Source organism: Glaciimonas immobilis (assembly GCF_011947285.1).
Lineage (GTDB): Bacteria > Pseudomonadota > Gammaproteobacteria > Burkholderiales > Burkholderiaceae_D > Glaciimonas > Glaciimonas immobilis.
Window position 1 is genome coordinate 173015 of sequence record NZ_JAAOZT010000001.1, and the last position, 56519, is coordinate 229533.

The 56519-nt window shown below is 51.3% G+C and carries 61 protein-coding genes (1 of these 61 cut by a window edge); 29 read left to right on the forward strand and 32 right to left on the reverse strand.

Going from position 1 to position 56519, the window contains the following annotated elements; genetic code table 11:
* The first annotated feature begins 109 nt into the window (after positions 1-109).
* The 9 genes from HAV38_RS00745 (at position 110) to HAV38_RS00780 (ending at position 7983) form a co-directional block, all read left to right on the forward strand.
* A complete protein-coding gene (locus HAV38_RS00745; protein WP_168051453.1) occupies positions 110-1270 on the forward strand; it encodes an acyl-CoA dehydrogenase family protein in 1161 nt (386 codons plus the stop codon).
* Positions 1271-1275: 5 nt separating this feature from the next.
* On the forward strand, positions 1276-2469 hold the full coding sequence (locus HAV38_RS00750; protein ID WP_168051978.1) for an enoyl-CoA hydratase/isomerase family protein: 1194 nt from the start codon (positions 1276-1278) through the stop codon (positions 2467-2469).
* Between the two features lie 257 nt (positions 2470-2726).
* On the forward strand, positions 2727-3185 hold the full coding sequence (locus HAV38_RS00755) for a DUF2244 domain-containing protein (RefSeq protein WP_311734848.1): 459 nt from the start codon (positions 2727-2729) through the stop codon (positions 3183-3185).
* Between the two features lie 31 nt (positions 3186-3216).
* Complete coding sequence (coxB, locus tag HAV38_RS00760; RefSeq protein WP_168051456.1) at positions 3217-4386, forward strand: cytochrome c oxidase subunit II; 1170 nt, start codon at positions 3217-3219, stop codon at positions 4384-4386.
* 18 nt (positions 4387-4404) lie between these two features.
* On the forward strand, positions 4405-6021 hold the full coding sequence (gene ctaD, locus HAV38_RS00765; protein WP_168051458.1) for a cytochrome c oxidase subunit I: 1617 nt from the start codon (positions 4405-4407) through the stop codon (positions 6019-6021).
* A 33-nt stretch (positions 6022-6054) separates the two neighbouring features.
* Positions 6055-6162, forward strand: a complete 108-nt coding sequence (locus HAV38_RS21575) for a cytochrome oxidase small assembly protein (protein WP_209216581.1) — start codon at positions 6055-6057, stop codon at positions 6160-6162.
* Entirely contained in the window at positions 6162-6737 is a 576-nt protein-coding gene (locus tag HAV38_RS00770; RefSeq protein WP_168051460.1) for a cytochrome c oxidase assembly protein, read from the forward strand. Before HAV38_RS21575 ends, HAV38_RS00770 begins: the two co-directional genes overlap by 1 nt.
* Before the next feature lie 118 nt (positions 6738-6855).
* Positions 6856-7071 carry a DUF2970 domain-containing protein gene (locus HAV38_RS00775; RefSeq protein ID WP_168051462.1) on the forward strand — a complete coding sequence of 72 codons (216 nt, stop codon included), beginning with the start codon at positions 6856-6858 and terminating at the stop codon, positions 7069-7071.
* Positions 7072-7122: 51 nt separating this feature from the next.
* Entirely contained in the window at positions 7123-7983 is an 861-nt protein-coding gene (locus HAV38_RS00780) for a cytochrome c oxidase subunit 3 (protein WP_168051464.1), read from the forward strand.
* A 245-nt stretch (positions 7984-8228) separates the two neighbouring features.
* On the opposite strand, the gene HAV38_RS00785 is transcribed toward HAV38_RS00780, so the two are convergent.
* Positions 8229-8429, reverse strand: coding sequence for a twin transmembrane helix small protein (locus HAV38_RS00785; protein WP_168051466.1), 201 nt, complete (start codon positions 8427-8429; stop codon positions 8229-8231).
* 39 nt (positions 8430-8468) lie between these two features.
* Between HAV38_RS00785 and HAV38_RS00790 the strand changes: the two genes are divergently transcribed.
* The 5 genes from HAV38_RS00790 (at position 8469) to HAV38_RS00810 (ending at position 12707) form a co-directional block, all read left to right on the forward strand.
* Positions 8469-9215, forward strand: a complete 747-nt coding sequence (locus HAV38_RS00790) for an SURF1 family protein (protein WP_168051468.1) — start codon at positions 8469-8471, stop codon at positions 9213-9215.
* A gap of 97 nt (positions 9216-9312) precedes the next feature.
* Positions 9313-9864, forward strand: coding sequence for an SCO family protein (locus HAV38_RS00795; RefSeq protein ID WP_221313813.1), 552 nt, complete (start codon positions 9313-9315; stop codon positions 9862-9864).
* A 43-nt stretch (positions 9865-9907) separates the two neighbouring features.
* Positions 9908-11089 carry a COX15/CtaA family protein gene (locus tag HAV38_RS00800; protein ID WP_375791678.1) on the forward strand — a complete coding sequence of 394 codons (1182 nt, stop codon included), beginning with the start codon at positions 9908-9910 and terminating at the stop codon, positions 11087-11089.
* A 13-nt stretch (positions 11090-11102) separates the two neighbouring features.
* Entirely contained in the window at positions 11103-11987 is an 885-nt protein-coding gene (gene cyoE, locus HAV38_RS00805; protein ID WP_168051472.1) for a heme o synthase, read from the forward strand.
* Between the two features lie 186 nt (positions 11988-12173).
* On the forward strand, positions 12174-12707 hold the full coding sequence (locus tag HAV38_RS00810; RefSeq protein ID WP_245182141.1) for an SCO family protein: 534 nt from the start codon (positions 12174-12176) through the stop codon (positions 12705-12707).
* Positions 12708-13100: 393 nt separating this feature from the next.
* Here the strand turns inward: HAV38_RS00810 and rpoH are convergent, their stop codons facing one another.
* The 7 genes from rpoH to HAV38_RS00845 form a co-directional block, all read right to left on the reverse strand.
* Positions 13101-14000 (reverse strand): RNA polymerase sigma factor RpoH, encoded by a 900-nt coding sequence (gene rpoH, locus HAV38_RS00815; protein ID WP_168051476.1) that lies wholly within the window; start codon positions 13998-14000, stop codon positions 13101-13103.
* A gap of 356 nt (positions 14001-14356) precedes the next feature.
* Positions 14357-14818: a GTPase gene (locus tag HAV38_RS00820; protein ID WP_245182122.1), complete on the reverse strand. Its 462-nt coding sequence runs from the start codon at positions 14816-14818 to the stop codon at positions 14357-14359.
* On the reverse strand, positions 14815-15531 hold the full coding sequence (locus tag HAV38_RS00825) for a response regulator (RefSeq protein ID WP_168051478.1): 717 nt from the start codon (positions 15529-15531) through the stop codon (positions 14815-14817). The genes HAV38_RS00820 and HAV38_RS00825 overlap by 4 nt, the downstream gene beginning before the upstream one ends.
* Positions 15532-16049: 518 nt before the next feature.
* The gene (locus HAV38_RS00830; protein ID WP_168051480.1) at positions 16050-18371 is read right to left on the reverse strand and encodes a sensor histidine kinase; all 2322 of its coding nucleotides are present in this window, start codon (positions 18369-18371) and stop codon (positions 16050-16052) included.
* A complete protein-coding gene (locus HAV38_RS00835; RefSeq protein ID WP_184013417.1) occupies positions 18372-18911 on the reverse strand; it encodes a DUF4390 domain-containing protein in 540 nt (179 codons plus the stop codon).
* A 415-nt stretch (positions 18912-19326) separates the two neighbouring features.
* Complete coding sequence (gene rsmB / locus HAV38_RS00840) at positions 19327-20574, reverse strand: 16S rRNA (cytosine(967)-C(5))-methyltransferase RsmB (RefSeq protein WP_245182142.1); 1248 nt, start codon at positions 20572-20574, stop codon at positions 19327-19329.
* Between the two features lie 299 nt (positions 20575-20873).
* Positions 20874-21518: a LysE family translocator gene (locus HAV38_RS00845; protein ID WP_168051484.1), complete on the reverse strand. Its 645-nt coding sequence runs from the start codon at positions 21516-21518 to the stop codon at positions 20874-20876.
* Between the two features lie 258 nt (positions 21519-21776).
* Here HAV38_RS00845 and HAV38_RS00850 point away from each other — a divergent pair, with 258 nt between their 5' ends.
* Positions 21777-22985 (forward strand): MFS transporter, encoded by a 1209-nt coding sequence (locus tag HAV38_RS00850; RefSeq protein ID WP_168051486.1) that lies wholly within the window; start codon positions 21777-21779, stop codon positions 22983-22985.
* 203 nt (positions 22986-23188) lie between these two features.
* On the opposite strand, the gene HAV38_RS00855 is transcribed toward HAV38_RS00850, so the two are convergent.
* The 5 genes from HAV38_RS00855 to ftsY all read right to left on the reverse strand — a co-directional run bounded on the left by HAV38_RS00855 (position 23189) and on the right by ftsY (position 27400).
* Positions 23189-23533 carry a DUF1840 domain-containing protein gene (locus tag HAV38_RS00855; protein ID WP_168051488.1) on the reverse strand — a complete coding sequence of 115 codons (345 nt, stop codon included), beginning with the start codon at positions 23531-23533 and terminating at the stop codon, positions 23189-23191.
* A gap of 172 nt (positions 23534-23705) precedes the next feature.
* Complete coding sequence (locus HAV38_RS00860) at positions 23706-24266, reverse strand: hypothetical protein (RefSeq protein ID WP_245182123.1); 561 nt, start codon at positions 24264-24266, stop codon at positions 23706-23708.
* A 49-nt stretch (positions 24267-24315) separates the two neighbouring features.
* Complete coding sequence (ftsX, locus tag HAV38_RS00865) at positions 24316-25242, reverse strand: permease-like cell division protein FtsX (protein ID WP_168051490.1); 927 nt, start codon at positions 25240-25242, stop codon at positions 24316-24318.
* Positions 25239-25922 carry a cell division ATP-binding protein FtsE gene (locus HAV38_RS00870; RefSeq protein WP_168051492.1) on the reverse strand — a complete coding sequence of 228 codons (684 nt, stop codon included), beginning with the start codon at positions 25920-25922 and terminating at the stop codon, positions 25239-25241. Before HAV38_RS00870 ends, ftsX begins: the two co-directional genes overlap by 4 nt.
* A gap of 92 nt (positions 25923-26014) precedes the next feature.
* Complete coding sequence (gene ftsY, locus HAV38_RS00875) at positions 26015-27400, reverse strand: signal recognition particle-docking protein FtsY (RefSeq protein WP_245182124.1); 1386 nt, start codon at positions 27398-27400, stop codon at positions 26015-26017.
* 160 nt (positions 27401-27560) lie between these two features.
* Between ftsY and rsmD the strand changes: the two genes are divergently transcribed.
* The 3 genes from rsmD (at position 27561) to HAV38_RS00890 (ending at position 29108) form a co-directional block, all read left to right on the forward strand.
* Positions 27561-28220 (forward strand): 16S rRNA (guanine(966)-N(2))-methyltransferase RsmD, encoded by a 660-nt coding sequence (rsmD, locus tag HAV38_RS00880; RefSeq protein WP_168051494.1) that lies wholly within the window; start codon positions 27561-27563, stop codon positions 28218-28220.
* Between the two features lie 70 nt (positions 28221-28290).
* Positions 28291-28797 carry a pantetheine-phosphate adenylyltransferase gene (gene coaD, locus HAV38_RS00885; protein WP_168051496.1) on the forward strand — a complete coding sequence of 169 codons (507 nt, stop codon included), beginning with the start codon at positions 28291-28293 and terminating at the stop codon, positions 28795-28797.
* 50 nt (positions 28798-28847) lie between these two features.
* Positions 28848-29108: a YfhL family 4Fe-4S dicluster ferredoxin gene (locus tag HAV38_RS00890; RefSeq protein ID WP_168051498.1), complete on the forward strand. Its 261-nt coding sequence runs from the start codon at positions 28848-28850 to the stop codon at positions 29106-29108.
* Positions 29109-29374: 266 nt separating this feature from the next.
* Here HAV38_RS00890 and HAV38_RS00900 read toward each other — a convergent pair whose 3' ends face one another.
* Complete coding sequence (locus HAV38_RS00900) at positions 29375-30217, reverse strand: MOSC domain-containing protein (RefSeq protein ID WP_168051502.1); 843 nt, start codon at positions 30215-30217, stop codon at positions 29375-29377.
* Positions 30218-30494: 277 nt separating this feature from the next.
* Here HAV38_RS00900 and HAV38_RS00905 point away from each other — a divergent pair, with 277 nt between their 5' ends.
* Together HAV38_RS00905 and HAV38_RS00910 are read left to right on the forward strand one after the other, a co-directional pair.
* A complete protein-coding gene (locus HAV38_RS00905; RefSeq protein WP_168051504.1) occupies positions 30495-31721 on the forward strand; it encodes an MFS transporter in 1227 nt (408 codons plus the stop codon).
* A gap of 184 nt (positions 31722-31905) precedes the next feature.
* A complete protein-coding gene (locus HAV38_RS00910; protein WP_168051506.1) occupies positions 31906-32793 on the forward strand; it encodes an SMP-30/gluconolactonase/LRE family protein in 888 nt (295 codons plus the stop codon).
* 15 nt (positions 32794-32808) lie between these two features.
* Here the strand turns inward: HAV38_RS00910 and HAV38_RS00915 are convergent, their stop codons facing one another.
* From HAV38_RS00915 to HAV38_RS00975, 13 genes are all read right to left on the reverse strand, one after another.
* A complete protein-coding gene (locus HAV38_RS00915) occupies positions 32809-33072 on the reverse strand; it encodes a DUF2164 domain-containing protein (protein WP_168051508.1) in 264 nt (87 codons plus the stop codon).
* Positions 33073-33305: 233 nt separating this feature from the next.
* Positions 33306-33497, reverse strand: a complete 192-nt coding sequence (locus tag HAV38_RS00920; protein ID WP_168051510.1) for a hypothetical protein — start codon at positions 33495-33497, stop codon at positions 33306-33308.
* Positions 33498-33704: 207 nt separating this feature from the next.
* Positions 33705-33920, reverse strand: a complete 216-nt coding sequence (locus tag HAV38_RS00925; RefSeq protein ID WP_168051512.1) for a hypothetical protein — start codon at positions 33918-33920, stop codon at positions 33705-33707.
* 241 nt (positions 33921-34161) lie between these two features.
* The gene (locus HAV38_RS00930) at positions 34162-34788 is read right to left on the reverse strand and encodes a phasin family protein (protein WP_168051514.1); all 627 of its coding nucleotides are present in this window, start codon (positions 34786-34788) and stop codon (positions 34162-34164) included.
* A gap of 103 nt (positions 34789-34891) precedes the next feature.
* Positions 34892-35527: a hypothetical protein gene (locus HAV38_RS00935; RefSeq protein ID WP_168051516.1), complete on the reverse strand. Its 636-nt coding sequence runs from the start codon at positions 35525-35527 to the stop codon at positions 34892-34894.
* 199 nt (positions 35528-35726) lie between these two features.
* Complete coding sequence (locus HAV38_RS00940) at positions 35727-36038, reverse strand: hypothetical protein (protein ID WP_168051518.1); 312 nt, start codon at positions 36036-36038, stop codon at positions 35727-35729.
* 315 nt (positions 36039-36353) lie between these two features.
* Entirely contained in the window at positions 36354-36671 is a 318-nt protein-coding gene (locus HAV38_RS00945) for a PXPV repeat protein (RefSeq protein ID WP_168051520.1), read from the reverse strand.
* A gap of 235 nt (positions 36672-36906) precedes the next feature.
* On the reverse strand, positions 36907-37245 hold the full coding sequence (locus HAV38_RS00950) for a hypothetical protein (protein ID WP_168051522.1): 339 nt from the start codon (positions 37243-37245) through the stop codon (positions 36907-36909).
* 275 nt (positions 37246-37520) lie between these two features.
* Positions 37521-38288 (reverse strand): PEP-CTERM sorting domain-containing protein, encoded by a 768-nt coding sequence (locus tag HAV38_RS00955; RefSeq protein WP_168051524.1) that lies wholly within the window; start codon positions 38286-38288, stop codon positions 37521-37523.
* 861 nt (positions 38289-39149) lie between these two features.
* Entirely contained in the window at positions 39150-39680 is a 531-nt protein-coding gene (gene moaC / locus HAV38_RS00960; RefSeq protein ID WP_168051526.1) for a cyclic pyranopterin monophosphate synthase MoaC, read from the reverse strand.
* Positions 39681-39936: 256 nt separating this feature from the next.
* Complete coding sequence (pcaF, locus tag HAV38_RS00965) at positions 39937-41139, reverse strand: 3-oxoadipyl-CoA thiolase (protein WP_168051528.1); 1203 nt, start codon at positions 41137-41139, stop codon at positions 39937-39939.
* Positions 41140-41274: 135 nt separating this feature from the next.
* Positions 41275-41925 carry a 3-oxoacid CoA-transferase subunit B gene (locus HAV38_RS00970; protein WP_168051530.1) on the reverse strand — a complete coding sequence of 217 codons (651 nt, stop codon included), beginning with the start codon at positions 41923-41925 and terminating at the stop codon, positions 41275-41277.
* Positions 41926-42046: 121 nt separating this feature from the next.
* Positions 42047-42745 carry a 3-oxoacid CoA-transferase subunit A gene (locus tag HAV38_RS00975; protein ID WP_168051532.1) on the reverse strand — a complete coding sequence of 233 codons (699 nt, stop codon included), beginning with the start codon at positions 42743-42745 and terminating at the stop codon, positions 42047-42049.
* 276 nt (positions 42746-43021) lie between these two features.
* Between HAV38_RS00975 and HAV38_RS00980 the strand changes: the two genes are divergently transcribed.
* Positions 43022-43867: an IclR family transcriptional regulator domain-containing protein gene (locus HAV38_RS00980; RefSeq protein WP_168051534.1), complete on the forward strand. Its 846-nt coding sequence runs from the start codon at positions 43022-43024 to the stop codon at positions 43865-43867.
* Positions 43868-43942: 75 nt separating this feature from the next.
* On the opposite strand, the gene HAV38_RS00985 is transcribed toward HAV38_RS00980, so the two are convergent.
* The 5 genes from HAV38_RS00985 to HAV38_RS01005 form a co-directional block, all read right to left on the reverse strand.
* Entirely contained in the window at positions 43943-44536 is a 594-nt protein-coding gene (locus HAV38_RS00985; RefSeq protein ID WP_168051536.1) for a DUF2946 family protein, read from the reverse strand.
* Between the two features lie 59 nt (positions 44537-44595).
* Positions 44596-45576 carry a YheT family hydrolase gene (locus HAV38_RS00990; RefSeq protein ID WP_168051538.1) on the reverse strand — a complete coding sequence of 327 codons (981 nt, stop codon included), beginning with the start codon at positions 45574-45576 and terminating at the stop codon, positions 44596-44598.
* A gap of 188 nt (positions 45577-45764) precedes the next feature.
* Complete coding sequence (locus HAV38_RS00995; RefSeq protein WP_168051540.1) at positions 45765-46196, reverse strand: YybH family protein; 432 nt, start codon at positions 46194-46196, stop codon at positions 45765-45767.
* Between the two features lie 150 nt (positions 46197-46346).
* Complete coding sequence (locus HAV38_RS01000) at positions 46347-46547, reverse strand: zinc-finger domain-containing protein (protein WP_168051542.1); 201 nt, start codon at positions 46545-46547, stop codon at positions 46347-46349.
* 121 nt (positions 46548-46668) lie between these two features.
* A complete protein-coding gene (locus HAV38_RS01005; protein ID WP_168051544.1) occupies positions 46669-47589 on the reverse strand; it encodes a branched-chain amino acid transaminase in 921 nt (306 codons plus the stop codon).
* 399 nt (positions 47590-47988) lie between these two features.
* Between HAV38_RS01005 and HAV38_RS01010 the strand changes: the two genes are divergently transcribed.
* The 8 genes from HAV38_RS01010 to HAV38_RS01045 all read left to right on the forward strand — a co-directional run.
* Entirely contained in the window at positions 47989-49179 is a 1191-nt protein-coding gene (locus HAV38_RS01010) for a phosphoglycerate kinase (protein ID WP_168051546.1), read from the forward strand.
* A gap of 234 nt (positions 49180-49413) precedes the next feature.
* The gene (pyk, locus tag HAV38_RS01015; protein WP_168051548.1) at positions 49414-50847 is read left to right on the forward strand and encodes a pyruvate kinase; all 1434 of its coding nucleotides are present in this window, start codon (positions 49414-49416) and stop codon (positions 50845-50847) included.
* A gap of 41 nt (positions 50848-50888) precedes the next feature.
* On the forward strand, positions 50889-51953 hold the full coding sequence (gene fba / locus HAV38_RS01020; RefSeq protein WP_168051550.1) for a class II fructose-bisphosphate aldolase: 1065 nt from the start codon (positions 50889-50891) through the stop codon (positions 51951-51953).
* Positions 51954-52077: 124 nt separating this feature from the next.
* A complete protein-coding gene (locus HAV38_RS01025; protein ID WP_168051553.1) occupies positions 52078-52974 on the forward strand; it encodes a phosphoribosylaminoimidazolesuccinocarboxamide synthase in 897 nt (298 codons plus the stop codon).
* Positions 52974-53483, forward strand: a complete 510-nt coding sequence (gene purE / locus HAV38_RS01030; protein WP_245182125.1) for a 5-(carboxyamino)imidazole ribonucleotide mutase — start codon at positions 52974-52976, stop codon at positions 53481-53483. Before HAV38_RS01025 ends, purE begins: the two co-directional genes overlap by 1 nt.
* A gap of 139 nt (positions 53484-53622) precedes the next feature.
* On the forward strand, positions 53623-54828 hold the full coding sequence (locus HAV38_RS01035) for a 5-(carboxyamino)imidazole ribonucleotide synthase (RefSeq protein WP_168051556.1): 1206 nt from the start codon (positions 53623-53625) through the stop codon (positions 54826-54828).
* Entirely contained in the window at positions 54828-55883 is a 1056-nt protein-coding gene (locus HAV38_RS01040; protein WP_168051558.1) for an L-threonylcarbamoyladenylate synthase, read from the forward strand. The genes HAV38_RS01035 and HAV38_RS01040 overlap by 1 nt, the downstream gene beginning before the upstream one ends.
* A 496-nt stretch (positions 55884-56379) precedes the next feature.
* Positions 56380-56519 carry the 5' portion of an OmpW/AlkL family protein gene (locus tag HAV38_RS01045; RefSeq protein ID WP_168051560.1) on the forward strand. The gene runs 586 nt beyond the window's last position, so the window shows 140 of its 726 coding nt (coding positions 1-140); its start codon is at positions 56380-56382; the stop codon falls past the right edge of the window.

Here is a 56519-nt window from a genome sequence, read left to right on the forward strand (position 1 = left end):
CGAGCGCAATCATGTGCGTATTGTCGGATAATTAAAAAATTGCTGCTCATGCCAGCGGTTAAGCGTCAAACCCAGACTAAACGACATCACCTATCAGGAGACAAATTTCATGGATTTCGAACTGTCAGAAGACCAGCGTGCGTTTCAGCAAACGGCGCGCGATTTTTCCTTTGGTGAGTTAGCACCGCACGCAGCGCGCTGGGATGCTGAGGGGATTTTTCCCACCGAGGTGATTGCAAGGGCGGGCGAGCTCGGATTTTGCGGTTTATATACGCCGGAGGAATTCGGGGGGCTGGGGTTGTCGCGTCTGGATGCAACCATTGTGTTTGAGGAACTGGCACGCGGCTGTACCTCCACCACGGCATACCTGACGATACATAATATGGTGAGCTGGATGGTGGCCAACTGGGCAACGCCGATTTTCAAACAGCAATGGTGCGAGCAGCTCGCCAGCGGTAAAAAGTTAGGCTCATATTGCCTGACCGAACCCGGCGCAGGATCAGATGCAGCCTCACTTAAAACGAGCGCCGTGCTGGACGGCGACACGTATGTCATTAATGGCGCAAAAGCGTTTATTTCCGGCGCGGGTGCGACCGACCTGCTGGTCGTCATGGCCCGCACTGGCGGTGAGGGCGCGGGCGGCGTATCGGCATTCGTAGTCCCGGCCGATTCACCGGGCATCAGTTACGGACGTAAAGAGCAAAAGATGGGATGGAATAGCCAGCCAACCCGCACGATAAGTTTTGATAATGTACGCATTTCTGCCGACCATTTAATGGGTCGGGAGGGCGAAGGTTTTCGGATGGCGATGCGCGGTCTGGATGGTGGCCGTATCAATATCGCGACCTGTTCGGTTGGTACCGCGCAGGCCGCGCTGGATGCGGCGCAGGCATACATGAACGAGCGCCGCCAGTTTAAGCGGCCTTTGGCAGATTTTCAGGCACTGCAATTTAAGCTCGCCGACATGCAGACCGAGTTGGTGGCGGCGCGCCAGATGGTCCGATTGGCGGCCTGCAAACTGGACGCCAAAGATCAGAATGCGACGACTTATTGCGCGATGGCAAAGCGCTTTGCGACCGATACAGGCTTCCAGATTTGCAATGAAGCGCTCCAAATCCATGGCGGTTATGGGTACATTCGTGAATATCCGCTGGAGCGCTATTTCCGCGACGTTCGGGTACATCAGATATTGGAAGGCACCAATGAAATCATGCGGGTTATTATTGCGCGTAATTTACTGAGCAATGGATCAAACGAGGACGTACGATGAATCAAATGAATTCTGCCGGATTAGCCCAATCGGTACTATTTGAAGAGCGCGTGGCTCAAAATGGCAAACGAATCGGTATCGCGACGCTAAATGCAGAAAAAAGCTTAAATGCACTCTCGTTAGAGATGGTCGATTTGCTCGATCCGCAATTGCGACTATGGGCGGCCAATCCGGCAATCGCCATCGTGGTACTGCAGGCAGCGGGCGAAAAGGCCTTCTCCGCTGGTGGCGATCTGCAACATTTATATCGCACGATGCTGGATCAGCAGGCTTCGGACGCACCTGACAATATTCAGGGCAACGCTTACGCCGGGGCTTTTTTTGAACGTGAATATCGGTTGGATTATATGATCCACACCTTTCCCAAGCCCATTCTTGCGTGGGGACACGGGATTGTAATGGGCGGCGGCATTGGACTGATGGCTGGCGCAAGTCATAGAGTTGCGACAGAGAAATCCCGCTTCGCAATGCCGGAGATCACTATCGGTTTGTACCCGGATGTCGGTGGAACCTGGTTTCTTAATCGTATGCCGGGTCACATCGGCTTGTTTCTGGCGCTGACCGGGGCCGCGATTGGTGCTACCGACGCGATTTTTGCGAAGCTCGCAGATTATGAAATTGCGCAGGCCGATAAGCCAGCTGTATTTGACGCGCTATTGACCCAACCCTGGACCGGTGAAAACGACGATGTTGTATTGACGCGGTTGCTGCAACGTCACCTTACCCCCACTTCAGAGGCGGTGTCGTCGCCAATAAGTACCAATTATGCGTTAATCAATCAACTTTGTAGCAAACCTACCTTGCCGGAAATCGTCAATGCTATCCTTGCACTTAAGTCCGAGGACGTGTGGCTGCAAAAGGCAGCGGCAGTGTTGCGCGCTGGTAGCCCTGGCTCTGCCGCGCTAACTTTTGCTTTGTTAAAACGTGGCCGACATTTGTCGTTGGCCGAAATTTTCCGTCTGGAATACGTGGTAACGCTGAACTGCGCCCTCCGTTCAGATTTCTGCGAGGGGGTAAGGGCGTTGATCATCGATAAAGATCGTCAGCCAAAATGGCAGCATACTTCCTTGGCAGACGTCAGTCGCGATTGGGTAAATGGTTTTTTTGTCGGTCCATGGACGGGTGAAAATCAGGCAAGCCATCCTCTCGCAGATTTGCGTACGACCAGTTTGCCTATTAAAATAACGACATTTACTTAATTCTGCATGCTGACCGGCCATCCAGCACCCAAATCCAGAGATAATAGCGATGCGGCTTGGCGGATAGCGCAGTATGAAATGCGACGCATAATAAGACTTTTAAACGACGACAAATTTTTGCAAATTTAAATCAGCTCACCAAAACGAATACTATGGCTCCAGGCCTTATTACTCCTTGATAACAAGGTCGGTTACCCCTTATACTTCGAAGGTTTTATCTTGTGCGTATCGGTAGGCCCTATGCATTGAGGTGACACATGATGGATCGGCGGGAGTGGGATTTGAAGCGGAATTGCGCCATCGCACCGCGACAACTTGCACATTTCTATGCGGGTCTATGTGCCACGTCGTTTTTGGTTGCGGCGGTATGGACGCTTCGCGGAGCCTGGTTTGTGATGGTGTTTGCGGTACTTGAAATGTTAGCTGTAGGCATCGCATTGCTAGTCTACGCAAGGCACGCGACCGACCGCGAGCGCGTTATTATGCAAGATGATTGTCTGTTGGTAGAGTTAATACAGGCACAAGATATAAGACAGTACAGATTGGCATTACGTTCAATCCGCATAGTAGGGCAATCTTCTCGCAGGCATTTGATAGGTCTGGAGTCAGACGGTGTGCGGGTTGACGTGGGACGGTTTTTGACGGAATGGAGGCGGCGCGAATTTGTGCGGGAGTTGCGGCTAGCGTTGCAACACAAAGGCGTGTCTGGTAGTTGATAGAATTATAATTTTGGTTTTTGGGGTAAACATGAAATATGCGAAGCGCCTTATATCGTTGATGCTTGCAGCGCTTTCCTTGACGGCTTTGCCGTCGTGGGCAGTGAAAGATAGCATTGGCGGTCCTGCGGTACTGCAATTGAATTTTCAGCCACCGGTGACGCAAATTGCGCAGCAGATCTATGATCTGCACACCTGGATGCTGATCATTTGTCTGGTGATTTTTGTCGCTGTATTTAGCGTCATGTTTTATTCGATTGTGATGCATCGCAAGTCACGTGGTGCCAAATCTGCTAGTTTTCATGAGAGCACAACGGTAGAAATTGCGTGGACGGTAGTGCCTTTCCTGATCGTGATTGGGATGGCCTTGCCAGCGACCAAAACCGTGGTGGCGATGAAGGACACGTCCAACGCCGATCTGACGATCAAGGCGACCGGCATGCAATGGAAATGGGGCTACGATTATCTCAAAGGTGAAGGCGAGGGCATATCTTTCTTGTCTACGCTGGCCACACCGCATGAGCAAGTTGTAGATTCCACAAAAGTCAAAAACGACAATTATTTGCTTGAGGTCGATAACGAAGTTGTCGTCCCAATCAACAAAAAAGTCCGGATCATCACCACCGCTAATGATGTTATCCACTCGTGGACTATTCCAGCGTTTGGCGTGAAGCAGGATGCTATTCCCGGATTTGTCCGTGACACCTGGTTCAAAGCCGAAAAAATCGGTACCTACCGCGGTCAGTGCGTTGAGCTATGCGGTAAAGATCATGGCTTCATGCCTATCGTTGTGAAAGTCGTCAGCGATGCCGATTACACTAAATGGGTCGATGGTAAAAAGAAAGAAATGGCTGCCCAAGCGGATGATCCGAACAAAGTATGGACCATCGACGAGCTGAAAACACGTGGCGAGAAGGTCTACACTGCAAATTGTGTTGCCTGTCATCAAGCGACAGGTAAAGGTATTCCCGGTGCATTCCCTGCTCTCGACGGTGATCCGGTGGTGAATGGCCCGCGTGGCGCGCAAATTGACGTTCTGCTAAACGGTAAAATTAACGGTGCAATGCAAATGCCGGCCTGGAAAGCTGTATTGTCGGATACCGAAATTGCTGCGGTGATTACATATACCCGTAACACATGGTCCAACAAGGCTGCAGAAAACATTGTTCAACCGGCTGAAGTGCTGGCTGCGCGCAAGTAATTGAATTAGGAGATTGAGATGAGCACAACAGCAGTCGATCACGTACACGATCATTCTCACGATCATCATGATCACCACGACGATCACGCCCATGATGTTCCAACGGGCTGGCGTAGATGGTTATTTGCGACGAACCACAAAGATATCGGTACGTTGTATCTATGGTTCTCGTTCACGATGCTGTTATCAGGCGGCGTGTTGGCGATGTTGATTCGTGCCGAGTTATTTGAGCCAGGCTTGCAGTTTTTCAAGCCTGAGTTCTTTAACCAGCTGACAACAATGCACGGCATCATCATGGTTTTCGGTGCGATCATGCCAGCCTTCGTCGGCTTTGCTAACTGGATGATTCCGCTGCAAATCGGCGCATCAGACATGGCATTTGCACGGATGAATAACTTTTCATTCTGGCTATTGCCGCCAGCCGCGATTCTGCTGCTGACATCGTTCCTCGTGCCGGGTGGCGCAACTGCTGCCGGCTGGACCTTGTATGCGCCGCTATCGACCCAGATGGGACCTGGTATGGACATGGCAATTTTTGCGATGCACATCATGGGTGCGTCCTCGATCATGGGCTCAATCAACATTGTCACTACCGTACTTAATATGCGCGCTCCTGGCATGACATTGATGAAGATGCCAATGTTTTGCTGGACTTGGTTGATTACTGCGTATTTGCTGATTGCGGTCATGCCAGTATTGGCCGGTGCCATCACCATGACGCTGACCGATCGCCATTTCGGCACCTCATTCTTTAATGCTGCCGGTGGCGGCGATCCAGTGATGTATCAGCATATTTTCTGGTTCTTTGGTCATCCAGAGGTATACATCATGATTTTGCCTGCGTTCGGCATCATCTCGCAAATTATCCCGGCTTTCGCACGTAAGCAATTATTCGGTTATGCATCAATGGTGTACGCAACAGCATCCATCGCGATTCTGTCGTTCATCGTCTGGGCGCATCACATGTTCACCACTGGTATGCCCGTGACTGCCCAATTGTTTTTCATGTACGCAACGTTGTTGATCGCGGTGCCGACAGGCGTCAAGATATTCAACTGGATCGCGACCATGTGGCGTGGTTCAATGACATTTGAAACCCCGATGTTATTCGCAGTTGGCTTCATTTTCGTGTTCACGATGGGTGGCTTTACCGGTTTGATTCTGGCGGTGACGCCAATTGATATCCAGATGCAGGATACCTATTATGTTGTAGCGCATTTCCACTATGTGCTGGTGGCGGGTTCGTTGTTTGGTTTGTTCGGTGGTTACTATTACTGGAGCCCTAAGTGGACTGGCTTCATGTACAACGAAACACGCGGCAAAATCCATTTCTGGGCTTCGTTGATCACTTTCAATATTACGTTTTTCCCGATGCATTTCCTGGGTTTGGCAGGAATGCCGCGCCGTATTGCAGATTACCCGGCCCAATTCACCGATTTCAATATGCTTGCGTCGATTGGTGCATTTGGTTTCGGTCTCAGCCAGCTTTATTTCTTGTTTTTCGTTGTTATTCCATCGATCAAAGGCGGCGTAAAAGCACCTGCGAAACCTTGGGATGGTGCAGAAGGTCTTGAGTGGACTATACCAAGTCCGGCACCGTTTCATACATTTGAAGTACCACCGACCGTAAAATGATAGGAATGGCAGGCTTTTGCCTGCCAACTCACCATGTCCGAAAGAAAAAAGCCAAATAATCTTCGCACAGCATTACTGCTGGCGTCAGTTGCCTTTGTTTTTTATATAGGCATATTCGTCAATAGAGTGTGGTTTAGTTGATGAGTGATAAGCCAGATAGTGAAGGTCGTGCCTACACGCTCAAGCTGAATCGCAACATGCTTGGCAAGTTGGTTGTCATTGCCGGGATTATGTTTGGATTCGGTTATGGCCTGGTGCCGGTCTATAAATCTATTTGTGCATTGACGGGTGTCAATTTTTTGACGCCGCAAGACAGTACTGTTGTAGCACCGACCAATACTCAGATTGATAAGTCCAGAACGATTACAGTCGAATTTGACGGTAATTCGCGCGGACCATGGCGGTTTCGTCCAGCGGTAAGTAGCATGCAAGTGCATCCTGGTGAAATGACGCAAATTCTTTACGAAGTCGTCAATAAGGAAGCCCGCACGATGGAAGCGCAAGCTATTCCAAGCTACGCGCCGATGCAGGCAGAAGCATTCTTTAAAAAAGTAGAATGTTTTTGTTTTACGCAACAAACACTTGGTCCGAATCAGGCTAAGGAGTTTCCGGTGGTGTTTTACATCGATCCAAAGCTGCCTAAGAATGTGAAGTCTATTGTCCTGTCTTATACGTTTTTTGAAATTAATAAGCCGGTAGTGGTTAAGCCAGCTTAACGACTGTGGGTTTACGGTCAGATGGATGCGGATATATTTACTGGAGCGACGCTGCAACGCGGCGCGAGGTCTGCGGCCTGACCGCCATGACCGCCAGAAGCAGTATAAAGGGTAACAAATGTCGGATCTGAAGAAGGCAAGTCGCCGAAAAATGTCCTTTGGGGCAACGGTTAAAGCGGTTTTGTGGGGATTCTTCGGAGTACGTAAAAAGAAAGATTACGAAAGTGACGCGGCAGGCCTGAACCCGATCCATGTAGTGATTGCCGGGGTTATCGGTGCAATCATTTTCATCGTAATATTGATCACGATCGTGAAGCTGGTCGTCGCTTCGTAAGCTCAAAAGTAAGCTCAAAAAAATTATTTAAATTTGTATCGGGAGATGGAAATGAGTGCTCAACAAGCTAACGTGCCTTACTATTTTGTGCCAGGGCCATCTAAATGGCCTGTGCTCGCCGGTGTCGCGCTGCTTGTGACTATGTTAGGTGCTGCGGGCTGGGTAAATAGTATCGCCCTCGCTCCGGAACTGTGTGTCATCGGTATTCTGGGTTTGCTGGTTGTCTTGTACAAATGGTTCGGTGATGCAATCCACGAATCTGAAAGCGGCATGTACAACGCCCGCATCGATACCTCATTTCGATGGAGCATGAGTTGGTTCATCTTCTCTGAGGTCATGTTCTTTGCTGCTTTTTTTGGCGCATTATTTTACGCGCGCAGTATTTCAATGCCATGGCTGGCTGATCTGGATCACAAAATATTGTGGCCGGATTTTGCTGCGCATTGGGGTAATGCCGGACCTGCCGGTACGATCGAAACGTTCCGGACGATGGGACCATTTCCGATTCCCACTATTAACACTGCGTTGTTGCTAACGTCTGGTGTGACACTGACTATTTCTCATCACGCTTTACGCGCTGGACATCGTGGCAAGACGGCTCTTTGGTTGGCCGCAACGGTATTGCTGGGCGCTACGTTCATGTGTTTTCAGGCCGCTGAATACATGGAAGCCTATCAGGAATACAACCTGAGACTGACTTCCGGTATCTACGGATCGACTTTCTTCTTGTTGACCGGCTTCCATGGCTTCCATGTGACCATCGGTGCGATTATGCTTTCGGTTGTGCTGTATCGGGTACTTAAAGGACACTTTACCCCGGATAACCATTTCGCCTTTGAAGGCGCTGCCTGGTATTGGCATTTTGTCGATGTGGTCTGGCTTGGTTTGTACGTTGTGGTGTACTGGCTGTAGGTCAATCGCGTATCGGTCAAGTGATCATATTACGATGACTGCCTACTGTTAAAAGAGAGGCCGCACTTCCGTGCGGCCTTTTTACTGTCAAGTTTCAAATGGTTATTACGGCAATATCTGGGGCAAATGTAGAGCCATTTGTTAGTCAGAGAATTTCTTTATGGACCGATTATTGCCTTCTTTTCGATCACTACGCAGCATCATTAAATACGGGCAAGTTCTCCCGGAATAAGTAAAGGGCGGATTTAACGAATGCCGGTCGGCTGGATATATCCCAGTTTATAGGCAATCAGGATCAGAATGAATAGCGTAATCGAGAACCCCACCCTCAGCGCTAACGCTTGCACGGTGCGATTGCTTTTACCTTTGTCGCGCATCAAAAAAATGAGTGCAGACGCAAGACTGGCGATAATGAGAATGAAAGCGATGGCGACAAGGATTTTCATGGGGTGGCTTCAGGAATCGATAACTAAGGCGATATTGTAATGCGATTGAGATTCAAATTTAGGTTGATTCCGTTTGTAGCCACGCTGTTTTTGGTAGCGCTAGGTATTTCTCTGGCGCAATGGCAGACGCGACGCGGCGATCAAAAGCAGGCGATAGCAAACGCTATCATGCAGCGCGGTGCACAGGCGCCGCTAGCCCTTAACGCGGGGCCGCAAAACCCTGAGCAACTTGAATATCGACATGTTACCGTCCGTGGCGAGTTTGTCACTGCGTGGCCGGTTTATCTGGATAACCGCAGTTACAAGGGCGCCCCTGGATTTTATGTGCTCATGCCGCTCAAATTAGCGAACTCAGACCAGTATGTGTTGGTCCAACGCGGTTGGCTTCCACTTAATTCGCAAAATCGCGCAACACTATTACCTTATGTAACACCATCCGGATTGGTTAATGTAGAAGGGGTGGTACGCCGTCAAGCTGGGCGCGTGTTGCAACTAGGGCAACCCACGGCGCTGCAAGCTGGCGCGATTGTCCAGAACCTTGATATTGCGAATCTGGCGGCGGTGAGTAAATTTCAATTGCAGCCGCTATTAATTGAACAGACAGGAAATAATCAGGATGGTCTTGTCCGCGATTGGCCGAGTCCATCGCTGGGAATCGAGATGCATCGAGGTTATGAATTCCAATGGTACGCGCTGGCTGTCATGGCCTTCCTCTTTTTTGTCGTAACAGGATGTAGACAAGGAATCAAAGATGCAAAAAAATCCTATGACCATGAACGCAAATAATATGTCTCTCGAAAAAAGTAACGGGCAGCCGCTAAAGCAGTCATCCAAGCGGCCTGTCGTGCAGGACCCCAAGGCAAAACGTAACGGTCGTCTCAAAATGTTTCTCATTGTGGCGGTCTGTGCGGCCCCGATGATTGCCTCTTACATCACTTACTATGTGATCAAGCCAGAGTCCCGCACCAACTACGGTGTTCTGCTAAATCCGTCGCAGTATGCGATTCCTGAGCTAGGCCTTACCGAGTTGGATGGGACGGCGGCGACGCTTGGTGCTTATAAAGGTAAATGGATAATGCTGCAGGTTGACAGCGGTGATTGTCAAAAAGAATGTAAAGATTCACTATTTGAAATGCGTCAGCTGCGTCTGATGCAAGGGAAGGAGCGTGAGCGCATTGAGCGCGTCTTACTGGTTACCGATAACAAACCTGTGGACGTTAAAGGTTTAGCGCCCTTTGAAGGTACGCACCTGTTGCGGGGTAAGGCCGACATGATAAAAGCATGGCTGCCAACCGAACCCGGGACAAGTGCCAGCGATCACCTTTATCTTATTGATCCACGCAACAATTTGATGATGCGCTTTCCCAAGAGTTCGGATCCTTATAAAGTGAAGACCGACCTGTCTAAATTGCTGCGCGCGTCCGCAATCGGCTAAGTAGCCGCAATCACCTATGAAAAATTTACTGCAACTCGCTGCCATGGGGATTCTGGTGGCCCTGTTGGCGCTCAGTATCGTGTGGGCCTCCAGGGACGCCGATAAATATCGAAAGCTCGTATGGGTGACGTTATTTTTGACGTTTGATTTAATTATGTTTGGGGCATTTACGCGCCTGACCGATTCTGGCCTAGGTTGCCCTGACTGGCCGGGTTGTTACGGTCATTCCAACCCCTTATTGGCACTGTCACACATCAATGCAGCGCAAGAGGCAATGCCCGACGGCCCCGTAACCTGGATCAAAGCCTGGATTGAAATGACGCATCGCTATTTTGCCATGGGCGTAGGTGTGCTAATTATTGGCCTCATGATGGTGGCGTGGATACGCTGGCTTAAGCCAGTCGCGGCGATTAACGCCGGACAACAAACTTTTAAACATGCAACGCAATATCCGCTACAAACACCCCCAGCCCAGCAATTACGCAACCCCAGATTTTCTCCATGGCTGCCCACGTTATTATTTTTTGCGGTTTGCGTGCAAGGCGCTTTTGGTGCCTGGACCGTGACCATGAAGTTACAGCCGGTAATTGTTACGACGCATCTACTGTTGGGATTGACGCTGTTGGCGTTGTTAACCTGGCTGGCAGCACGTCAAAATGATCATGCGCCGGTAGCCGCGAAGGCTAGCAAGTTGACTACACCGGCATTGGTCGCGCTGCTACTACTAATATTTCAGATGGCGCTAGGCGGGTGGGTAAGTACTAACTACGCTGCACTCGCTTGCAACGATTTTCCGCTTTGCCACGGGATGGTCATCCCAGAAATGGACTTCGAACAAGGTTTTACTCTCTGGCGACATTTGGGTAAAACGGCCGATGGCGAATATTTACCCTTTCAGGCATTGACGGCGATTCACTGGACTCACCGGATGTTTGCATTTGTTGTCATTGCCTTTATTGCATGGCTATCTTGCAAGGCGTGGCGGATAGAGGGATTGCGTAAAACTGCAACGGGGTTGCTGGCTATGATTGGCGTGCAATTACTGACGGGATTAGCAACAATCTTCTTCAACTGGCCGTTAGCGATCGCCGTGGCGCACAACGGCGGTGCAGCTTTGATTTTGCTGTTGCTGGTCATGTTAAACTACAAGACGAGACTTCCCACCGCAAAGCAGTCGTTACCGGTGGTTCAAGGTACCCCAGCACAAGCTGACCGCATTATTTAGAATCATTGACCGCATGACGACCATAACCGTACCCCAAAATCGCGTGGCCCAGTACTGGGCGCTAACCAAACCGCGCGTAACCCAACTGGCAGTATTTTGTGCAGTCATTGGGATGTTTCTGGCAACGCCAACGCTTCCGGACTGGCAGCGCGTGGTTGCCGCGACTATTGGCATATGGCTATTGGCTGGTGCCGCATTTGCCGTCAACTGTCTGGTTGAACGCGAAATTGATTCACGCATGGCGCGCACGGCACGCCGCCCGATGGCGCGCGGTGAAATCACGGTGCCGCAGACATTAATTTTCTCGGGGGTCATTGGGGGCCTTGGCAGTTGGGTTCTGTATAACTTTGTCAACGGTTTGACTATGTGGCTGACGTTAGCCACGTTTATTGGCTATGCAGTCATTTATACCATGATCCTGAAGCCCATGACCCCGCAGAACATCGTCATCGGCGGCTTGTCCGGTGCGATGCCACCGGCCTTGGGGTGGGCAGCCATTGCAAACGATGTGCCTATGCAAGCATGGATACTGGTATTGATTATTTTCGTGTGGACGCCACCGCATTTTTGGGCACTGGCGATGTATCGCCGCGATGATTATGCTAAATCAGGCCTACCGATGTTGCCAATTACTCACGGATTAAAATTTACGCAGTTCCATGTGTGGCTTTACACAATTGCATTGGTTGCAACCACGATGCTGCCTTTTGCCGTCGGCATGAGCGGGTTGATTTATCTGGTGAGTGCCGGTGTGCTGGGCGCTATCTTCCTTTGGTATTCGTGGCAGATATACAAGCATTACACCGATTTGATCGCGCGTAAGACTTTCGCGTTTTCGATCATCTATCTCTCGTTGTTATTCGCGGCCTTACTGGTCGATCATTACCTGAAGTTTTGAGTCTGGTTAAGCACGGCCTTTGAACCGATATTGAAAGCCAGAATGAAACGTTATTTTTTAGCTGTTGTTTCGCCTTTACGTTCAGCTGTGAGGCCGGTTATTGCTTCGCTTATCGCTTTGGTGCTGGGATTGTCGGTTGCTGCATGCGGTGATAAAAGTGTCAGCGCCAGCAGCGGCAGCCAGGAAATGACGCTGTCACCGCAAGATAGTAAGTTCATCAATACTGATGTGACAGGTCTTGGTTATGCGCGCGATTTTTCGTTAACCGATCACACTGGAAAAGTGCGCACTCTGGCTGATTTCAAGGGCAAGGTGGTGGTAGTATTTTTTGGTTATACGCAATGTCCGGATGTTTGTCCGACGACGATGGCTGAGATGTCTAACGTCATGAAGCAGTTGGGGCCGCAAGCGGATAAGGTGCAGGTCTTGTTTGTTACTGTCGATCCAGAGCGTGATACGCAAGCGTTGTTGGCGCAGTATGTACCGGCTTTTGATCCGCGCTTTCTGGGACTATACGGGGATTTGGCGACTACTGAAAAAGTTGCTAAGGAATTCCGGGTGTTTTATCAAAAGGTTCCGGGGAAGACGGCGGGGAGCTATAGCATTGATCATACTGCTGGGAGTTATGTGTTTGATCCGGAAGGTCACATTCGGTTGTTTGTCCGGCATGGGCAAGGGCCGGAGCCGATTGTGCATGATTTGAAGATATTGTTATCGTAGAGTTTGATTGAAAAAAAGCGCCTGATCGGCGCTTTTTTGTTGTGTGTGGTTGATAATGAGCGGATGAGATCCGTGGTTGCTAGCCGGGTGTGGCCCGGCGGCCAGGCACTTTTTTGCTTGGCTAGGCGCCCCCCGCCGTTGGCGGGTCCACGATCATTTTGACTATCAGTCGGGTCGAAATACCAACTCGCTTCGCAGACATGTATTCCGACAATTCGCGACTTACAGCCAAATAACCGGCAACGCCTATGACGAGGTAGGTCAACTGGCAATTTAACCGCAACATCAACCCCAACGTGTTTATGTTGATCCGGGTCAGTTTTGAACAAACTTCCTATGCTGGACTTTGAGTATCAAAACGCTTGGGTTTTGCCGTCGTTATTTATTCAAAAATTAAGCGTAAGCAACCAGCGAGGTTTTCATTTTCTTTAAGGCTACCGCTTCGATTTGACGGATGCGTTCTGCTGACACGCCGAATTCTTTGGCTAGTTCATGTAATGTTGCGCCTGAACCGTCGTCGTTTGCTAACCAGCGTGATTCTACGATACGGCGGGAGCGATCATCTAGTTTGCCCAAGGCGGACTCTAAGCCTTCTGATTGCAAGCGGTCATATTGCTGTGCTTCCAGCACTTTAGTAGGCTCTTGCATATCTGACGATAAATAAGCGATTGGTGCGAATTTATCATCATCGTCATCCATTGGTGCTTCAAGCGCAATATCGCGACCTGTGAGACGGGTTTCCATCTCAATCACTTCTTCGCGTTTAACGTTCAGGGTTTTTGCCAGATCATCGACTTGCGCCGGTGTCATCGCATCCAGACCGATTTTATGGCTGCGCAGATTAAAGAACAGTTTGCGCTGCGCTTTGGTGGTGGCGACCTTTACCAGACGCCAATTTTTCAGAATGTATTCATGCATCTCTGCTTTAATCCAATGCATTGCATAGGACACCAAGCGCACGCCTTGGTCGGGATCAAAGCGTTTGACGGCTTTCATTAATCCAATATTGCCTTCCTGGATTAAGTCAGCATGGGGCAGTCCATAGCCCAAATAGCCACGGGCGATGGATACGACCAGTCGGAGATGAGATAACACCAACTTTTGCGCGGCCGCCAGATCGTTGTTTTCACGCAGTTTTTGAGCAAGCGAAATTTCTTCGTCATGCGTTAGCATTGGGAGGCGATTCACAGCCGAAATATAGGCGTCAATGTTGCCCAACGTCCCTGAGAAGCCAAGTGCCAAAACACCTGAGTCGGCTGGAATTAACGCAGTTTGTAGCGATGGATTTTTCATTGTTTCTCCTAGCTGTCAGCGGCTTTTAGTCCACACGGCTTAAACCAGACTGATTTGATCAGGTATTCTAGCACTCCCTTATAACGAGTGCTAATCGATTTTATTAAACTATTCTGATAGCGCATGGCTATTACAAGATGCTGTGATCTAAACTTTAAGTATCTTCGAGTTGTTACTGCGGAAGAAGTTCGCCAAGCCTTTTCGAAACTTGTGACATTATGTAACGCGGGGATTTTCCAGGACAACTTGTCTATAAATGAGTCTAAAAGGCGACATAATTACCTCAAGGTGTGGCGCAGGGGAGTATTGGGCTTCCAGAACCCTGATCTGCTGGCGCCAGATCGCCGCGAGACTAATCATATGACGATATCAGCGGTCAGCGTCAACCAGGCATCGTAAGGTGGAGAGCGCAGCAGGATACGGATGGTTTCGATATGGGTGACGTTTGCGATACTAATAAACAGTCGGCGCGGGCGACTGCGGAGCATCCGATTCAAGGTAACCCGCAGTGTGAGGTTCCCGACACAACATAAGCAGCCTGGCGCTACCCGTCTGACGTCTATGCCTGGTTCGGGCAGTTCTAAATCGCTTTTGCCATCTGGCAATCCTTCCAGTAGTACGCCGATGGTGCCCTGTGCCGATCCCGCTAGATCGCGAGGGGAGTGGGTGAATTCAGTTCCAACCTTGATGGACTGCCAGATCGCCCTCTCGCGGGCAAAAGCCGTCGGCCCTGTTACTAACGTCAGCGAGGTGAGCGAAGGGATCAAAACAGACCTAGGTGTATCAAATATAATAGCTTTAGAAACAATTAATGTCATCCACTTTTTTTGCTCAGCTTGCCTGGATCGACACCCAGTTGCTTTAGTTTGCGATACAAATGGGTGCGCTCCAGACCAGTCTTTTCGGCCACGCGCGTCATACTGCCACTTTCCCGAATCAAATGGTATTCAAAGTAAGCGCGCTCAAACGCGTCGCGGGCTTCACGCAGCGGCAGGCCAAACGACGTAGAAAAAAGGTTATCCGACGCGAGCATTGCCACTGGTTGCGGTGAAAGGTGCGGCGCTTCGGTAGCCGACGGGTTACCGAAACTGTTGCCGATAATCATCTCGGGCGTCTCACTAGAAACGGCGGGTGGGGCGAACAGGGTGGGTGAGCGGGACGGTTTAGGGCCTTGCGACAAACCTTGTTGCACTGCTTTGAGCAATTTTTGTAAGGCGATCGGCTTTTCTAAAAAATTTAAAGCGCCAATACGCGTTGCTTCCACTGCAGTATCAATTGTGGCATGACCAGACATCATGATGACGGGCATTGTCAGCAGGCCGTCACGTTGCCATTCTTTGAGCAGTGTGACGCCATCGGTATCCGGCATCCAGATATCCAGCAGTACCAGATCCGGGACCCCATTGTGCCGAAATTCACGCGCCTGTTGGGCGTTTTCTGCGGTGGCGACCACGTGCCCTTCGTCTCCTAGAATTTCGGAGAGTAATTCTCGAATTCCCATTTCGTCATCAACGACCAGGATATTAGCCATGCGTAAACTTTCCTATTTTCGGTTGCATCAAATTTATTTTTGAACTCGTAACCCATTAAAATCTATTCGATAGCCGCACTTGTTTGTGCTTAGGTTTAATTTTCTCAAATTCGTGTATGCACATAAATAATATCTTACTACGCAACTGCGGTGTCGACGCGTCCCCAATCTTGCATTTATCCAGATTTGGCGCGATTTAAAGGACTCCATGCGTTTGCGGACGATCAAATCAGCGCTCAGATGCACCTTTTTGCGCAGGGACAGATTTTATCCTTTCGTAGGATGTGTACGCTGCGCCATCATGAGCCAGTAAAAACCGCCTTACGCGTAAAACCAATACATACAATCGTTCTAGCAAGTCTCCACGTACCCTTTTATGCGGAGGCAGCCTAATTCCGCGGGTAAAGTCAATTACGTAATGAATGCTCATTACGTATGAGGCCACGACCTCCAGTCGGAGCATACATCCTAAAACGATGACATGCTACTTTGCAGAGTACTCTGCGATGCAAAATGCCTTAAATCGATTTTTGCTCTCTACCCGTTAACGATCCGGGCGCTAACTTTAACAGCAAAATTAATATTTTGGCACCTTTTGTGTCGCTGCGATTACGTAAGTCAATGCGGCCGCCATGTTCATCAACGATCTTTTTCACCATTGGCAATCCTAACCCGGTTCCGCGGGGTTTGGAAGTGACGTATGGCTCAAACGCCCGCGCCAGAATTTTGGCCGAAAAGCCGGGGCCATTATCCGTAATCGAAAATCGCACTGCGGTGCTGGGTCGTCCGCCGGAACCCTGATAACTAATTCGCTCCGTCACGACGTCAATGCGCGGTGTCGTAACTTCTGCTGTCGGATCAGTCACCGCGTCCTGAGCGTTTTGCAGCAAATTATGAATTACTTGGCGCAATTGCGTCGCATCACCCATCACGTGCGGCAATTCCGGGTCCAGCGATGCATGAATCATATCGCGTTCATCTCCGGCAACGTACAGGTGCAGGACTTCCGCGACAAGCACGTTCAGGTCAAGCTCCGTTAATACTGCCGGCGGGGTTTTTGCATAGTCACGGAAGTCATCTACCATCCGTTTCATCGCGGCAACCTGATTGACGATGGTGGAGGTGCTTTTTTTAAGAATCGCGGCGTCCTGCGTCATCAGCTTGTCTTCCAGCTTCATCTGTAAGCGCTCGGCAGAGAGCTGAATTGGCGTGAGCGGATTTTTGATTTCATGCGCTAAACGCCGCGCTACTTCACCCCAGGCAATCGATCGCTGCGCTGAGATGACGTCAGAAATATCGTCAAACACGACAACATAACCATCGCGATTTTCAACCGGCAGACGGGAGCCCCGGGCCAGCAGTGAAATATCGTCGCTGTCCATGCTATCCATGCGACGGGGAATTTCAATCTGTTGTTGCCAGTGCAGGTGGCTTTCGCCTATTTTGCCTGCTGCAAACTGTGCGCTTTGTTCTGAGAACGCCTTGGTAATGATCTCGGCAAAATGGGCCAGGCCGTCAATGATGTTTAATGGCTCGCCGATGTGCGGGCTTAAATCGTACTGCAAAATACGATGCACCGATTGATTGCTGGTCACCAGATGAAAGTCTTCGTCCAGCACCATCACGCCAGCCGACATATTGGCCAGTACGGACTCAAGATAAGCTTTGGCATTCTCAAGTTCGTTGCGGTTTTTTTCTACCGAGGCGCGCGCGTCCGATAATTGCCGCGTCATCATATTAAAAGACTGCGTCAGGGTGCCTAGTTCGTCGGAGGTCGCAATAATGGGTCGCGGAGAAAGATTGCCCTCGGCTACGGCCTTGGTGCCCTCGGCCAGTAATAACAGGGGTTTTGCCAGATCGCTCGCAATCAAAAATGCGCTAATAATCGCCCCGAAAATGGCAAGCAACAGGGTCAGTGTCAGCGTGACCAGATAGATTTTGCGCAGGCCGGAACGCGCTAGAGAGCGTTCCTGGTATTCGCTCGACGCAGCGCGCAAGGCCTCGGCATTGGTCGCGAGATAAGTGGGAACCGGTTGCGAAATTTGTAGAAAGCGGGTTTCGTTTTGTAACGATAACGTTTTGATCGGAGCCGGAATTTCAATGATGACATGCAGCCGCAAATTATTGTTCGCCTCGTTGACCGACGTGGCCGATATATCGGTTTGTTTAGCCTCACTTATCGCATCGCGACTGTCTGTTTCGCTTTCAATTGCGGAGAAGCCTCTGCTTTGGCGTGCCTGACGCAGCATGGCGGGAGTCGGCAGCATTGGCGTCAAGGTCCCCAGGCGGCCCCCTACCGAAGCAATTAGCTGACCATTGCTGGCGAGTATCGATGCCTCGATATTCTGATCGCGCAGACGCGTCAGCTGTGAGACCTGTCCAGAACTGGTCTCTTCGGATAGCTCCAGCGCGATGCCCTTGGTTTTGACAATCAGGTCCGATAGCGATGTGTTAAGCGCAGCGCGACCCAGATTCAGTCCGGATTCCAGCGCCGATTCTACCCGGACATCAAACCATGACTCAATCGAACGAGAGACGAATTGCACCGAAACCAGATAAATGATTACGCCCGGCAAAATGCCGATCACGGCAAACAGCAATACCAGTTTGGCCATCAGTCGGGAGCCGAACTTGCCCCGCTTGTACCGGCTATAAAGTCTGCCCAGTAACAGGCATACCAGCGCCAGCAAGGCGACCGCTACCAGCGCGTTCAACCCGAACAGCCATGAGTAATATTTGTCGAAAAATACGGAGTTCTCGGAAGCCGATGCTAGCAAGAACAGAAGAATGCTGATTATCGCGCCACCGACGATCAGTAAATAACGAATTGCGCGGGGCATTTACTCTGCCTTGTAATTGAAGGTTTTCCAGTCGGACGAAAGACGCCAGTCGCTGTTGTTCAACGCGTTGACCTGAAATGGCTTGGGTAACTGCGCCAGATCAAGTCCCATGCGGACCGCCACTTTATAGATCTCGCCGGTTTGCAAAGCGCCTTTTTCGGCGATTATCCAACGGCTAGGTCGGCGAATGAGAGACAGCGCATCTTCGAGCGAGTCAAAACTTTGTTGCAGATTGCCATTGATAGCAGCGTGATAGCGGCGCGTCAGAACATTGTATGAGAGGCGGATGGTTTGCGACGCGTTGATCGCCTTTTCATCAAACCAATACCAGCGCGGTCGCGTCAACTCAACCTCGGTCGTGAAATACAGCGGCACACCGCGCTGGATAGCATCCTCGAGCCCGCGGTTGAGCTCGAAGGAGAACGCAGCAGAAAGCCTGTAGCCTTCATCGCTGATCTCAATCCGTGCACGCGTCATGTCGGCACCGTCAGAGGCAAAGACTAGGCTGGAGCTGAACGACATCAGTAGTGCTACAAACATCGTCAACTTTATCAACCTGAGCCACGTGCACTTAGCCGTACCAACGATAAGGGGCCGTAAAAGACGGGTGACAGTACCTGTGCCTGGATTGTCTTTAATGCCATCTGCGTGTGCGGATGCGGTGGTCTGCTTCTGCGCATCTTCATGCTTCCCATCATTATGCACCACAGGGTATTCGCATCGCGGCCGCGCCTCTCCCGCATTCTGCCTTTCTAAAAGGTCAGCTTTGCCGAAGTTGCGGTTACGAAGGAAGTCGGGTGTTTGAGGCAAGGGTCGCTTCACTGTTCTCGGGCCGGATCTAAGTCCAGAAAATAAGGTGCGAATAATACAATGATTGGATGCTAGAAAGTGGCCTTATGATCTGTTATCAATGTAGTTGCTAAATTGTAATTCATTAACCGTAACAGAAACCTGGCTAACCGCATGTCTTCTGAAATAAGGCGTAAAACAGGCCATCCCGATCCTCATTGCCCGTCGCCATAGGCATGAGTTGGCCCGGAGCAGTCAATCTGATCGCTTGATTTCGTTGCGCAAACGCTACCGCTTGGTCTTCCGATTCTTGCGGCCATAAAGAGCAGGTGACGAGCAACAATTTACCATCTGGTCGCAGCATCTGCCAAAGGTTGTCCAGAATATCTGCCGAAAGTGTTGCAAGTTGGTCAGTGTCGGTAACGCGACGCAGCCACCTTATATCCGGGTGGCGGCGCACAATGCCAGACGCTGTACAGGGAACGTCGGCCAAAATACGATCAAACTGCTGACCGTCCCACCATCCATCTACGCTGGCACCCACGCGGGCATCGCCGACTTGCAACGTTGCACTAAGTTGCAAGCGTTGAAGATTTTGCGCTATGCGTTGCAAGCGTTTTGCATCATGATCCAGGGCGGTGACTGTCACATCGGCTATTTCTAGTAAATGACAGGTTTTGCCTCCCGGGGCGGCACAAGCATCCAGTACGCGCATTCCGTCCTGTAAATCTAATAGCGGTGCAGCGAGTTGTGCAGCCGCATCTTGCACGGAGACTAAGCCTTGTTCAAAACCTGGAATCTGATTGACCGGTAACGGTTTATCCAGGCGTACCGCGACCGGGCCGATACAGCTGGCCTGAATATTATTCTCGGATAAGAGTTGAAGATAATTCTCTACGCTGATCTTGCGCTGATTGACACGCAGAGTGAGCGGCGGCGGCTGGTTGCCGCGCGACAGAATGGCTTGCCAGTCGTGCGGATAGGCGGCTTGCATCTGCTCTATCCACCACACAGGATAATTCCATAAGGCCAGAGGATTCTTGTTCGCTTCGCTGGTGAGTGCATCGCGCTCGCGCAAAAAGCGACGTAACACCGCATTGACCATGCCTTTTGCATGCGCGATGCTCAGGTCCGAACCGGTTGCGGTAACGGCCTGATCCACGGTGGTGAAGTGGTCGTACGCTGGATCATCCACCTCGGCGAGCAAACTCAGCGCGCAACACAACAGACCGTGCAGCAACGACGGTTCCGGGGCTTTGCTAGTCAGTGCCGCCAGCAATACTTCAGCCTGACCAACGCCGCGCATAGTCCGATAAGCGATATCCTGAATCGCACCACGGGTTGGCGCGGGCGCGGCAGACTGTGCAAATACTTGCGAAAGCGCCTGCGGTAAGGATGCGCCGTCGCGGACCATAGCAATCGCCTGACCCGCACCTAACAACGCGTACGCCAGCGAATCGGGTTTCAGGCTGGAGAAGTTTAATCTATGTTTGATGTCTGGCCGTAACGTGTCGGGCCGTGGTGCAAGGGTCTTTGCTACCGACGGCGCTTGCGATTGGGGCGTTGAACGCACGCTCGACTGCGCCGGCGACCGGGCCGGTGAGCGAGCGGATGACGTGTACGGCTTGGACGGGGTAGTAGTGGAACCCACTGTCGGGCTGGCTTTTTTTACGACGCGAATTTTATTTTTGTCCATGGTAGGTATTGAATGCTTTAACTTTTAGTGAAGGCCAGTTTTACACCAAGCGCGATAAAAGCCGCGCCTACGGTGCGTTCCAGCCACAGCTTAATATGTGGATTGTTGCTGGCGTGACGGCTAACTGTGCCCGCTAGCAACGCGGTGCCACTATTCCAGCATAACGACAGGCTAGCAAAAATGCTACCTAACAACAGAAAGGCAAGAATTTTGTGCGGCGAGTCGGGTTTGACGAATAATGGAAAAAATGACAAGAAAAACAAAATAACCTTGGGGTTGAGTACATTGGTCATCAACGCCTGCAAAAAAATTGTGCTGTGGGTACGTGCCGCGCCTGAGTTGGCCTTCGTTGTTACCGCATCGCCCTTTTTAAGCAACATCTTTAGGCCGAGATAAATCAGATATCCGCCGCCGGCGAGCTTGATCAGCATTAAAGACGAAGCGGATGCGGCCAGTAACGCCGTTAATCCAAATGCCGATAGCGTCGCGTGGATCAGGCAACCAGCGGTAATGCCGAATGCCGACATCATTCCTGCTGAGCGCCCCTGCGCCACGCTGCGGCCGACAATATAAGCAGTATCCGGGCCCGGCGTCGCATTTAGCAGCAGCACGGTCAGGCAAAACAGGCTCAAACTGGAAATGCCGAAGAAGCTTGTCAACATGAAATCCGCTACTGCATCTGTTGGAAAGTCATGATTGTAACGGCATGCAGGGCGGCTGCGGGCAGAGACTGGTGATTTCAGCTAAAGTAACCGGTCATTTAATCGGTTTCTGGTCACGGATTGTTGGTAATCGGCTACTGGTTATGGCTAAAGCACGGTCGTTCACCTGTCGAGCGCTGTCTGGTGCACCCGCTTTCCACATTCGCGTCAAAATTGGTGCATCGCTCTGCTCCTCGCAATTATTTTAAAGGCAACTGTATGACAGCCGCAACGGCAGTACCCATCAGCGCGTCGGAACCAACGGCTATTCCGACCTGGATTACGCTTTTACTGGCAATCGCCTGTGGCGCGATCGTCGCCAATCTTTATTACGCGCAACCCCTCATCGGCTTGATTAGCGCCTCCATTCACCTTTCGCCCGCGGCTGGCGGGTTGGTTGTTACCTTATCGCAAATAGGCTATTGCCTGGGATTGCTATTCATTGTCCCGCTGGGCGACCTGATTGAAAATCGCCGTCTGGTGGTCACCGCGTTAATCGTTTCGGTGGTGGCGTTGATTGGTGCCGCACTGTCGCAAAATGCGTGGCAATTTTTACTCGCAGCGTTGGTGATCGGCCTGAGTTCGGTCGCCGCTCAGGTTTTGGTTCCTTATGCCACCTATCTCGCGAGTCCCGAGAAGCGTGGGCAAGTGGTTGGCAACGTAATGAGCGGATTGTTGCTAGGTATATTGCTAGCGCGTCCGATGGCCAGCCTGATTGCCAATTTTTGGGGCTGGCACACGGTCTTTGCGATATCCGCAGCGATGATTGCCGTAGTGGCAGTGGTATTGGCGCGACATTTGCCGCAACGGCGTCCAACCACAGGGTTGCCTTATGGTCGCTTGCTATTGTCGATGTGGGGCCTGCTGACCACTACTCCGCTCTTACGTCGCAGGGCAGCTTATCATGCGCTGTTGTTCGCAGTTTTTAGCATGTTCTGGACGGTGGTGCCGATGGTGCTGGCCGGACCGACGTATAAATTGTCGCAATTCGGTATCGCTTTATTTGCCCTCGCGGGGGTAATGGGTGCAGTTGCAGCGCCGATCGCTGGCCGATTGGCTGATCGAGGATTGACCCGACCTGCAACCGGCGTAGCGCTGGTATTGGCGCTAGTTTCCTATCCCGTCGCGCATATCGGTACCGCTGGATCGCATTTTTCGCTAGGGATGCTGGTGGTCGCTGCCTTGTTGCTGGATATGGGCGTATCGGCCAATCTGGTGCTTGGTCAGCGCGCTATTTTCTCGCTTGGAGGAGAGGTGCGCAGTCGATTAAATGGTTTGTACATGGCAATGTTTTTTGCTGGCGGTGCGTTTGGTTCTGCGCTAGGCGGATGGGCGTATGCCAACGGCGGTTGGAACTTGGTGTCCTGGTGCGGTGCAGCGATGCCTTTGATGGCACTACTGTATTATTTTACCGAGTTTCGGAAGTGAGGCGAGAACGCTGCGCGATTGATTAAGCGATTGACTAAGCGATTGACTAAGCGATTTAGTGTGAGCGTTACGCTGTCACAGCGGCAGAATGTCATTAACAACTTCGCAACCGCCCCTGGTATATTTGGGTAATACGCAGGAGGCCGGTTGCCGAAGCCAGGGAAAATAAAGTGCTAGCTGTCATAAGTTGACAACTGCCATCCTTAAATACCCCAAAGTATGTCGTTTCCCGCCTTGTTTGCGGCAATGAGCATATCCAGCAGCGGGCGGGTGCGCGCTGCATAGGCGACCCGTTCCGTAGTCTCATGACCGGAGTCATCGCCGCTTTCGCCGTGATGTGCAACGACATCGCGCTCTACTTCCGCAGATTTCTCGTGAGCTGTAGTTTTGGCGATCTCGCCTTGCAGCAATTCGATTGCAGGGCCTGTTTCAGCCGCAGTAATTACACCAATTTTAGCTTCTTTGTGAAGCAATTCAAAAATCCGCTGAACATGGTGCTCATACATAGTAACGTCAGGTGACGCCTTGCATTTAAAGGTGATTAACATAAAACCTCAGCATATATTATTGTTGGTAGAAGACAATTACAGGATACCTCTTTGTTCAAGATGCCGCCAGCACTGTGACTTTCGGTTACAACCAAAGAGGACTTTTGGTGCCCTGAAGGGTAGGTTTTTGGAACTTTACTATGACTCTTAGGACAGATCACCAGCCTTTGATTCAGGTGGCCTTGAACGACTGCAAAAACATCTCTACATTTTCACTCGTGATATTTTTTTGCGGTCCAATCACAATGGCCTGATAAATGTATTGGCCCCTAGCTTCTAAATGGGCGAACAGCGCTTTTGGTTGACTGCCATTTTCTGGCGGGCCAACTGCTTCTAGTGTAATCGCACTTGTAGCTTGGGCGTTCCCGGCAACTACGTGCGCAGATTCTGATTTTATGCTGCCATTAATATTATTAACCAGTGCCGTCTTCATCGCTTGTAAAGCTGTACTTGCCTGCGCTGGATCAGTTAATCTGGCGCTGCCGACGGCAAAAACGACGCCGTCAATTTCCGTAGCGGTCATGGTCATCGATACCTTGATACCATTTAAATCGATCGGGCGGGAAAATGTAGAGGGTTTTGCTGGCATCAATACGCTGAAAGGCGCGTCATTGCCTTGCACCTGCCGCCAGTTAAATCTGGGCGAGCAGGCACTGAACAGAAAGACCAATGTTGCACCGGACAACATCAAGGCGGCGCGGCGGCAAATTGGTAAAGATTGTTTTATGAACATAATGTATCGGCATATTAGGTAGGCATAACATATAGGCAAAACACTGAACTCAGGATAGTCGGGCTAAATGCCGTCGTACCGACAGCACCGCACCGATCAGGCCCAATCCTGCACTGATAGCCAGTAAGGCCAACGTGAGGCTAAAGTCCAGCGGAAGCAATGAGAACTCAGACCCATAGAGGCGGGCAAGCTCCGCGATAGCCTGATTTAACGGTTGCAGCCCGAGCGCAACCCCGCCTAGCGCCACGCCCCCGGCACATAAGCCGAGCAGTGCCCCAGAGTAATAAAATGGACGATGTATGTAGGCATTGGTTGCGCCGACCAGTTTGGCAACGACGATTTCTTCGCGTTGTGTGAGCACTTGCAAGCGCACCGTGTTGAAGACCACGGCAACGACCACGACGGCCAGCGTCATTGCCAGAAATACCAACATCAGGCGCGTGATATGCAGCAAGGCTGCCAGACGCTTGACCCAATCCGAATCCACTTGCACATTATCGACGCCGGGCAGCGCCTTTAATTGCGCGGTAATGGTGTCAATCTGATTGGCTTCGTCAAGATTTCTGAATCCGGTCAATTGCAATACGTATGCATCGGGGAGGGGATTCTGACCCAGTGTGGTCAGTGCATCGGCCAGACCGGTTTTGCCTTTCATATCCTCCAGGGCCTGTTCACGCGGCACAAATATGACCTTGGCGTTCTTGTCGTGCGGTTGCAAGATGGTTCGAATCGGGGCGCTCAATGCGGTAGCTTTATCACGTGTTAGTGCGAGTGTCGTGAACACGCTGATTTCCGGTTGCACCGCCAGCTGCTCGGACACCGGGCGCACGTTCTCGAGCATGGTCAAACCGGCAAACGGCAATGCCAGCGCGATGGCGACCACCAACACATTCATGGCGAAGCTTCCGGGCGCTTTGCTTAAGTGCGAGATCGCTCCCGCGATCGCTGCGAGGTGCTGCCGCAACCAGGTTTTCATTTGCCACCGCCCGCTGAAGAATTTTGCCAATGATCGACGATTTGTCCTTGATCGAGAAATATCACATGGTTCGCGCTGTGCAAAAATTGTTCATCGTGGGTGGAGATCAGGCAAGTCACCCCGGCTGCGTGAAATGATTTCAGCGCGCTCAGCACATGGTCCGCGTTGTCGCGGTCGAGGTTAGCGGTCGGTTCGTCTGCCAAAATAATCTGCGGGCGATTGACGATGGCGCGGGCAATGGCAACGCGTTGTTGCTCGCCGCCAGATAAGGTTTGCGGCAGAGACAACGCTTTATCGATCAGGCCGACCTTGTCGAGTGCGGCGCGGGAACGCCTTTCCGCTTCCACCCGCTGAGCGCCGGTGACCTGCAGAGGCAGCATCACATTGGCGAGTACAGAGCGGTCCAGCAGCAGCCGTTGTTCCTGGAAAATTAAGCCGAGATTGCGGCGCAGGTACGGAATGCCGGACGCCTTCAACTTGCCTACATTCTGACCGTTGACAGTGAGCGTGCCGCTACTGGGTCGTTCTATACCGCAGATCATTTTTAATAGCGTTGACTTACCGGCCCCTGACGGACCTGCCAAAAAAATAAGATCGCCTTTATTGACCGTTAGCGTGATGTCGCGCAACGCAAAAATAGTGCGATCATATTGTTTTGAGACCTGGCTGAATTTAATCATCGTTGGAAAATACGTTGTCCCTGCGTAAATACATCATCAAACTTGCACTTATAAACTTAGCCGCATCAAAAAACACGAAAATTCAATCGGGACTAGCGTAGTAACGCATCGACAAAGTCCGTCGCATCAAACGGTTGCAAGTCTTCGATCTGCTCACCGACGCCGATAAAGTACACGGGGATCGCGCGGGTAATGGCGATAGCGGCCAGTATCCCACCTTTGGCGGTCCCGTCCAGTTTGGTAATCACCAGACCGGTCAAGCCGAGCGCATCATCAAACGCCTTCACTTGCGCCAGCGCGTTTTGACCGGTGTTGCCATCGATGACCAATAAAATTTCATGCGGCGCCGAGGCCATGCCCTTGGCGATGACCCGTTTTACTTTTTTCAGTTCCTCCATCAAGTGTAATTGGGTCGGCAGCCGACCAGCCGTATCGATCATGACCACGTTGATCCCGCGCGCTTGCGCCGAATGGACGGCATCGAAAGCAACAGCGGCAGGGTCCCCCGATTCTTGCGCGATAACGCTGACGTTATTGCGCTCGCCCCAGATCGTCAGCTGTTCACGGGCAGCGGCGCGGAAAGTATCGCCTGCAGCCAGCAAAACCGATTGTTTATGGGCTTGTAGATGCTTGGCAAGCTTACCGATGGTAGTGGTTTTGCCAGCGCCGTTGACGCCAGCGATCATCATTACCAATGGTTGATGTTTGCCGATTTCCATCGGCTTTTGCAATGGCGTCAGCAGTTTGATCAGGATCGACCGCAATGCTGCTTTGACCTGAAGCGCATCGGTCAGGCGTTCGTCTTTGACCGTCTTCTTCAATGCGTTTAAAACGAATTGAGTCGCATCTACACCAGCGTCCGAGACCAATAGCGCAGATTCCAGTTCCTCATAAAGATCATCGTTGATTTTCGCGCCAACGAATAACGTCGTAAGGTTGGAGGACGTCTTCGATAAGCCGGTTTTTAGTCGTGTCAGCCACGAGCGTTTTTGCTCTGCGGCAACGGCTGCGGGCACAACGATCTCCTCCTCGAATTCTTCGGGTTCAGCGGCGACTATCAGCGGCGCAACCGGTAAAGCCGGCGTGAAGGCAGGAGGGGAAACTGCCGGTGGAACCGAGGCAGCAGGCTTCTGTTGCACCGGCGCATTAATGATCGTCGTGGAAGCCGGTACAACCGGCGGAATTATCGCAGGTTCGGCGATTGGAGGCTGCGGCGGCGGAGGTGGTGCCAACGGCCCCTCCGGTTCGACTGCTTTATGGGTCAGCCGATCCAGCCACGAGCGTTTTGGTGCAGATAACGGCGGTTCCACCGCGACGGGCTTATCCTGAATTTCAGGTATATCGGGCGCTGGGGTCGAGACCTCCGGTAGCGTTTCTGTCGGCAAGGCCGGACCGGGCACGACCGGCGGCGTATCTAGTTGCACTTCAGGCAATGAATTGGGGTCGGATTTTGGTTTTTTTTTGAAGAAACTAAACATCAGGGGCCTGAAATAAGGAAGGCGTTCAAATTGGGGTAAAGCAACGGTCGCAACGATGCGCCGCGCAGACATTCATCGCAAGGTACAATCCTCGGCATTCTATCAGAGCAATGCCGTTCTAATTCAACCCGGCTTGCAGTCTAACCAGCGAAAAACGTAAATGAAACAAAGTAAAAAATCAGCCGTCGTCCATCATCAGCGACCAGCGCCACCGCGCCAGGTGCGGATCATCGGTGGTCAATGGAAGCGCACGCCGTTAGTGGTGATCGACAGCGAAGGATTACGCCCGACCCCGGACCGCGTGCGCGAAACCGTATTTAACTGGCTAACGCACATTTTTGATGGTCAGTGGGCACAGGTTCGTTGCCTCGATTTATTTGCTGGCACCGGCGCGTTGGGCTTTGAAGCAGCGAGTCGTGGTGCGGCGGCGGTGTTGATGATCGAACATAATACCCCGGCAGTGCGGCAGCTGGAGGCCACCAAAGCGAAGCTGGATGCTGCAGCCGTCACAATTCAGCGCGGGGATGCCTCAACTATCTTACAAGCGATGGGCGGTAAAGCATCCGTTGTTACAGAAAATGACGCTCATAAAGCACCTTTTGATTTGATTTTCCTCGATCCGCCGTATCATCAAGGTTGGTTGGGGAAAACGTTACCGCTCTGCGAACGCTTGTTAAGCCCGAGCGGTCTGATTTATGTAGAGGCCGAAAACTCACTGCTTGGGAGCGATGGGTTGCCCGCACCAGAATGGTTGGCGGGTTGGCAAGTTGTGCGAAGTGACAAGGCGGGAATAGTGTTCTATCATTTGTTGCAACGATAACAACGCTATTTTGCGTAAAATTCAGGCATAATGCGCGGTCTGATTGGGGCACTTGAGGAAGGGGAACAAGATGGTCACAGCTGTATATCCGGGAACATTTGATCCATTAACGCGGGGACATGAGGATTTGGTGCGCCGCGCGTCTGGGTTATTTGATAAGTTAGTGGTAGGCGTTGCCGATAGCAAAAGCAAAAAGCCTTTTTTTTCATTGGAAGAACGTTTATCGATAGCCAATGAAGTGTTGGGGCACTATCCCAATGTACAGGTAGAAAGCTTTTCGGGCCTGCTTAAGGACTTCGTGCGGCAACATGATGCCAATGTCATCATGCGTGGGTTACGGGCTGTATCGGATTTTGAGTTTGAGTTCCAGATGGCGGGGATGAACCGTTATTTGTTACCCGACGTTGAGACCTTATTTTTGACGCCGTCCGACCAGTACCAGTTTATTTCAGGCACGATTGTGCGCGAAATCGCTACTTTGGGTGGCGACGTTTCTAAGTTTGTCTTCCCTTCGGTCGAAAAATGGTTGAAAGAAAAACTGTCGGCCCAAGCGCTAATTCAGCAAGGCAAGGTATAGAATAACTGATTGGCGGTACGGCGCCAATGAGAGGATGAACAGAGCAGGCCATGGCATTAATTATTACTGATGATTGTATTAATTGCGACGTATGCGAGCCCGAGTGCCCGAACGGTGCAATTTATATGGGGCCGTTGATCTACGAGATCGATCCGCATAAATGCACTGAGTGTGTCGGGCATTTTAATGAGCCGCAATGTCAGCAGGTATGTCCGGTGAGCTGCATTCCTATGGACCCCGCGTGGCACGAAAGTACGGAGCAGTTGCAAGCAAAGTACGAGCGCCTGCAGGCAGAAATCAAGATAGCCTAACGCGTTCCGACCGGACATTGTTACGATCCGCTCACGTCGCCCCTTTTGCCCATTTTCCCATGTATTTATTGGCAATCGTCTGCGCGGTAGTTGGCGGCCCGGACCTGCTTACGGTATTGCTGGCCCTCGCTCAAATTTTAATTGCGATGATTTACCTGGCCGCATGTAAGCCATCGGTAGCAGGCCGCAGCGACTGTATTGGCGCTGGAAAATAGCAAGTGCAACCTCCACAATAGACGGACCGGGGCAAGCGGTAAAAAGCGTATTCAGAATCCCAGTTCAATCGTAATTTCTTGTCCGACGCGTAATATTTCCCCTGCGCCTTCAAGTAATATAGTATTCATTCCAAACGTTATAGCGCCATCCATCTTTGGATTTACCCGATAAGTTTGCAGAATATCGAGGGGATCGGCATCATACTGGCCGGTGGCTTGATCAATGGATGGCATCGGACAGCGCGGACAGGGTTTCACCGGTTGCAACTGCGCTTTGCCTGCGCTGATAGTCAACATAAAATCTTCTTCAAAAGCCATCACGCCATCAATCACAATATTCGGTCGAAAACGATTCATCGGTAAAGCATTGCGTCCTTGCGCCTGCAACTTTTGGTTTAAATCATCAAGCGATGCTTGCGAGATCAGCAGCATCGGATAGCCGTCCGAAAAGAGTGTCGGTATCTCCCGTCCGGCTGTCCATTTTTTGCTGGCGATGCGCCTGCTAGCCGCCCCAAAATGCACCAGCCGACATCGCACCCCAAGGATGCCGTAGAGCCAGTCCGCAGCCCCGTCGCCACAGTCCTGAGCGCTGACTACATCGTCCCACACGATGACATTGATCGACGTCCGGTCGGCCGATGTGAGTGGAAGTGCGAATGTCACACCGCCAGGTGCAGTCAGACGGATGCCATCCTGATGCAGACTCGGGACGATCAGCGCCATGCGCGGATAATCGCGCTGCGTCAGAAATCGCCCTGCGGCGTCGACGACCATCCATTCGCGGTCCTGGATGTTCTCATGCCGCAGGCCGCCTGAGGTTAGAGTAGCCTCTGTCAGCGCGATGCCAGCGCAGGATTTGATGGGGTAAAAAGTTAATTTGGTAATAGCTGGCATAAGTACTTTCAGTTAAATGGTGCGCGCAACCAGAGCAAGCATCATCACGCTTTGATTATTGGGATCGGGGGTTTAACGCTAACAGGCACGTAATTTGGCGGCTTATGTTACTTTGACGCGTTACGCTCGCACTACGAAAGCATAGAATTTAGGCATTGTTGTTGTTTCTATTTTGTGTGCCGTCGTTTCACCTTTGCATACAAGAATAAAACACTTCGTCGGCATTTGCCGTATTAGCGGAAGCCATCGGTGCTCTTTACATTTCTGGATATTTTGCATGAAGCTCGCATTACGTATATTTTTTATTTTCTCGCTCGGCTATTTTATTTCTTACCTGGTGCGCGGCATCAATTTGCCCTTAGGTCCACTGCTCAGTAGGGAAATCGGCCTGTCGCCCGCGCAACTGGGTTTGTTGACCAGTTTTTATTTCTTTGCCTTTGCGGGTTGCCAGTTGCCGTTAGGTATTCTGCTTGATCGTTTCGGTCCGCGTAAAGTCCTTGCCTCGTTGTTGGCCGTTGCGGCCTTAGGGGCCCTGCTCTCGGCCAGTGCACATAGCTTCGGCATGCTGCTGCTTGGTCGTTTCTTTCTGGGAGTCGGCACCTCGGCCTGCATGATGGCTGGCCTGAAAGCGATTATTGCGTGGTTTCATCGTGATCAGTTACCGATAATGAACGGCGCGCTTTATGCGATCGGCGGACTTGGCGCAATGATGACCGGTATTCCGGTCAGTTGGGCAATGGGCGTGACGAGCTGGCGCATGCTTTTTGTGATTGTCGCGGCCATGACTGGAATGGTTATTTTAGCCCTCATTTTTTTCGTTCCGGAGAAAGATGAAAAGCATCCGAAGAGTACGTTATCCTCACAATTGCGCGATGTCGCAAAAATATTTCGTAGCGCAATATTTTTGCGCACGGCACCGCTAGCGTTGATAAGCCAAGGTGTTTTTCTGGGTGTACAGGGTCTATGGGCGGGGCCGTACCTGCGCGATGTCTCTCAACTCAACCCCGCCCAAGCCGCCAATATCGTCACCGTCGTCGGTTTCGCGATGGTACTCGGCGCGGCAGGATTCGGATGGCTGGCGCGCCGCCTGGAACGCGAGGGAATAACGATCCATACCACCGCCGGTGCGGGCATGTTGTTGTTCATGGCTGCGCAGTTATTGATCATGTTGGACACGCCGCTTCCGTTGTGGTTACTCTGGGGCTTGTACGGAATTTCGGGTACTGCGGGCGTATTAACTTTTGCCTCGATGACTAAAGAGTTTCATGGTTATTTAGCCGGTCGCGTCAGCACTGGATTAACCTTTATTATGTTCATCGGCGCGTTCATCGTGCAATATGGGTTTGGCTTACTGCTGAATGCATGGCCGCACGACAATGGTAGTTATGCAGTGAGCGCGCATCAGGCTAGCTGGTCGATTGCGTTGGTGTTACAGGCTTGTGCGCTGATCTGGTTTTGCCGAAAGCTACCAGTGGCCGAGGCACCTGTTCCCGTGCAAATATGACGATTGTCTATACCTGACTCCTCATCAATATTTCACAAAGGCGGCTGGAGAAAAGTAAAATCGACGGTGGCGCTTTAAACAAAACTGGCGCTGCCATTAGCCGACGCGGCAATATTCAATACAGATACCTTATTTCAGACAACTTACTGAAACCGCCTTACTACAGACTAGATCGAAGGAAAATATGAGCGACTTTACCTGCGTCATTGACAACCGCGCAAAGTTGGGCGAGTGCCCGAGGTGGGACGAAATTAATCAGCGCTTGTACTGGGTCGATATTCTCGCCCCGGCGCTGCATTGCTTCAGCCCATCCACGGGTGAACATCAAACTCTGTCGGTAGCGGAGCATATCGGATGTTTTTCGCTGGCAGACGATGGCGGCTTCGTGGCCGGTATGCGGTCCGGAATATGGTTATTAAACGCATTGGGAGAGCAGGTAAAAAAACTCGCCGACAATCCAGAGGATCAAGCGCATAGCCGTTTCAATGACGGACGTTGCGACCGTCAGGGACGATTTTGGGCGGGCACGCTGGATGAACCCAAGGCCGGCAACAATGCGCATTTATACCGTCTTGATGCGCGCGGTCTGGCCGCTGTTGACGCAGGCTTACTGACTTCCAACGGCCTCGCGTTCAGTCCTGATCAGCGCTGGATATACCATTCGGATACACCGGCATTTGTGATCTATCGCCACCCTTACGATGCCGATAGCGGTGCGGTAGGGACCAGAGAAGAATGGGTGCGTTTTAAGCCGACCGCAAATGATCGAGGACGTCCCGATGGCGCAGCGGTGGATAGCGAAGGCTACTACTGGAGTACGTTATACGAGGGTGGACGGGTGGTGCGGATTTCACCGGACGGCGAGATCGTCGAGACTTACCGACTGCCGGTGCTATGCCCGACCATGTGCGCCTTTGGCGGCACAGATATGCGCACGTTGTACGTGACCAGTGCGAGCCAGGGTCGCCCCGCAACCGAGTTGACGCAATATCCCCAATCAGGCGGCGTATTTGCGATGCGGGTGGAAGTCGCCGGATTGATTGAGCCACGGTTTCGTGGAGATGGGGTATGAGTTCTCTGGCAACTCTCAACGACCACGTTTGCTTTTATTCCAGTAACCAAACTCTTGCTCGTGCACATCGATATCAAGCTCAAGCACGCGTTGCTGAAGCTGGTTCTGCACATCCCTGACGGCATTGTTATAAATCGATGGCCCGATCTCGTCGAGGATAAACCCAAGTAGTGCACCTGCCTGAAGATTGCCAATGGGCTCCTCCATCTGTTGTTGGAAGTAGCGCTCAATGGATTTGACTGCTTCTTGATGCGTTTCTTTTTCGAGTTCAATAGTCATACTGTCGGATTCAATAATGGTAGCCGCAATTATGCCATTTGAAGCAGAAAGTGTATTGCTGTTCGCCTGCCTTTTTTTGCGCTTACCGCGGCAGGCGAATAGGCGAAATTAAATTGATAAAGGCTTGAAAAATTTTTCTAAAAGGGTGGTAAAAAGGCGGGGGGCGTAAATTTATTACGCTCAATACGCCTCACCGTGATTGCAACGAGCATCGTGATTACAAATTATAAGTTTTACTTTTTATGCTCCATACGGCGATGATGTTTCATACGCTTTGGAGTAGCATGATGTTGACGCATTTCCGTTGTACGCTGCGCTTCCATAGGACGGTCATTACGGGCGTCTGGGTGATCCGAAAGTCCCTGCGCATTAGCCAACGGAGAAAATGCAAAAATGAGTGCAGCAACGCCAAATAGCTTTTTCATAATAATCCTTAGAAAAGTTGAGTCCCACATCCGCATTCAAAGCGGCATCATTCACAAACGCGGCTACCGTGATTCGGTTGACGCCCACGCAAGGTAGTCTGCCACGCCTAGGGAAAAAAAATCAACTATTCCTTTGTTAAACGTTGTTCGCCTGTCATTGATGGCAGGGTTAAAATGCTTGGTAAATGTAAGGAGGTACAGAGCGGTCTAACCCATTCCGCGACCGCCATCTTTTCCCGTCGCCAATTCAAATAAATCGAACGCATCGTTATACAGAAACGACTTCTTTACCGGCGCATGGTACGCGGTATCCGCCGTCGTGTAGGCAAGGATATTTTGTTCGCAATCGTGCTTGGTTCGCGCAATGATTGCATCCGCTCTATCACCTTTTAAATTTTCTGCCACCCAATAAATCAGCTTCATTATTTCTCCCAATGCCAAGTTCGATTGACCGACCCTCGGTTTATTATCCATTAACGGATAAGGATAACCAACACTATTCCGATAGAAGAGAGAAAGACCGACCTGATGAATCTGATGGAATAGCGCTTTCCATATCCGGTTCAAGGAAGTAATGGAGGAGAAACTAAAGCAGAAATGTTACGGAAAACCACGGTTCACCTTCAGAAGGGTGCTTTCTGGCACCCTTGATTCAAGCCGGCAATTAATGTCGCGTTCTATTCGATCGTGACTGACTCGGTCCATTTTTTTTGCGCGCCGCTTGAGGTTTTACAGGTCGCCGACGTTCGGAATCCTGATCATCTTGGAGGGCTTCGACGTCAGCAGGCGCTCGCGTCGGCGTTTGTGCCTCTGAGGTTACGGCAACATCGCTTGCCGTTTTAAGGATTGCGTCGGTAGTCTTTTGCCACGCAGATTTTACGATGCCGACGACCTGGTCGGTGCCTTGCGGAATGTTTTTTGTCATCTCAGTCAAATAACCGGCTCCCTGCCGACTGGCTTCTACCATATTTTCTGCTAATGCCTGATTGCACTCTGCCTTGACCGTGGTATTAATGCGCATTGCCTCATTACCGTAATAGATTGCGCTTTGAATCTCTCGCTGCACATGCGTGGCACTGACTGCAAAAAATTCCTGCGGATTTTTAGCGTCTAGAAGTTGCCTTGCCAAGCCCATCGACTCTCCTAATGTCGCCTTCATGACATCCAGATTTAGTCTGGTCAGCTCCTCAATTCGTTCGCTGATTTTATCTTTGAGTTTCGAGGCAATTGCATGACGGGCTTCTACGTTGGCCTTTATGATGCTGGAAAGATGTTCGGATAAAATAAACATGATATTTTCTTTCGTTCGAATGGAACAAATGCTTGAATAAGCACGCGAATAAGTATGCAAAAAGCGCGGTTAGCAGTGCCGGTCTCCACCATCTTTTTTTTTGTCATGCAGGGTTGCTGGAATACGCATATCCGCTAACAGCTAGCGAAATAAGTGGATCAGAAAATGCAAGACTTGATGCCGTCGTCTTGTGTGGGGACGTGGCCCTGTTAAGTGCGGTACGCGCAGCGCTTTGATGTGCTTTTCTCACAGTGTCGGTTAATAAAAATTCGGCACCCATGTCAAACCAAACGTCATTTGAGATTACCTGCTGCGCCAGAGGCAATAGCTCTATCTCTTCGGTGGTGAGTCGATCAAGCAGATCGTCACAACGGCGCACGATCAACGCATGCATAAGTGTCGTTTCGGTTTCGTTCCCATCAATTACTAGCTTTGCCCAAGCTTTGACAGCGTCCAGTAGTTGCCGCCCAATAAGTCGGGACGACGCCATTTGGCCAAGCCGCGCATCTGCCTGATGCGTTGCATTGCGAAGAGCCGGGAGTATATAGATATCGACTTTGCGCTTTCGGCACGATGCAGCGAGCCGGGCAAATTTTTTGATAACCAATTTCAACGTTGAATTATCCAGACGTTGGTCTACGACACTTATCTGAAGTAGGTGTTGTGCTGAAGATAAGAGGTTATGCACTCGCTTTTGCTCTATGGAAAGGCTGAGTAAAGCGTAGGTCCTTGTGAGCATTGTTTCTCCTCGTTGCATGCGACGGTCTACGCGCCGACGTCTGTAAAGGTAGGGAAAAGCTTATGGGAAAGTATAGAAAATTATAGGTCGGAATATATAAATCGCAAGAACGTTAACGTTTTACTTTTGGATAGGAGAAAACCCCCGGGAGGCAAGGGCCATTGTTACGAAGGGAGTATAGTAAAACGAAAGGAGTGGTTTACTCCCGCCGCGGTGCGTCGCTGACACCGAATTTTTCTCGATGGTCTCCCATCATGGCGCGCAATTCCGCTATGGAAAGTTTGCTTTCTTCATGCATCCTGATGAGCAATGGCGCGCCGATCGGCAAACGACGATGGCGAATTTTACTAATCATCGGTGGCCCGACGTTAAGAACGCGGCATAGCTGCGCGTCGTTCTTTAGATGTAGTGTGGCGAGCAATGCATCCAGCAATTGATCTGGATTAAAGCTGCGCTGATCGTCGAGGGTGTCGCCGGTAAGTGCGCTCTTGGAAATATTACTACCCATCATTACTATTCTCCAGACCGAGGATGTAGTGTTATTATAATAACAAAATCCTTAATTACCAGCCCCGGTAAAAGTTGTTTAGTACTTCAGTGTTCGAAGTGACACGAATATGAAAGGATTCCTGAAGCGCGAGAGGGTAGAGTGGCTTCGCGGTTGCGATGAAACGTTAATTGCTAAGTTGGTTTTAGCTAACCTCGCGACGATGCTAGCGTACCAGATTGCAGCTTAATAAAACGTCAAATGGCTCGCCCCCGCACCTACGGACATCTTTATTTTTATCAGCAGGATGCAGTAGCACGCTAGTGGAGTGCAAAAACATTAATCGTCGTGATCGTCATGACCATTCCCATGTCCTCGCCCATGACCACGCCCATGACCGCGTCCTTCATCATGACGCTCGTTAAAACGGTCGTCCTGCCATTGACGTGCCCTTAATTGCCGTTCACGCCAATCATTTTCTCGCTCCTCTTGGATATAAACCGGACGCGGTTGAAGGTACACCGGTGCGGGCTGCACATAGACTCCCGGCAGACCAATATTGACACCGACATCCACGTGCGCTATCGCAGGGGTCGCCGCCATCATTAATGTGGTGCTGGCTAATACTCCGGCTGCAATTCCGATAAATTTTTTCATTTTATTTCTCCTTGGATTTAAGCTTGGGTGAAAGTCTGTAAGTCTGTATGCCTGCAAGCTCATTACACGCTGAATTGGCGTGCGGCACTACCCTGACTTGGTAACTCAGGTAACAAGATATTTCCGAGCCCAAAAACGATACGCGTCGAATCCGTTGTCCACTGATTAACTTTTGGTCGGTGATTAAAAAAAAAGACAGGAGTACCCTGTCTTTTTTTTTATAAGCCGGCCTGCATTATTTAGGGACTGGCGGCGTTGTTGTTGATGTTGTTGCATCTACTTTTGCATCTGCCTTCGCTGCTTTTGCTTTCATGTGTGCTTTGGTTTTGGCTTTTGTCGCCTGGTAGTGCGCTTTTGTTTTAGTTTCCATTGCATCATTTTTAGCATCAGTCACTTTTGCGTCAGCTTTTGCATCCGTTTTGGATTCCGTTGCATTGGCCTTAACTGTAGCTTTGGTTTCTTTGGCGTCCGCTTTAGTAACCGGCGTGGTTGGTGCTACAGGTGCAGTCGGCGCTTGGGCAAAAACAGAAGTAGCGAACAGACCAGCGATTAAAACAGCAAGTAATTTATTCATTTTTAAGTCCTTGGCAATGTGTTGTTTAGCTCAGGCGATTCCTGAGGGCATGAGCAATAAACGACTGCCAGAAGGGACCCGTTGACCATCTTTACAATCCGTAACATCTTGCTGAATTGTCGCTGTAAAGTACGTTGAGAAAAATCACCGCTAAGCTTTTTCCTCCCTCGTCAATTTACTGTCCTCCACCGAATCGCCAAGCGTGAAAAAGCCCCTTGCGGGGCCTGTATCTTAACTGGTGAGTTACCGCCAGAGACTGGAGAAATTATGAAGAATTATGAAGACTTGCGACGGAGGACCATGAAGCTAATCAATGCTAGGCCCCCCAATAGCATGGCGTAGGTTTCTGGTTCAGGAACGGCTGAAACCGACGACATAGTGAAGCTTGTAATTTTCTGTTCAGCCGTCGCGCCACCAGTGGCTCCGGTAAAGCCAGCATACATAGTAGAGCCAAATTTGGTAAATAGATTTATTGTCTTAGTGTCACTTACAGCATAGTTTTTACCATCGACGTTAAAAGTTCCGCTCATATCTAACACATGGGTAATGGCATTGTAGTTAATCGTTTCGTTGCCCGTTATAAGGTTTGCACTTCCCAAATTAAATTTCGACGACGCTGCACCGCTGGCATTGCCGGTTGTATCAAGGCCGAGGCGGTTATTAGTATACGTTTGAATAATTGAGCCGACACCATTTAATCCATTATAAGCAAGGGTATTGCCACCATTAGTACTGCCTAGTGCACTGTTTCCAACATTTTGCAACGCAAAGGTAATGCCATCGGCCATAGGATTGGAACCGTTTTGAGCGAGAGAAAAATTGAAAGTAGAACTAAATGAATTTTTGGTCGATAGCCCTGAAGTGAGCCAGGCTGCACTATGTTGATTACCAGAACTAGTCAATTCAATCGCGCCTCCCTTTAATTGTGAATTGATCAGATTCATCGAATTTCCGTCGAAGGTGGTAGCTGGTCCGACTGCGGCTGATACGGGTAATGCAAACAGGATTGAAAGTACAACGCTGACTGGCAGTAAATAACGCATGAAATTCCTTGAATTAAATATGTTTTGATTATTTGAGTTATTAACTTAAAAATAATGCTTTAAAAGTAATTATTTTAAATAAAATATTCGGTAGATGAAGCTCCAAGCTTAACGACAGATTTATATTTTAATTTATTGGTTCTTTTATGGTGCATGAAAAAGTTGCGGTAAAACCTACTAATTACTATTAATGCTGACATTTCATAAAAGAAACTTTTCTTACTATCTATGATTGTTTAAGCGGCGCAAGCGGTTATGACGCTTGTTATATCTCTTCTGTTTATATAAAAAATCTAAAACAAATCGAACCTTCAATGAATTCGGGATCGTAGGGACGCGACAATCCGCTATGATCAGATTTTTCCTAGGTGAGGTTGACTTTTGGGTTTCTTGTTACCCCAATTTCAGCGCGCGTGATCGGCTTTGGGATGGTAATGTCGTTTCAACGTTTGGATCATTAGAGGGCCTGTGGCCGCTGCTAACGCAATCACAGTGGGCAACTTTAGCCTGCGCGTAGCAGGATGACGCAAATCGTGAAAGAGGAGATTCGTGATTCCCGCCTGATTGCGGGCATCCCTGAAACAGTTATGCAGCGTGATATAAGATATTAAGAAGACTCGGCCACAATCTTTTTTTTTGAAGGTTGGCCAATAAGGCTACTGCATTTTTTGATAATGGTACAACCCGCATTGTTCCATTTTTGGTCATCGGTCGTACTTCGCTTCTCACTTGGAAAAGCGTTGGCCAAAATCAAATTCTAGCCAAAATTTTAATGTCATTTTAGTCACTTTAACGTCTCAGAAAAGACGGGAAGTACCTCGTTAATTTATTTAATAAGCTGCAATAAATGAATTACTTACATCAGGCAGCCGACCAGTCGCCCGACTTCCCGCCATGCTTTTCCAGCACGCGCACATCCGTCATGACCATGCCTCGATCTGCCGCTTTACACATATCGTAAATGGTCAGCAGACCCACCTGAACTGCGGTCAGTGCTTCCATTTCGACGCCTGTTTTGCCCACGGTTTCGGCTTGCACCGTGCAACTTATACTGGACTGCGAAGTATCAATACTAAAATCAACCTTAACCCGCGTAAGCGCCAGCGGATGGCACAGCGGAATCAGGTCGCTGGTGCGTTTGGTGGCCATGATGGCAGCGATGCGGGCGATGCCCAACACGTCGCCTTTTTTGGTATTGCCAGCACTAATCAATGCCAACGTTGCAGCTTGCATCCTGATCGTTCCGACGGCAATGGCGATGCGATGCGTGTCCTGCTTGGCGCCCACGTCAACCATGTGCGCCTGCCCGCTTTGATCAAAGTGGGTGAGCGGGGATGCTACTGGCGGCGATGGCGCGTGCGGGGATGTTGCTGGAGGTATTTTATTAGTCATAGTATGGTGGAAAGTAAGGTGACGACGCGGCGGCGCAACTGCAATGTGGCAATCTTTTAGATGTTACTGTTTTTTAGAGATGCGCGACGGACTTATTCCCGTTCACTGGGATACCGCATCTCCGAAAGCGGCGTGAAGAAATGAAGGGCCGCTGACTAGCGGCCGGGGATTGCTGGCAGCCTGCTTGCCGCCAGACTGCGTTCGCCTCTATTTCTATATCGGCATGCCTTGCCGTTTGGAGGGCTTATCCGGATACTTAAACGCGTTCCAGCACAATCGCAATCCCTTGCCCAACGCCGATACACATGGTGCAGAGTGCATAACGTCCTTTGTTGCGCTCCAATTGATTCACTGCGGTCATGACCAGGCGCGCGCCAGAGGCACCTAAAGGATGGCCGAGGGCGATAGCGCCGCCATTGGGATTGACGCGCGGGTCGTCATCCTGTAAGCCGAGCTGGCGCAGCACCGCCAGTCCTTGTGCCGCAAACGCTTCATTGAGTTCAATCACATCTAATTGATCCAGACGCAAGTCGGTTAGTTCCAGTACCTTTAATGTTGCCGGAAACGGCCCTATGCCCATCACGCGCGGGGCCACGCCAGCCGTCGCCATACCGACAATGCGTGCGCGCGGTACCAAACCATATTTGGCTGCGCTGATTTCATCGCCGATCAGCAAAGCACAAGCGCCATCATTCACGCCCGAAGCATTGCCCGCCGTCACCGTACCGTCAGCTCTGACGATCGGCTTGAGTTTTGCTAGCGCATCAAGCGAAGTCGCGCGGGGATGCTCGTCCTTGCTAACGACGATAGCGTCGCCTTTTTTTGGTGTAATTGTCACCGGTGCGATTTCGCTGTCAAAGAATCCGGCCTGCTGCGCTGCGATGGCTTTCATTTGGCTCGATACCGCCATCTTGTCCTGATCGGCACGGCTGATGCCGTACTCGGTCGCAACGTTTTCAGCGGTCTCAGGCATCGAATCGACGCCGTATTGCGCCTTCATCAACGCATTGATAAAGCGCCAGCCTATGGTGGTATCTTCGATCTTTGCAGCGCGTGAAAATGCGCTGTCAGCCTTGCCCATGACAAACGGTGCGCGGCTCATGCTTTCTACCCCGCCAGCGATCATCAGGCCAGCTTCGCCGCTTTTAATCGCACGCGCGGCAGTGCCGATGGCATCCATGCCAGAACCACACAGACGGTTGACGGTGCCGCCAGGGACGCTGATAGGCAAGCCAGCGAGCAATGCCGACATGCGGGCGACGTTGCGGTTATCCTCGCCCGCCTGATTGGCGCAACCATAGATCACATCCGCGACAGATTCCCAGTCAATCTGGGGATTGCGCGCCATCAGTGCGCGGATCGGAATAGCGCCAAGATCGTCAGCCCGAACGGTGGACAAAGTGCCGCCATAACGGCCGAATGGTGTGCGCTGGGCGTCATAAATGAAAGCGTGGGACATGTACATCTCCGGTTTTAATTTTAGGTGAGTATCTGCGCTGGTATCGACAGGCAGAACAATAATCTGGCATGAGTCTTTGAACTACGCTGACTGCCCTGAAGCTTGATTGCGCCGCTTCAAAGGTACCAGTCATTTTTAAACGGTTTGAAGCGCATTAATCAGCGTCACCGCCGTGATTTTTTGAAGAGCCTCGAACGTCATGCCATCCACGATTTCAATCACTTTGGCACCATCCTGGCCCAGGTCAATCACTGCTACATCGGTATAAATTCGGCTCACACAACCGATGCCGGTCAATGGATACGTGCACGCGGGTACCAGTTTGCTCTCGCCGGATTTGGTCAAATGTTCCATCATGACGTAGGTTTTCTTGGCACCAATAGCCAAATCCATCGCACCGCCGACCGCAGGTATGGCGTCCGTTGCGCCGGTATGCCAGTTGGCCAGATCGCCACCAACCGATACCTGAAAAGCGCCCAGTACGCAGACGTCCAGATGGCCACCACGCATCATCGCGAAACTATCTGCGTGATGAAAAAAGCATCCGCCCGGCAATAGCGTCACGGGTTGTTTGCCTGCGTTAATGAGGTCGTAGTCTTCCTCGCCTTTTGCGGGCGCGGGCCCCATACCGATTACGCCATTTTCGCTATGCAAAATGACTTCACGGTCACTGGGTAAATGATTGGCGACCATTGTCGGCAAGCCAATACCCAGGTTCACCACTGCGCCGTCGGGAATATCTTGCGCGACGCGTATCGCCATTTGTTCTCTGGTCCACTTGCTCATCTTTTTCTCGCTTATTTTGTGCTCTGGCTGAATGACGAATGTGCTAATTGGCGATTGGCAATCCAGGACCTGTTAGGTGTCAGATGCCGCGATTTTGCCAAGTTAACTAAGACGGTTGCTATCAGGCCGCTTTAAAACCCGCAGGTCCGGTGGCGGTACGTGGTACTTGTACGACATGCTGGACAAACAGTCCCGGCGTAATAATCGCTTCCGGATCGAGGCTGCCTAACTCGACGATGTCATGTACCGATGCAATCGTCACTTTCGCCGCACTCGCCATGATCGGGCCAAAATTGCGCGCAGTCTTGCGATAGGTTAAATTGCCCCAACGATCGCCGGATTCAGCTTTGATCAAGGCAAAATCGGCGTGGATAGGATATTCCAGTACATACATTCGTCCATCAATTTTGCGGGTTTCCTTGCCATCCGCCAGTTCGGTGCCAAAACCAGTGGGGGTAAAGAAACCGCCGATTCCCGCACCGGCAGCGCGAATGCGTTCGGCCAGGTTGCCTTGTGGAACTAATTCTAATTCCAGTTTTCCGGCCCGATATAACGCGTCAAAAATATGAGAATCGGCCTGACGGGGAAAGGAGCAAATAATTTTGCGCACTTGTCCGTTTTTAAGTAGGGCCGCCAAACCCGTTTCACCATTACCAGCGTTATTGTTCACGATGACGAGATCTTTTGCGCCTTGCGCAATCAGGCCATCGATTAATTCGGCTGGCTGACCGGCACCGCCAAAGCCACCGATCATAATTGTTGCGCCGTCGTGAATAGGGGACAGCGCCTTTGCTACAGAAGGAAGTATTTTATTTATCATGTCTAGTATGCGAACAAAAGATTGAAATAATCAATAAAGTTCTTATAATGAACAAATATTCGCAACAAGAACTTATTGGATTAGAATAGACATCGGGCAGGCGCTTGTCAATGGTCAAGTCGCGGCCTTTTATTAAATTTTTGCGGGCCAAACACGGCCCTTGATCGTGGTTTGAAAATTTATTTCTGGCAAGTAATAGTATTGAAGTAATGGCATTAAGGTAATGACATTGTTATGCCCCATCTTGTTTAGCCCCATGCAGTGGAAGAAGAGTCAATGAAAGACGCAACACAAGCTTCAGAGGAAGATGCGACACAAGCGTCCCAAGGCACGGCGCAGACCGCATCTGGCCAGCCCAGGCCCGGTGATAGCTACGTCCAGTCTTTCGCCCGTGGATTGGCGGTGTTGCGTAGTTTTGGCGCCGAGGCCCCCGCTCAAACGTTGACCGAAGTTGCGGAGCGCACAAGCTTGACTCGGGCAGGTGCCCGCCGCATCTTGCTCACTTTGCTGCAGTTAGGGTATGTTGCGACAGAGGGGCGCTTGTTTCGGCTAACTCCCAAAGTGTTGGAGTTGGGTTTTGCGTATCTGTCATCATTGCCGGTATGGACCCAAGCGCAGCCAGTGATGGAGGAGCTAGTCGAAAGCCTGCGCCAGTCCTGCTCGGCAGCGGTGCTGGACGGCACCGAGATCGTCTACGTGTTACGCGTGCCAGCGCACAAAATTATGTCGATCAATCTCGGCATCGGCAGCCGGTTGCCGGCTTACTGCACCTCAATGGGAAGGGTGCTGCTGGCAGGCTTACCCGCAGCGGTGCTACGCGAGCGGCTGGCCAATATCTCCGCGTCGCAACTCACCCCGCAGACTATCGTTGATTTGCCGCGACTGCAGGAAGCGATCGAACAGGTCAGAATTCAGGGGTGGAGTCTGGTCAGGGAGGAGCTGGAGCCAGGCTTGGTATCCATGGCCGCGCCAATTGTTGACCGTAATGGCAAAGTGGTGGCAGCGATCAATATCAGCGGACAGGTGAATAATCCTAGTCCGGCTAATTTACTAGAAAATTGTTTGCCGAAATTGTTAGCGGCTGCGGCGAGGATCAATGCGCTGGTTGCTGGCTCGCAGTGATCCACAGTGGGTTAGAATGATGCGGGGTGACTGTTCGTACCGTCTTGGTCGTTGCATCACCAACCCTTCTTTCTCCTACTCCCGCGGACGCTGCTGAAACTTGAATCTAAGCGCCAGATCATTGGTTGCAATACGCTCCACTCTCAACGCGATTCCGTTATATTGCCAGGTCAACGCGGTACGGTCAGTGGGAGAATCTATCCAATCCATCAGCCGTTCATCAGTGATAATTTTACCGTTCATGCGCAGTCCGGTCATCCAGTCGGCAATGTCGCGGTCGTCTAACGCGGCGACTTTATTAGCGGCAACAAATAACGGTTGGCCTTGTTCTGTTAATAGCACATTCTGAATCACTTGCAAGACTTCGCCCGTTTGTAGCACTAACCCCAATAGCGGATCGGTATGCGCGATATAGGGTGTGAGTGCGAGATCGACGTAGACACATTGCGGACCGTTCTGAAAGTAGCCGCGCCCTTGTGCATCGACGCTGTAATTGCGGTTGATAAAGGCGCATAAAGCGATGTGCATGATCTTGTTGCCGGGCAAATCATGACGTTGAGTTTCTTCGTCACGCATGCGCCACGCACCGCGGGCGTCTAGCGCTAGCCAGCCGAAGCAGGCCGGAACGTCTGGCCATTTTTGCATTGCTTTTTTTACGATGTCATCCATGCTGTTGCAATCCTTGTTTCGATCGAGGGTACGCGTCAATAGCCTGCTGAAACTATCAACTATGCAGCCAATAAAAATTGCACTATCCGCTGCGGTAGCCAGTCCACCCGCCCGGGTAAAGCGCCCACCGGAAATCCAACATGTCCGCCTTCTGCGGGATATTCGAGTGTCACGCTGTTTGCTGCACTGCGCGGTAAATGGCGCGGCGGAAGAAATGGATCGTTCTGCGCATTGAGTATTAACGTAGGGACCACGATATCATTCAAAACGTGTTTTGCGCTGGCCCGGTTCCAATAATCGTCGGCATCGCGGTACCCATGCAACGGCGCGGTAACGACGTTATCGAAGGCATGCAGATTACTAGCGTTGAGCATGCGCTCGCGGTCGAATAAGTGCGGAAATTGCGCAAGCTTGCTGAGCGATTTGGTTTTCATGGTGCGTAAAAAAACGCGGGTATATATCCGGTTAAAACCATGCGCGAGAGCATTGCCTCCGCCAGCAAGATCAAGCGGTGCTGAAATGGCGCAGGCAGCGTCAATCAGCGACGCTTGCTGTTGCGATTCGCCTAGCCAGCACAACAGCACATTACCGCCGAGCGACGCCCCCGTTGCGTAGAGTTTGCTGAATTTTTTATCAGAGCGCGACGCCGCCACGCGACGTAATATCCAGTCTACTTCCGCTATATCTCCGGAATGATAAAAGCGCGGGGCCAGATTAATTTCACCCGAACAGCCACGGAAATGCGGGGCCGCGCCTGACCAACCCAAGGCGGCAATATACGCCATCAGTGCGCGCGAGTAATGGCTATCGGATGAGCCTTCGAGGCCGTGAAACAGGACGACCATAGGCTTGCCCGGCTTCCCATCAACGAAGTCAATATCAATGAAATCACCGTCAGCGGTATCCCAGCGCTCCCGCCGATAGGTGACGGCCGGTTTAACAATAAAGGTTGATGGATAAATTGTTTGCAGATGACCACCCGGCAGCCATAACGGGGCATTGTAAGAGGACGGCGTTGAAATGAATGGAGCGGAAGTCATCGTATGTGGATTGGTCCTGCATATGTGCTTATTGCCATAGTACGTGTTAACCGCGTGCTATCGGTGCGCAGACGAACTAATTTTCGGGCGCTATGGTGACTTTTAAGCGCTCGGTTGCGTTACTGTCTGGCTGGCGGCTAAATAATCGCCCTGATACGGCGCTTTTAGCCGCAAATACTAAGGCTGAATTAGTGGAGCAGGTTAGCTGACAGCAATTCTTCCGGTGCTTGTCCCGGTGCGATCGAGGCATGATGCAATACGATGCGCCAACCGCGTGGTGTTTTCATGTACGCGTTGGTAGTGAGAATATGCATTTCCTGCGTCTGATCACCGCTACGGTTGATATCTTCGACGAGGTTATGAATGCTGGTCGACATAGTATGGGAGACGTGCAACTGACGGACGCGGATATGCACGCCACCGCGCTCAAATAAACTTTCATACGCGCCCCGTATCGCTGCGTGTCCCACCAACCGGGGCGAACCCGGATGAACGCAGACGATCTCTTCATCATCCGCCCATAGCGCCATCATGGCTTCAATATCAGCGCGACTAAGCGCATCGTAAAAAGCGGCTTCAGCATCGTCAGCTGAACCGTGGATCAATTTTGCGCGTGGCATGCATACCCCTGTGACAACTAATCAGTTTTTCAAAATAATCCCAAAGCGCCGCTGGCAGGTGTTGTCAGACCATGTTGTTGGCAGCGCTGAATACGCATACTCCATGAAGACAAGCCTGCCTGACGCAAGATGTGGTGACTATATGCAGGCTTAGTGGCCCTTGATGACAGCGCCCGGCTTCATCCCGTATTCTGTGCCGCAATACGGACATTTAGCGGTCCCGGTTTTACTCATATCCAAAAAGACCCGTGGATGGGAGGACCAGATTGGCATTAACGGGTTAGGGCAATGCGCTGGCAAATCTTTGGCGTCCAGCTCTACCATTGCTTGCGGGTTTGTTACTGTACTCATTTAATTCTCCGGATTGCCGTTTACTGAATGATGATGCGTTAGGTTCTTGCTTATGCTCGATTCTGCTCAATGGTGCTGAACGGTGACCGGTGCGCCAGTAGGTCACCCTTATTCCGGCTGCTTATACAATTGTCAGCCATTCTTTATATCTCGACGATTTGCCACCGACTACGTCGAAGAACATGCTCTGAATTTTTTCGGTGATTGGGCCACGCTTGCCTTCGCCGATGTCACGGTTATCCAGCTCACGTATTGGCGTTATTTCTGCGGCGGTTCCCGTGAAAAAAGCTTCATCGCTGCAATATACTTCATCGCGCGTAATACGTTTTTCAACGACTTCGATGCCGATGTCACGCGCCATCGTCAACACCGCGTCACGGGTAATGCCATCGAGGCAGGACGCGAGGTCAGGCGTATAAATTTTACCGTTCTTGACGATAAAGACGTTTTCGCCCGAGCCTTCGGATACATAGCCGTCGGTGTCGAGTAGCAACGCCTCGTCATAGCCATCGGTCAAGGCCTCTTGATTAGCCAGGATTGAGTTAATGTAATAGCCGCTAGCCTTGGCGCGCACCATGGACACGTTGACATGGTGCCGACTAAACGATGAGGTCTTTACCCGGATGCCCTTGGCCAGACCATCTTCACCCAGATAAGCGCCCCATGGCCAGGCCGCGATAGCAACATGAATGGTGTTGCCGGTGGCCGCGATGCCAAGCTTTTCCGAGCCGATCCAGATCAGCGGCCGCATGTAACAGGATTCCAGGTGGTTTTCTTTAACCACCTGAATTTGTGCGTCCATCAGGGTTTGCAGGTCGTAAGGCACCTTCATCTGAAAAATTTTGGCAGAGTTCAGCAGGCGCTGGGTATGCTCTCTCAGGCGGAAAATGGCCGTCCCTTCCGGCGTTTTGTAAGCGCGCACGCCTTCAAATACCGCCATGCCGTAATGTAACGAATGTGTGAGCACATGCACGTTAGCATCGCGCCAATCGATAAGCTGACCATCTCTCCAAATTTTTCCGTCGCGGTCTGCCATGGACATAATGAGATCTCCGGTGATTCAGTTATAAAGGACGCTAAATGTGGAGACCGAGGCCTATCCGGCACCGCAATTCACTGCGTTATTCCAACATTTTAACGGATTCAGAAGCGCTTAACTCTTTAGAATGATAGTTCCGGTGGGACATTTGTGGGCGTTGCGGGTCGACGGCGTTTTCGCCGCTGTTGTGGTGGAACCACGACAATGCGGGCGCGCCTAAAATAATTAATCAAGATATGGGATCGTTTTGGGTTGTCAACCAGGCATAAGAAGGGGGCCGTTGCGTTGCAAACTGGCAATGCATGCAGGAAAGTCTAAAAGCAACACATCCTAAAACGGTGTTTTGATAGGGCGAGTGGGGTAAAATAGCGCCTTTTCCTCCCAGACATCTCCCGGATCGACATGAAATTTAATCGACTGAGCGACTTGATCGCGCAAGACCAACTGCAAGGAAAGCGCGTGTTTATCCGCGCCGATCTTAATGTGCCACAAAATAACAATGGCAGCATTTCAGAGGATACGCGCATTCGCGCGTCCATCCCGGCGATCCGGCAGGCGCTGGACGCCGGTGCCGCGGTGATGGTAACTTCTCATTTAGGCCGACCGGTCGAAGGCGATTTTCAGCCCGCTGACACTTTGGCACCGATTGCTGTGCGCATGACAGAACTGTTGGATCAGCCCGTCGAATTGCGTCAAAACTGGCTCAACGGCGTCGAGATTGCCCCTGGGCAAGTTGTGTTGCTCGAAAATTGCCGCGTCAACAAAGGGGAGAAGAGAAACGACGATGCGTTAGCGCAACAGATGGCGGCACTCTGCGACGTCTACGTCAACGACGCATTTGGTACTTCTCATCGCGCCGAAGCGACGACGCACGGAATCGCTAAATTTGCGCCGATTGCTTGCGCGGGACCATTGCTGGCGGCTGAGCTGGACGCGTTGGGCAAGGCGCTGAACGCACCAGCCCGCCCTTTGGTGGCAATTGTGGCCGGTTCCAAGGTGTCGAGCAAATTAACGATTCTTAAAGCGTTATCTTATAAAGTTGACAATCTGATCGTTGGCGGTGGTATCGTCAATACGTTTTTGCTGGCGGCAGGCTTTAAAATTGGCAAATCGCTTGCAGAGCCGGATTTAGTAGGCGAAGCTCAGGCGATTATTGACATAATGTCGCAACGTGGCGCGTCGGTGCCGATTCCGGTAGATGTCGTCTGTTCTAAAGAATTCTCCGCAGCAGCGACCGCAGTTGTCAAAGACGTTAAAGACGTCGAAGATGACGATATGATTCTGGATATCGGCCCGAAAACGGCGGCGATACTGGCTGAGCAAATTGCGCGCTCCGGAACGGTGGTGTGGAACGGTCCGGTGGGCGTATTTGAATTCGACCAATTTGGCGAAGGCACGAAAGTATTGGCGCACGCAATTGCTAACTCGGCAGCGTTCTCGATTGCTGGTGGTGGTGATACGCTGGCGGCGATTGCGAAATATAACATTGCTGACAAAATCGACTACATCTCGACCGGCGGCGGAGCCTTTCTGGAATTTTTGGAAGGTCGGACATTGCCAGCGGTGGAAATTTTGGAGCAGCGCGCTGGCTGATGGAGCGCTGATTGAATGGCGAGGCGATGAGATAGCGCTTAATCGGTCAATCGGGGGTGTGGTATTGATGGCGCAGTAATGTATAGGTACCGTGACTTGTGCAAGACGGACTTTAAAATCCGTATTGCACAGTGTTGAGAATGCGGCATGGATTTTTTATTTATCCAAGCAAATGACCTGGCACTACGTGTGTTTTAACGTAGTTTTACGTACTCACCTCACATAAAGGTTGTCATGCAAAGAGCTACCAAGATCGTTGCCACCATCGGTCCCGCATCAAGCGATGCCGCCACACTGACGCGCATGTTTAACGCTGGCGTTGACGTAGTTCGACTCAATTTTTCTCACGGTAAAGCCCAAGACCACATCGACCGCGCTGCGCTGGTGCGTGAAATCGCAGCTAAATGCGGACGTCAGGTAGCAATCATGGCCGATTTGCAAGGGCCAAAAATTCGCGTTGGCAAGTTCGAGAACGGTAAGATAGAACTCGTCAACGGTACTAAATTTATACTTGATTCCGATTGTGAACTCGGCAATCAGGACCGTGCCGGGCTGGATTACAAAGCGCTGCCACGTGACCTGAAGGTTGCCGATGTGTTATTACTTAATGACGGTTTGATCGTCTTGGTAGTCGAGCGAATTATCGGCAATGAGATCCATACCGTGGTTAAGATAGGCGGTGAACTGTCGAATAACAAGGGTATCAATCGTCAGGGTGGTGGCCTGTCCGCGCCCGCGCTAACCTCCAAGGACATGGAAGACATCAAGACCGCAATGAGTTTTCAGGCGGATTATGTCGCGGTATCTTTTCCGAAAAATGCTACTGATATGGAAATGGCGCGGCAATTGGCCAACGTTGCAGGTGAGACCTACAATCACAAGCCGATGATGATCGCCAAGATCGAACGCGCCGAAGCGATTCCGGTGCTGCAATCGATTCTGGACGCGTCCGACGGCATTATGGTGGCACGCGGCGATCTGGCTGTGGAAGTTGGTAATGCGGCGGTGCCTGCTTTGCAAAAGCGCATGATCAGAATGGCGCGTGCATCGAACAAGCTGACGATCACCGCTACGCAAATGATGGAGTCGATGATTGTTAACGCGGTGCCAACACGGGCTGAAGTATCAGACGTTGCCAATGCCGTACTAGATGGCACCGATGCCGTGATGACCTCCGCCGAGACAGCGTCTGGGCGTTACCCGGTCGAGACTGTCGAAGCAATGGCCGCTATTTGTCTGGAAGCAGAAAAGTCTGAAGACTGTAAGCTAGACGCCGATTTCCTCAATGTAACCTTTACCCGGATTGACCAGTCGATTGCCTATGGCGCGTTGTTCACCGCGCATCATTTGCGTGTCAAGGCGATTGCTGCCCTGACCGAGTCTGGTTCGACGGCGTTATGGATGAGCCGCCATAATATCGATATCCCGATTTTTGCGATTACACCGAGCGTGCAGACCCGCCGTAAGGCCGCCCTTTATCGCAATGTCACTAGCCTTGAACTGGCTAAATCAACCGACCGTGAAGCGGTACTTAAAGATGCACAGAATCTGCTGGTGGCGCAGGGCGCCGCACAGCCGGGCGATCTGGTGGTGTTTACCTGGGGCGAGCCCATGGGACAAATCGGTGGGACCAACGCATTCAAGATTATGAAGATCGGTGAAGCTTAAATCATCGGCGCAAACCATTTTTTTACTATCGGAGTATCAATATGCCTCTCGTATCCATGCGTCAATTGTTAGATCACGCAGCTGAAAATAGTTACGGTATCCCAGCGTTCAATGTTAACAACCTGGAGCAAATTACCGCAATCATGGAAGCCGCAGATGAAGTCGGTGCACCGGTCATCATGCAAGCGTCCGCTGGCGCGCGCAAGTATGCTGGTGAGGCATTTTTGCGTCACCTGATTGAGGCAGCGGTAGAAGCCTACCCGCATATTCCTGTTGTGATGCATCAGGATCACGGTCAGACGCCATCGGTGTGTATGGCGGCGATTCGCTCCGGCTTTACTTCGGTCATGATGGACGGTTCATTGACTGCAGACGGTAAGACGGTTGCCAGTTATGAATATAATGTCGAAGTGTCGCGCAAAGTGGTGGAATTTTCGCATGCGATTGGCGTCACGGTTGAGGCGGAACTCGGTGTGTTGGGTTCGCTGGAAACGATGATGGGCGACAAGGAAGACGGTCACGGTGCTGACGGTAAGATGACGCGTGAGCAGTTACTGACTGACGTCGCACAGGCAGCCGATTTTGTCCAAAAAACCCAATGCGATGCGCTGGCAATTGCCATCGGCACTTCACACGGCGCGTACAAGTTCTCACGCAAGCCGACAGGCGATATTCTGGCAATTGAGCGCATCAAAGAAATTCACGTGCGTATTCCGAACACGCATCTGGTGATGCATGGTTCGTCGTCGGTACCGCAGGAACTGCTGGCGGAGATTCGTGAATTCGGTGGTGATATGAAAGAAACCTACGGCGTGCCGGTAGAAGAAATTCAGGAAGGTATTCGTCATGGTGTACGCAAGATCAATATCGATACCGATATTCGTCTGGCAATGACCGGTGCAATCCGTCGTTATTTGATCGAGAACCCAAGCAAATTTGATCCACGCGATTATTTGAAGCCCGCACGTGAAGCGGCTAAAGCGGTGGTGAAGGCGCGCTTTCTGGCATTTGGCTGTGAAGGTCAGGCCGCCAAGATCAAGCCTTTGTCACTGGATAAAATTGCAGCGAAGTACCAAAAAGGCGAGCTTGCGCAGATCGTGCAATAAAGGTTCTTAAACAAAGGTTCTTAAGCAGCGCTTCTTAAACAAAGCCTGTGTACTTGCCGTAAATAACGTGACACGACCAGACGGAGATCTTTTTCTCGTCTGGTTTCTACCTTTTGGAACAACCATGACTAGCCTATACAAATCCTCCATTACGTCGTTACCGTTGTTAGGTACGGGAAAAGTGCGCGACAACTATGCTGTTGGCACCGACAAAATATTGATCCTGACGACCGATCGTTTATCGGCGTTCGATGTCGTGATGAGCGAGCCGATTCCTGGGAAGGGAAAAGTATTGAATCAGATGAGCGATTTCTGGTTTGAGAAATTGGCCGGTATCGTGCCGAATCATCTGACCGGGATTGCACCGGAAAGCGTTGTGGCACCGGAAGAGGTTGAGCAAGTCCGTGGTCGCGCAGTGGTCGCTAAACGTCTGGAGCCGATCATGGTCGAGGCCGTAGTGCGCGGTTACATCATCGGGTCCGGATGGAAAGATTATCAGGCGACCGGCGCTATTTGCGGCGTGACATTACCAGTTGGTTTACAACAGGCCGCCAAACTGGAAGAACCGATTTTCACGCCTGCGGCGAAGGCCGAAATGGGTTCGCACGATGAGAACATCACTTACGACGATATGGAGCGCCGTATTGGCACTGAACTGTCAGCGACGATTCGGGATATCAGTATCAAGTTATATAAAACCGCGGCTGAATATGCGGCTACCCGCGGCATTATTATTGCAGATACCAAATTTGAATTCGGTCTCGATCAACATGGTGTGTTGCATCTTATGGATGAAGTTTTAACCGCTGATTCGTCACGTTTCTGGCCTGCAGAAAGCTACGCGGTTGGTATCTCGCCACCATCGTTTGACAAGCAATTTGTACGCGATTATCTGGAGACCGTGACGAGCTGGCACAAGACAGCGCCAGCACCGGCGTTGCCTGCCGAAGTGATCGAAAAAACCGGCGCAAAGTATCGCGAAGCGCTGGAAAGCCTGACTGGTCAAACACTGAAGGATTGATGATGCACGCAAGCCAAACAGAGACGCCGCTGATCGGCGTCGTCATGGGTTCGTCCTCTGACTGGGATGTCATGCAACACGCCGTCGCCATATTGACGGAGTTTGGCGTGGCCCATGAAGCGCAGGTAATTTCGGCGCATCGGATGCCGGATCAGATGTTCGCGTATGCCGAGACAGCCCGCGCACGTGGTTTGCGGGCGATCATTGCCGGTGCCGGTGGGGCTGCGCATTTGCCCGGCATGATTGCCGCTAAGACCATCGTACCCGTGCTGGGCGTACCGGTGCCGTCCAAATATCTGCGCGGCGAAGATTCCTTGTTATCTATTGTGCAGATGCCAAAAGGGATCCCGGTTGCGACCTATGCAATCGGTGAGGCCGGTGCAGCAAATGCGGCGCTGTCTGCCATCGCGATGCTGGCCTGCACCGACGATGCACTAGCCGAGAAGTTGTGGGCGTTCCGCGCTAAACAGACACAGGCCGCACTTGATATGCAGTTGCCGCCTGTATAAGCAACAGGTTGGCAATAACCCCTACAGCAAATACAAAATCAACCAGCTAAAAGCACCCGGGTGCGCTATTAAAGGCGCACCGGAGCAAGCACCGAAATAAACACCCAGGCAAGCAACTAAGCAAGCAACTAAGCAAGCAATGAAACAAACTTTGAACTCAAATGACGCGGCATTTATTCCCGCGACTACCCCTGCCACCTGGCTGGGTGTTATGGGCGGCGGCCAGTTAGGCCGAATGTTCGCGCATGCAGCACAGGCGCTCGGTTACAAAGTTGCCGTATTGGAACCGGCCGAGGATTGTCCGGCTGCGCACGTGGCGGAGCGTCATCTTCTGGCGGATTATGATGACGAAATCGCGTTGGCAGAATTGGCAGCATTATGCGTAGCGGTTACTACAGAGTTTGAGAACGTCTCACATCACAGTCTGGCTTTTCTAGCGGAGAGTATTTTTATCGCGCCGAAGGCCGCCTGTGTTTCGATCGCACAGGACCGAATAGCCGAAAAAGAATTTTTTACGCAATGTAGCGCACAATCGAAAGTACTTCCGGCACCGCATAAGCTTATCGCATCGATGGCCGATATCGATAATGTATCCGCCGATCTGTTGCCCGGAATATTAAAAACGGTGCGGCTGGGTTATGACGGTAAAGGCCAGGCACGCGTATCCAGCCTGGAAGAATTGCGTAGCGCGTACGGCGAAATGAACGGCGTTCAGTGCGTGCTGGAAAAGATGCTGCCGCTGGCATACGAAGTATCGGTGCTGGTCGCACGCGGCGCGGACGGCGCTGCGGTCGTTTATCCGATTGCAGAGAACGTTCATCGCGACGGGATTTTATTCACGACTACTGTGCCGGGGCCTAACATCTGTGCCGATGCTGCGCGCGACGCGCAAGATGCGGCACGGGCTATCGTTGCACAGTTGGGTTATGTTGGTGTTCTGTGTATTGAATTTTTCGTATTAAAAGACGGCTCTCTAGTCGTCAATGAAATGGCACCGCGGCCGCACAATAGCGGTCATTACACCATCGACGCCTGCATCACCAGCCAGTTTGCGCAGCAAGTTCGGGCAATGGCGCGTATGCCGCTGGGTGACGTGCGGCAACATTCTCCGGCGGTCATGTTAAATATTCTGGGCGATGTCTGGTTTGCTCCGGAGAGCGAAGATATGCGTGAACCAGCATGGGACCAGATCACCGCGCTTCCGGGCGCGGTCCTCCATCTGTATGGCAAGGCCGAGGCCCGTCGCGCACGTAAGATGGGGCATATTACCTTTGTCGCGCCGACTTTGGCGCAAGCACAAGCGCAATTGGCGGCGGCTTGCGTTATTCTCGGCATCGCTTTGTAATGGATCTGTCCAGCAACGAGGGATCGCCGTCCCTTGATCATCCGGCGATACAACTTGCTGCCCGCAAGCTCGAGAGGGGCGAGCTGGTAGCGTTCCCGAGCGAGACCGTTTATGGCCTCGGTGCTGACGCCGAAAATCCTGCTGCGGTGGCGCGTATTTATAGCGCCAAAGGCCGCCCGTCCAATCATCCGGTTATCGTGCACATTGCGCCTGAGGCTGATCTTACTTATTGGGCGCATGCTATCCCGTCACAGGCTTATCAACTGATCGCAGCGTTTTGGCCGGGACCGCTGACACTGATACTGCAGCGTGCTGCGCATATTTCCAGTGCACTTTCCGGCGGCCAGAATTCAATCGGTATCCGCTGTCCGTCGCATCCGGTCGCGCAAGCTTTACTGCGTGAATTTAAAGGTGGCAAAGGCGGCGTGGCTGGCCCCTCCGCTAATAAGTTCGGCCATGTCAGTCCCACGACAGCGCAACATGTACGCGATGAGTTTGGCGATGGCCCGCAAAGTCCAGTTGGGTATGTACTCGATGGCGGTCAGAGCGAAGTCGGGATCGAGTCGACGATTATCGATTTATCCCGTTTTGCAACGCATGGTGCGGTTTTGTTACGTCCGGGCGATATCAGCGCGGCCGAGATAGCGGCCGTATTGGGTGTCGCGATACAGGCACCGGACACAGCCGCACCGCGCGCATCCGGCACTCTTGCAGCCCACTATGCTCCGCGCACGCCGGTATTACAAATAGAGCCCGCGCATTGTCGCATTGCTTTATCGCGTCTGCATCAGGCGGGGCAGCGGCTGGCGCTGATTTCTTACTCCCCTGCAATGGAACAGTTCGTGCCACTGGTGGCGCATTGTTCAATGCCGGACGCGCCGCATGGTTACGCCCATAATTTGTACGCCGCATTGCGGGATCTGGATCACGTCAATGCCGATATCATCGTGGTGGAAATGCCCCCGCAGGATATCGCCTGGCAAGGAATTAATGATCGCCTGCGCCGCGCCGCACACGTCTCCACCACACTTTTCGCGGACATTTTACGGTTTTAGCAACACGTGGCGAAAAGCTTCTGAGACGCTAGTCAAAAGCATGCAAAGCTGGCATAGTGGCGAAACAAATAGCACGCACGTTCGTTTTGAGAGCCCGCGATGTTGATACCGTAAAGATTTCGAGTACTATTCGGCACCAGATCCTGTGCACGCAGTAAAAGCGCGAACAGGATCGAAGAACCCGCTTGCGATGGGCAAAGAGTCACCGCCACATCAGGTTCGCGATCAAATTGGGAAGTGTTCTAAGTAGCAAGGTAAGGGGCTAAGCATTTGCTTAGGATCAAACAGTACGCACGGCGTGCTAAAGCATGGTGACAAGTCGCGGAGGACTCGTCTGGATCACTCCACAACACAGATGTTTAAAAATAAATAACAACAGAGCGCCGCCAAGGTAAGACGTTGGGAGCAGGCAGGCGTCAAAATGGTAATGATTATAGATGCAGGGTCTATCACCTAATGCATTGTTTACATTTTAAAAAACCACTGGAGAAGATGTATGAAGAAATACCTATCTGTACTACCTAAGTTTGCCGCGTTGAGCCTGTTCTCAATGGCTGCGCTGCCCGCGATGGCGCAACAAGCTGGCGATAATATCGTAGGCTTAGGCTGGTTTCATCTGGCACCTCAAGACTCAAG

Excerpts from the sequence above, each read along its gene's own strand:
- HAV38_RS00745 (WP_168051453.1), top strand. The coding sequence starts at position 110 with ATGGATTTCGAACTGTCAGAAGACCAGCGTGCGTTTCAGCAAACGGCG.
- HAV38_RS00750 (WP_168051978.1), top strand. The coding sequence starts at position 1,276 with ATGAATTCTGCCGGATTAGCCCAATCGGTACTATTTGAAGAGCGCGTG.
- HAV38_RS00755 (WP_311734848.1), top strand. The coding sequence starts at position 2,727 with ATGATGGATCGGCGGGAGTGGGATTTGAAGCGGAATTGCGCCATCGCA.
- coxB (WP_168051456.1), top strand. The coding sequence starts at position 3,217 with ATGAAATATGCGAAGCGCCTTATATCGTTGATGCTTGCAGCGCTTTCC.
- ctaD (WP_168051458.1), top strand. The coding sequence starts at position 4,405 with ATGAGCACAACAGCAGTCGATCACGTACACGATCATTCTCACGATCAT.
- HAV38_RS21575 (WP_209216581.1), top strand. The coding sequence starts at position 6,055 with ATGTCCGAAAGAAAAAAGCCAAATAATCTTCGCACAGCATTACTGCTG.
- HAV38_RS00770 (WP_168051460.1), top strand. The coding sequence starts at position 6,162 with ATGAGTGATAAGCCAGATAGTGAAGGTCGTGCCTACACGCTCAAGCTG.
- HAV38_RS00775 (WP_168051462.1), top strand. The coding sequence starts at position 6,856 with ATGTCGGATCTGAAGAAGGCAAGTCGCCGAAAAATGTCCTTTGGGGCA.
- HAV38_RS00780 (WP_168051464.1), top strand. The coding sequence starts at position 7,123 with ATGAGTGCTCAACAAGCTAACGTGCCTTACTATTTTGTGCCAGGGCCA.
- HAV38_RS00785 (WP_168051466.1), bottom strand. The coding sequence starts at position 8,429 with ATGAAAATCCTTGTCGCCATCGCTTTCATTCTCATTATCGCCAGTCTT.
- HAV38_RS00790 (WP_168051468.1), top strand. The coding sequence starts at position 8,469 with ATGCGATTGAGATTCAAATTTAGGTTGATTCCGTTTGTAGCCACGCTG.
- HAV38_RS00795 (WP_221313813.1), top strand. The coding sequence starts at position 9,313 with ATGTTTCTCATTGTGGCGGTCTGTGCGGCCCCGATGATTGCCTCTTAC.
- HAV38_RS00800 (WP_375791678.1), top strand. The coding sequence starts at position 9,908 with ATGGGGATTCTGGTGGCCCTGTTGGCGCTCAGTATCGTGTGGGCCTCC.
- cyoE (WP_168051472.1), top strand. The coding sequence starts at position 11,103 with ATGACGACCATAACCGTACCCCAAAATCGCGTGGCCCAGTACTGGGCG.
- HAV38_RS00810 (WP_245182141.1), top strand. The coding sequence starts at position 12,174 with ATGACGCTGTCACCGCAAGATAGTAAGTTCATCAATACTGATGTGACA.
- rpoH (WP_168051476.1), bottom strand. The coding sequence starts at position 14,000 with ATGAAAAATCCATCGCTACAAACTGCGTTAATTCCAGCCGACTCAGGT.
- HAV38_RS00820 (WP_245182122.1), bottom strand. The coding sequence starts at position 14,818 with ATGACATTAATTGTTTCTAAAGCTATTATATTTGATACACCTAGGTCT.
- HAV38_RS00825 (WP_168051478.1), bottom strand. The coding sequence starts at position 15,531 with ATGGCTAATATCCTGGTCGTTGATGACGAAATGGGAATTCGAGAATTA.
- HAV38_RS00830 (WP_168051480.1), bottom strand. The coding sequence starts at position 18,371 with ATGCCCCGCGCAATTCGTTATTTACTGATCGTCGGTGGCGCGATAATC.
- HAV38_RS00835 (WP_184013417.1), bottom strand. The coding sequence starts at position 18,911 with ATGTTTGTAGCACTACTGATGTCGTTCAGCTCCAGCCTAGTCTTTGCC.
- rsmB (WP_245182142.1), bottom strand. The coding sequence starts at position 20,574 with ATGGTCCGCGACGGCGCATCCTTACCGCAGGCGCTTTCGCAAGTATTT.
- HAV38_RS00845 (WP_168051484.1), bottom strand. The coding sequence starts at position 21,518 with ATGTTGACAAGCTTCTTCGGCATTTCCAGTTTGAGCCTGTTTTGCCTG.
- HAV38_RS00850 (WP_168051486.1), top strand. The coding sequence starts at position 21,777 with ATGACAGCCGCAACGGCAGTACCCATCAGCGCGTCGGAACCAACGGCT.
- HAV38_RS00855 (WP_168051488.1), bottom strand. The coding sequence starts at position 23,533 with ATGTTAATCACCTTTAAATGCAAGGCGTCACCTGACGTTACTATGTAT.
- HAV38_RS00860 (WP_245182123.1), bottom strand. The coding sequence starts at position 24,266 with ATGTTCATAAAACAATCTTTACCAATTTGCCGCCGCGCCGCCTTGATG.
- ftsX (WP_168051490.1), bottom strand. The coding sequence starts at position 25,242 with ATGAAAACCTGGTTGCGGCAGCACCTCGCAGCGATCGCGGGAGCGATC.
- HAV38_RS00870 (WP_168051492.1), bottom strand. The coding sequence starts at position 25,922 with ATGATTAAATTCAGCCAGGTCTCAAAACAATATGATCGCACTATTTTT.
- ftsY (WP_245182124.1), bottom strand. The coding sequence starts at position 27,400 with ATGTTTAGTTTCTTCAAAAAAAAACCAAAATCCGACCCCAATTCATTG.
- rsmD (WP_168051494.1), top strand. The coding sequence starts at position 27,561 with ATGAAACAAAGTAAAAAATCAGCCGTCGTCCATCATCAGCGACCAGCG.
- coaD (WP_168051496.1), top strand. The coding sequence starts at position 28,291 with ATGGTCACAGCTGTATATCCGGGAACATTTGATCCATTAACGCGGGGA.
- HAV38_RS00890 (WP_168051498.1), top strand. The coding sequence starts at position 28,848 with ATGGCATTAATTATTACTGATGATTGTATTAATTGCGACGTATGCGAG.
- HAV38_RS00900 (WP_168051502.1), bottom strand. The coding sequence starts at position 30,217 with ATGCCAGCTATTACCAAATTAACTTTTTACCCCATCAAATCCTGCGCT.
- HAV38_RS00905 (WP_168051504.1), top strand. The coding sequence starts at position 30,495 with ATGAAGCTCGCATTACGTATATTTTTTATTTTCTCGCTCGGCTATTTT.
- HAV38_RS00910 (WP_168051506.1), top strand. The coding sequence starts at position 31,906 with ATGAGCGACTTTACCTGCGTCATTGACAACCGCGCAAAGTTGGGCGAG.
- HAV38_RS00915 (WP_168051508.1), bottom strand. The coding sequence starts at position 33,072 with ATGACTATTGAACTCGAAAAAGAAACGCATCAAGAAGCAGTCAAATCC.
- HAV38_RS00920 (WP_168051510.1), bottom strand. The coding sequence starts at position 33,497 with ATGAAAAAGCTATTTGGCGTTGCTGCACTCATTTTTGCATTTTCTCCG.
- HAV38_RS00925 (WP_168051512.1), bottom strand. The coding sequence starts at position 33,920 with ATGAAGCTGATTTATTGGGTGGCAGAAAATTTAAAAGGTGATAGAGCG.
- HAV38_RS00930 (WP_168051514.1), bottom strand. The coding sequence starts at position 34,788 with ATGTTTATTTTATCCGAACATCTTTCCAGCATCATAAAGGCCAACGTA.
- HAV38_RS00935 (WP_168051516.1), bottom strand. The coding sequence starts at position 35,527 with ATGCTCACAAGGACCTACGCTTTACTCAGCCTTTCCATAGAGCAAAAG.
- HAV38_RS00940 (WP_168051518.1), bottom strand. The coding sequence starts at position 36,038 with ATGATGGGTAGTAATATTTCCAAGAGCGCACTTACCGGCGACACCCTC.
- HAV38_RS00945 (WP_168051520.1), bottom strand. The coding sequence starts at position 36,671 with ATGAAAAAATTTATCGGAATTGCAGCCGGAGTATTAGCCAGCACCACA.
- HAV38_RS00950 (WP_168051522.1), bottom strand. The coding sequence starts at position 37,245 with ATGAATAAATTACTTGCTGTTTTAATCGCTGGTCTGTTCGCTACTTCT.
- HAV38_RS00955 (WP_168051524.1), bottom strand. The coding sequence starts at position 38,288 with ATGCGTTATTTACTGCCAGTCAGCGTTGTACTTTCAATCCTGTTTGCA.
- moaC (WP_168051526.1), bottom strand. The coding sequence starts at position 39,680 with ATGACTAATAAAATACCTCCAGCAACATCCCCGCACGCGCCATCGCCG.
- pcaF (WP_168051528.1), bottom strand. The coding sequence starts at position 41,139 with ATGTCCCACGCTTTCATTTATGACGCCCAGCGCACACCATTCGGCCGT.
- HAV38_RS00970 (WP_168051530.1), bottom strand. The coding sequence starts at position 41,925 with ATGAGCAAGTGGACCAGAGAACAAATGGCGATACGCGTCGCGCAAGAT.
- HAV38_RS00975 (WP_168051532.1), bottom strand. The coding sequence starts at position 42,745 with ATGATAAATAAAATACTTCCTTCTGTAGCAAAGGCGCTGTCCCCTATT.
- HAV38_RS00980 (WP_168051534.1), top strand. The coding sequence starts at position 43,022 with ATGAAAGACGCAACACAAGCTTCAGAGGAAGATGCGACACAAGCGTCC.
- HAV38_RS00985 (WP_168051536.1), bottom strand. The coding sequence starts at position 44,536 with ATGGATGACATCGTAAAAAAAGCAATGCAAAAATGGCCAGACGTTCCG.
- HAV38_RS00990 (WP_168051538.1), bottom strand. The coding sequence starts at position 45,576 with ATGACTTCCGCTCCATTCATTTCAACGCCGTCCTCTTACAATGCCCCG.
- HAV38_RS00995 (WP_168051540.1), bottom strand. The coding sequence starts at position 46,196 with ATGCCACGCGCAAAATTGATCCACGGTTCAGCTGACGATGCTGAAGCC.
- HAV38_RS01000 (WP_168051542.1), bottom strand. The coding sequence starts at position 46,547 with ATGAGTACAGTAACAAACCCGCAAGCAATGGTAGAGCTGGACGCCAAA.
- HAV38_RS01005 (WP_168051544.1), bottom strand. The coding sequence starts at position 47,589 with ATGTCCATGGCAGACCGCGACGGAAAAATTTGGAGAGATGGTCAGCTT.
- HAV38_RS01010 (WP_168051546.1), top strand. The coding sequence starts at position 47,989 with ATGAAATTTAATCGACTGAGCGACTTGATCGCGCAAGACCAACTGCAA.
- pyk (WP_168051548.1), top strand. The coding sequence starts at position 49,414 with ATGCAAAGAGCTACCAAGATCGTTGCCACCATCGGTCCCGCATCAAGC.
- fba (WP_168051550.1), top strand. The coding sequence starts at position 50,889 with ATGCCTCTCGTATCCATGCGTCAATTGTTAGATCACGCAGCTGAAAAT.
- HAV38_RS01025 (WP_168051553.1), top strand. The coding sequence starts at position 52,078 with ATGACTAGCCTATACAAATCCTCCATTACGTCGTTACCGTTGTTAGGT.
- purE (WP_245182125.1), top strand. The coding sequence starts at position 52,974 with ATGATGCACGCAAGCCAAACAGAGACGCCGCTGATCGGCGTCGTCATG.
- HAV38_RS01035 (WP_168051556.1), top strand. The coding sequence starts at position 53,623 with ATGAAACAAACTTTGAACTCAAATGACGCGGCATTTATTCCCGCGACT.
- HAV38_RS01040 (WP_168051558.1), top strand. The coding sequence starts at position 54,828 with ATGGATCTGTCCAGCAACGAGGGATCGCCGTCCCTTGATCATCCGGCG.